This is a genomic window from bacterium, from assembly GCA_028820935.1.
GTDB lineage: Bacteria > Actinomycetota > Acidimicrobiia > Spongiisociales > Spongiisociaceae > Spongiisocius.
This window is the reverse complement of the sequence record JAPPHZ010000020.1, coordinates 1-49,319: the sequence shown is the minus strand read 5'-3', so window position 1 is coordinate 49,319 and position 49,319 is coordinate 1. Positions and strand designations below refer to the sequence as shown.

General features: G+C 66.1%; 45 protein-coding genes, 1 other RNA gene and 2 pseudogenes. 16 read left to right on the top strand and 32 right to left on the bottom strand.

Annotation, left to right across the window (positions count from 1 at the left end):
• The first annotated feature begins 624 nt into the window (after positions 1-624).
• The gene (locus OXM57_04745) at positions 625-915 is read left to right on the top strand and encodes a type II toxin-antitoxin system prevent-host-death family antitoxin (protein MDE0351975.1); all 291 of its coding nucleotides are present in this window, start codon (positions 625-627) and stop codon (positions 913-915) included.
• Between the two features lie 68 nt (positions 916-983).
• The gene (locus OXM57_04740; protein ID MDE0351974.1) at positions 984-1,340 is read left to right on the top strand and encodes a PIN domain nuclease; all 357 of its coding nucleotides are present in this window, start codon (positions 984-986) and stop codon (positions 1,338-1,340) included.
• A 103-nt stretch (positions 1,341-1,443) separates the two neighbouring features.
• On the opposite strand, the gene OXM57_04735 is transcribed toward OXM57_04740, so the two are convergent.
• Positions 1,444-2,745, bottom strand: coding sequence for an aspartate aminotransferase family protein (locus tag OXM57_04735; GenBank protein MDE0351973.1), 1,302 nt, complete (start codon positions 2,743-2,745; stop codon positions 1,444-1,446).
• Complete coding sequence (locus tag OXM57_04730; GenBank protein MDE0351972.1) at positions 2,742-3,683, bottom strand: hypothetical protein; 942 nt, start codon at positions 3,681-3,683, stop codon at positions 2,742-2,744. The genes OXM57_04735 and OXM57_04730 overlap by 4 nt, the downstream gene beginning before the upstream one ends.
• Before the next feature lie 107 nt (positions 3,684-3,790).
• Here OXM57_04730 and OXM57_04725 point away from each other — a divergent pair, with 107 nt between their 5' ends.
• The 3 genes from OXM57_04725 (at position 3,791) to OXM57_04715 (ending at position 9,073) form a co-directional block, all read left to right on the top strand.
• Positions 3,791-5,233, top strand: coding sequence for an amidohydrolase family protein (locus OXM57_04725; protein ID MDE0351971.1), 1,443 nt, complete (start codon positions 3,791-3,793; stop codon positions 5,231-5,233).
• A gap of 58 nt (positions 5,234-5,291) precedes the next feature.
• Positions 5,292-6,521, top strand: coding sequence for a cytochrome P450 (locus OXM57_04720; protein ID MDE0351970.1), 1,230 nt, complete (start codon positions 5,292-5,294; stop codon positions 6,519-6,521).
• Positions 6,522-6,961: 440 nt separating this feature from the next.
• Positions 6,962-9,073 (top strand): pre-peptidase C-terminal domain-containing protein, encoded by a 2,112-nt coding sequence (locus OXM57_04715; protein MDE0351969.1) that lies wholly within the window; start codon positions 6,962-6,964, stop codon positions 9,071-9,073.
• Here the strand turns inward: OXM57_04715 and OXM57_04710 are convergent, their stop codons facing one another.
• The 4 genes from OXM57_04710 to OXM57_04695 form a co-directional block, all read right to left on the bottom strand.
• Entirely contained in the window at positions 9,074-9,358 is a 285-nt protein-coding gene (locus OXM57_04710; protein ID MDE0351968.1) for a hypothetical protein, read from the bottom strand.
• 18 nt (positions 9,359-9,376) lie between these two features.
• Positions 9,377-9,823 (bottom strand): hypothetical protein, encoded by a 447-nt coding sequence (locus OXM57_04705; protein ID MDE0351967.1) that lies wholly within the window; start codon positions 9,821-9,823, stop codon positions 9,377-9,379.
• A 74-nt stretch (positions 9,824-9,897) separates the two neighbouring features.
• Entirely contained in the window at positions 9,898-10,932 is a 1,035-nt protein-coding gene (gene trpD / locus OXM57_04700; GenBank protein ID MDE0351966.1) for an anthranilate phosphoribosyltransferase, read from the bottom strand.
• Positions 10,933-11,089: 157 nt separating this feature from the next.
• Positions 11,090-11,731: an aquaporin gene (locus tag OXM57_04695; GenBank protein ID MDE0351965.1), complete on the bottom strand. Its 642-nt coding sequence runs from the start codon at positions 11,729-11,731 to the stop codon at positions 11,090-11,092.
• A 152-nt stretch (positions 11,732-11,883) separates the two neighbouring features.
• On the opposite strand from OXM57_04695, the gene OXM57_04690 reads away from it, so the two are divergent.
• Positions 11,884-12,282: a hypothetical protein gene (locus OXM57_04690; protein MDE0351964.1), complete on the top strand. Its 399-nt coding sequence runs from the start codon at positions 11,884-11,886 to the stop codon at positions 12,280-12,282.
• A gap of 30 nt (positions 12,283-12,312) precedes the next feature.
• Here OXM57_04690 and rnpB read toward each other — a convergent pair.
• Positions 12,313-12,678: RNase P RNA component class A (rnpB, locus tag OXM57_04685), an RNA gene on the bottom strand.
• Positions 12,679-12,738: 60 nt separating this feature from the next.
• On the opposite strand from rnpB, the gene OXM57_04680 reads away from it, so the two are divergent.
• From OXM57_04680 to OXM57_04660, 5 genes are all read left to right on the top strand, one after another.
• Positions 12,739-13,455 carry an SOS response-associated peptidase gene (locus tag OXM57_04680; protein MDE0351963.1) on the top strand — a complete coding sequence of 239 codons (717 nt, stop codon included), beginning with the start codon at positions 12,739-12,741 and terminating at the stop codon, positions 13,453-13,455.
• Between the two features lie 609 nt (positions 13,456-14,064).
• Entirely contained in the window at positions 14,065-14,667 is a 603-nt protein-coding gene (locus OXM57_04675; protein MDE0351962.1) for a histidine phosphatase family protein, read from the top strand.
• Complete coding sequence (locus OXM57_04670; protein ID MDE0351961.1) at positions 14,664-15,176, top strand: DUF3090 family protein; 513 nt, start codon at positions 14,664-14,666, stop codon at positions 15,174-15,176. Before OXM57_04675 ends, OXM57_04670 begins: the two co-directional genes overlap by 4 nt.
• A complete protein-coding gene (locus OXM57_04665; GenBank protein ID MDE0351960.1) occupies positions 15,173-15,865 on the top strand; it encodes a phosphatidylinositol kinase in 693 nt (230 codons plus the stop codon). Before OXM57_04670 ends, OXM57_04665 begins: the two co-directional genes overlap by 4 nt.
• Before the next feature lie 188 nt (positions 15,866-16,053).
• Positions 16,054-17,046 (top strand): TIGR03557 family F420-dependent LLM class oxidoreductase, encoded by a 993-nt coding sequence (locus OXM57_04660; GenBank protein ID MDE0351959.1) that lies wholly within the window; start codon positions 16,054-16,056, stop codon positions 17,044-17,046.
• A gap of 42 nt (positions 17,047-17,088) precedes the next feature.
• Here the strand turns inward: OXM57_04660 and OXM57_04655 are convergent.
• The 20 genes and pseudogenes from OXM57_04655 to OXM57_04560 form a co-directional block, all read right to left on the bottom strand.
• Positions 17,089-17,949: pseudogene (locus OXM57_04655) on the bottom strand (formamidopyrimidine-DNA glycosylase).
• Positions 17,950-18,033: 84 nt separating this feature from the next.
• A complete protein-coding gene (locus OXM57_04650; protein MDE0351958.1) occupies positions 18,034-20,484 on the bottom strand; it encodes a polyribonucleotide nucleotidyltransferase in 2,451 nt (816 codons plus the stop codon).
• Between the two features lie 311 nt (positions 20,485-20,795).
• Positions 20,796-21,053 carry a 30S ribosomal protein S15 gene (gene rpsO, locus OXM57_04645; GenBank protein MDE0351957.1) on the bottom strand — a complete coding sequence of 86 codons (258 nt, stop codon included), beginning with the start codon at positions 21,051-21,053 and terminating at the stop codon, positions 20,796-20,798.
• A 111-nt stretch (positions 21,054-21,164) separates the two neighbouring features.
• A complete protein-coding gene (locus tag OXM57_04640; GenBank protein MDE0351956.1) occupies positions 21,165-21,365 on the bottom strand; it encodes a hypothetical protein in 201 nt (66 codons plus the stop codon).
• A 147-nt stretch (positions 21,366-21,512) separates the two neighbouring features.
• Positions 21,513-22,391: an adenylyltransferase/cytidyltransferase family protein gene (locus OXM57_04635; protein ID MDE0351955.1), complete on the bottom strand. Its 879-nt coding sequence runs from the start codon at positions 22,389-22,391 to the stop codon at positions 21,513-21,515.
• A 10-nt stretch (positions 22,392-22,401) separates the two neighbouring features.
• A complete protein-coding gene (gene truB, locus OXM57_04630; GenBank protein MDE0351954.1) occupies positions 22,402-23,283 on the bottom strand; it encodes a tRNA pseudouridine(55) synthase TruB in 882 nt (293 codons plus the stop codon).
• On the bottom strand, positions 23,280-24,248 hold the full coding sequence (locus tag OXM57_04625; protein ID MDE0351953.1) for a DHH family phosphoesterase: 969 nt from the start codon (positions 24,246-24,248) through the stop codon (positions 23,280-23,282). The genes truB and OXM57_04625 overlap by 4 nt, the downstream gene beginning before the upstream one ends.
• Positions 24,248-24,598: a 30S ribosome-binding factor RbfA gene (gene rbfA / locus OXM57_04620; GenBank protein ID MDE0351952.1), complete on the bottom strand. Its 351-nt coding sequence runs from the start codon at positions 24,596-24,598 to the stop codon at positions 24,248-24,250. The genes OXM57_04625 and rbfA overlap by 1 nt, the downstream gene beginning before the upstream one ends.
• A 13-nt stretch (positions 24,599-24,611) precedes the next feature.
• Complete coding sequence (locus OXM57_04615; GenBank protein ID MDE0351951.1) at positions 24,612-24,914, bottom strand: DUF503 domain-containing protein; 303 nt, start codon at positions 24,912-24,914, stop codon at positions 24,612-24,614.
• A 21-nt stretch (positions 24,915-24,935) separates the two neighbouring features.
• On the bottom strand, positions 24,936-26,960 hold the full coding sequence (gene infB, locus OXM57_04610) for a translation initiation factor IF-2 (protein ID MDE0351950.1): 2,025 nt from the start codon (positions 26,958-26,960) through the stop codon (positions 24,936-24,938).
• 42 nt (positions 26,961-27,002) lie between these two features.
• Positions 27,003-28,025 carry a transcription termination factor NusA gene (gene nusA, locus OXM57_04605; GenBank protein ID MDE0351949.1) on the bottom strand — a complete coding sequence of 341 codons (1,023 nt, stop codon included), beginning with the start codon at positions 28,023-28,025 and terminating at the stop codon, positions 27,003-27,005.
• A 4-nt stretch (positions 28,026-28,029) separates the two neighbouring features.
• A complete protein-coding gene (locus OXM57_04600) occupies positions 28,030-28,512 on the bottom strand; it encodes a ribosome maturation factor RimP (protein MDE0351948.1) in 483 nt (160 codons plus the stop codon).
• A 224-nt stretch (positions 28,513-28,736) separates the two neighbouring features.
• The gene (locus OXM57_04595) at positions 28,737-30,434 is read right to left on the bottom strand and encodes a proline--tRNA ligase (protein ID MDE0351947.1); all 1,698 of its coding nucleotides are present in this window, start codon (positions 30,432-30,434) and stop codon (positions 28,737-28,739) included.
• A 30-nt stretch (positions 30,435-30,464) separates the two neighbouring features.
• Positions 30,465-31,670 (bottom strand): flavodoxin-dependent (E)-4-hydroxy-3-methylbut-2-enyl-diphosphate synthase, encoded by a 1,206-nt coding sequence (ispG, locus tag OXM57_04590; GenBank protein ID MDE0351946.1) that lies wholly within the window; start codon positions 31,668-31,670, stop codon positions 30,465-30,467.
• 133 nt (positions 31,671-31,803) lie between these two features.
• Positions 31,804-32,913 carry a M50 family metallopeptidase gene (locus tag OXM57_04585; GenBank protein MDE0351945.1) on the bottom strand — a complete coding sequence of 370 codons (1,110 nt, stop codon included), beginning with the start codon at positions 32,911-32,913 and terminating at the stop codon, positions 31,804-31,806.
• Between the two features lie 10 nt (positions 32,914-32,923).
• Positions 32,924-34,057: a 1-deoxy-D-xylulose-5-phosphate reductoisomerase gene (gene dxr / locus OXM57_04580; protein ID MDE0351944.1), complete on the bottom strand. Its 1,134-nt coding sequence runs from the start codon at positions 34,055-34,057 to the stop codon at positions 32,924-32,926.
• Entirely contained in the window at positions 34,054-35,163 is a 1,110-nt protein-coding gene (locus OXM57_04575; protein MDE0351943.1) for a phosphatidate cytidylyltransferase, read from the bottom strand. The genes dxr and OXM57_04575 overlap by 4 nt, the downstream gene beginning before the upstream one ends.
• Before the next feature lie 184 nt (positions 35,164-35,347).
• On the bottom strand, positions 35,348-35,890 hold the full coding sequence (locus OXM57_04570) for a ribosome-recycling factor (GenBank protein MDE0351942.1): 543 nt from the start codon (positions 35,888-35,890) through the stop codon (positions 35,348-35,350).
• A gap of 26 nt (positions 35,891-35,916) precedes the next feature.
• Positions 35,917-36,627 carry a UMP kinase gene (gene pyrH / locus OXM57_04565; protein MDE0351941.1) on the bottom strand — a complete coding sequence of 237 codons (711 nt, stop codon included), beginning with the start codon at positions 36,625-36,627 and terminating at the stop codon, positions 35,917-35,919.
• A 103-nt stretch (positions 36,628-36,730) separates the two neighbouring features.
• Complete coding sequence (locus OXM57_04560; GenBank protein MDE0351940.1) at positions 36,731-37,996, bottom strand: aminotransferase class III-fold pyridoxal phosphate-dependent enzyme; 1,266 nt, start codon at positions 37,994-37,996, stop codon at positions 36,731-36,733.
• A gap of 99 nt (positions 37,997-38,095) precedes the next feature.
• On the opposite strand from OXM57_04560, the gene OXM57_04555 reads away from it, so the two are divergent.
• Complete coding sequence (locus OXM57_04555; protein MDE0351939.1) at positions 38,096-39,118, top strand: hypothetical protein; 1,023 nt, start codon at positions 38,096-38,098, stop codon at positions 39,116-39,118.
• 18 nt (positions 39,119-39,136) lie between these two features.
• Here OXM57_04555 and OXM57_04550 read toward each other — a convergent pair whose 3' ends face one another.
• The 5 genes from OXM57_04550 to pdxH all read right to left on the bottom strand — a co-directional run bounded on the left by OXM57_04550 (position 39,137) and on the right by pdxH (position 42,842).
• The gene (locus OXM57_04550; GenBank protein MDE0351938.1) at positions 39,137-39,757 is read right to left on the bottom strand and encodes a translation elongation factor Ts; all 621 of its coding nucleotides are present in this window, start codon (positions 39,755-39,757) and stop codon (positions 39,137-39,139) included.
• Positions 39,758-39,831: 74 nt separating this feature from the next.
• Positions 39,832-40,563: a 30S ribosomal protein S2 gene (gene rpsB, locus OXM57_04545; GenBank protein ID MDE0351937.1), complete on the bottom strand. Its 732-nt coding sequence runs from the start codon at positions 40,561-40,563 to the stop codon at positions 39,832-39,834.
• 257 nt (positions 40,564-40,820) lie between these two features.
• Positions 40,821-41,747, bottom strand: a complete 927-nt coding sequence (locus OXM57_04540) for a tyrosine-type recombinase/integrase (GenBank protein MDE0351936.1) — start codon at positions 41,745-41,747, stop codon at positions 40,821-40,823.
• A gap of 40 nt (positions 41,748-41,787) precedes the next feature.
• Complete coding sequence (locus OXM57_04535) at positions 41,788-42,201, bottom strand: M67 family metallopeptidase (GenBank protein ID MDE0351935.1); 414 nt, start codon at positions 42,199-42,201, stop codon at positions 41,788-41,790.
• Entirely contained in the window at positions 42,198-42,842 is a 645-nt protein-coding gene (gene pdxH, locus OXM57_04530; GenBank protein MDE0351934.1) for a pyridoxamine 5'-phosphate oxidase, read from the bottom strand. The genes OXM57_04535 and pdxH overlap by 4 nt, the downstream gene beginning before the upstream one ends.
• A 222-nt stretch (positions 42,843-43,064) precedes the next feature.
• Between pdxH and OXM57_04525 the strand changes: the two genes are divergently transcribed.
• The 4 genes and pseudogenes from OXM57_04525 to OXM57_04510 all read left to right on the top strand — a co-directional run bounded on the left by OXM57_04525 (position 43,065) and on the right by OXM57_04510 (position 49,244).
• Complete coding sequence (locus tag OXM57_04525) at positions 43,065-44,366, top strand: NAD(P)/FAD-dependent oxidoreductase (protein MDE0351933.1); 1,302 nt, start codon at positions 43,065-43,067, stop codon at positions 44,364-44,366.
• 83 nt (positions 44,367-44,449) lie between these two features.
• Positions 44,450-46,090, top strand: a complete 1,641-nt coding sequence (locus OXM57_04520; protein ID MDE0351932.1) for an amidohydrolase — start codon at positions 44,450-44,452, stop codon at positions 46,088-46,090.
• 303 nt (positions 46,091-46,393) lie between these two features.
• Positions 46,394-47,551, top strand: a complete 1,158-nt coding sequence (locus OXM57_04515; GenBank protein MDE0351931.1) for a tyrosine-type recombinase/integrase — start codon at positions 46,394-46,396, stop codon at positions 47,549-47,551.
• Positions 47,552-48,533: 982 nt separating this feature from the next.
• Positions 48,534-49,244 (top strand): annotated as a pseudogene (locus OXM57_04510) (IS5 family transposase).
• Positions 49,245-49,319: the final 75 nt, after the last annotated feature.

The following is a 49,319-nucleotide window of genomic DNA, read 5'->3' as shown; positions in this document are numbered from 1 at the left end:
GGGGTGGGGAACTTCGACGATCAACTCCGGGGAATCTCACTGATCGCCATCAGTGGTTTAGACGTGGTGGTCGGCGCCCTGGTTGTGGCGGGACGGGCTATCGTGCTCGAGGTAGCCGACGGCTGGTCGGTGCTCATGTCAGTGTTGACAGCGTTCCCGACTATTAGCAGAGCGACCAGCCCACCAGCAACCCACGCCAGCCGCCGCGTAGTAAACCGTCGGAGCCGTCGCTTGGCTGCCCGATACTCCTTCTGCCTCGCCCGGAGGGTCTGCTGGGCTTCCACCAGGGCTGCGAACGCGGCCTGTTTGTCCTCTTTAGCGGTTTGTCGTGCTTGTGCCCGATCTGCCCTGCGTTGAGCACGACGCGACGGTTCGCCCGTGACCATTGGTGGTCCCTTCGGTTGGGTCTGGCATCCTTTTGCCAACGAACACCCGTGACCGCAACCACCGAAGGGACCATGCACACGAATGACAGTCCCCACGGCATGGGTTGCGGATCAGGGGGTTCCCCGAAAGGATGGGGTGTTCGTTGGCGATGCTCAGAGTACCGCCCACCCACCTACCCGGTCAAGCTAACTATATAATTCCCATAATTTTCTGTACAACACTCCTTGGAGGAACTGTATGGGGGCCGGCACCCGAACCATCCCCGCCGCCCAGTTTCGTGACCGATGCCTGAAACTGCTGGACGAGGTCCATGCCACGGGTGAGAAACTCATTGTCACGAAGCACGGACGACCGGTCGCAGCCGTAGTGCCGGCGGTAGCGTCATCCGAGGCGAGCGTCATCGGGTGGAGTGACGACATCCGCATCGGCACCGACTTGACCGAACCGGCCGTGCCACCTGACCACTGGCATGTCGTCTCCGACCCAGAAAGAGTCCTGACCGGCACTCCAAGCAACGACCAGCGTTGAGCGTGGACCTCATCCTCGACACGGATGCGTTGCTCTGGATGTCGCGAGGCAGCCCGAGCTTAGGACCTATGGCTAGGACCGCCATCGAAGATGCCGCTTCCGGCGGTTCCCTGAGGTTCTCATCCACCTCGATGCTCGAGATAGCGCAGCTCCACTGGGATGGGAGGATCGACCTCAGGAAAGAGCCCGGCGTATGGCTCCGCAGCCTGCTGGACCAGGGTCTGCATGAGATACCCGTGACATCGCAGATGTCGATCCTGGCAGGTTCCCTGGAGAGACGGGACGGCTTTCACGCCGACCCGGCTGACCAACTCATCACCGCGGCTGCCATTCTCACCGGGCGCCTGTTGGTCACATCAGATCGCAAGATCCTGCACTGGGCGGAGAGCCGAGCAGAGCCGGACTGCCTCGACGCCCGATCCTGAACCGGACGGGCACGGAGCGGGCAGGACAGCACGGGCCAATGTGCTCTGATCGGTGCATGCGAGCCCGGAATCGGGCATTGTGCGCGTGCCGCCGGGCTCCGACCTAAAGAGCTTTTGCCACCTGTTCGAAGACGGCAGCGGCCGACTGCAAGACGTATTCGACGTGCTTTTCCTCCATTACCGAGGAGGTGGACAGGAACGGGAAGCCGAAGACGCCCCGGTTGCCGAAGGCCAGCGCTAGGCCGGTCGTCAGCACGTCCGGCCGGGTCACCTCCGGATCGCAGGCCAGGGTGAGCAGGGAGCCGCCGCCCTCCACCCGGAGCGGCAGCCCGTGTTCGGCCACCGCTGCGGACAACCCCTCGCGCAGCCCACGGCCGAAGTGGTCGATCCGTTCGTGGACATCAGGCGTCAGCAGGCGCAGGCCGGCGACGCCAGCCGCGGCGGTCATCGGGTTGGCGTTGAAGGTACCTGCCAGCGCCACCTTCATGTCACCTAGCGGGTCGGTCACCGCCATGATGTCGGCCCTCCCCCCGAAGGCGCCCACCGGTAGGCCGCCCCCGATCAGCTTGCCGAGGGCGGTCATGTCGGGCACCACTCCGTAGCGGTCCTGCGCGCCCCCCATCGCGAGGCGGAGGGAGATGACCTCGTCGAACAGGAGGAGAACGCCCTCGTCCGCCGTCACTGCCCTCAACGTCTCCAGAAAACCATCGGGAGGATGGGCGAACCCGCCCGCCGATCGGAAGGGGGTGAGTATCACCGCGGCCAGGCGGTCGGCGTTCTCCCGTATCAGAGCGGCGACACCATCCGTATCGCCCCAGGCGCCCAGGACGATGTTCTCCGACAGGTTGGCGGGCACTCCTCCTGTACTGGGCGCTAGGCGGCCGTCTTGTGTGGCTGCGAACTCGAAAGCGTCGTAGGTTCCGTGGTACGCACCGTCCAGCTTGAGGACGAGATCCCGGCCGGTGAAGGCCCGCGCCACCTTGAGCATGTGCATGTTGGCCTCGGTGCCCGAGTTGGCGAAGCGCACCCGCTCGATCGAGGGAACCCGTTCACAGATCAACTGCGCCCAATCGACCTCGATCGGGTTGTGACCACCCCAGGCGGTCCCCAACAGGGCCTGGGAGCGGACCGCCGCCACGATATCCGGATGGGCGTGGCCGTGGACCAGCGCCGTGGAGTTGTTGTTCAGGTCGAGGCGGCGGTTCCCGTCCACGTCCCATATGTAGGGACCCTCACCGCGCTCGAAGTAAGGAGGGTGCGGGCGGGTGGTGATCGAGTAGCGGGTATCGCCACCGGGGAGGACCCCTCCGCCCCGCACGAACAGGGCCGCCGACCGGGGCGTGATCCGGCGGTACTCGTCGACAACGGCCTGGTACCAGCCCAAGAGGCACTCGCCGGTGCTCATACTCCGGTCAGCCAGCGCCGGGGGTTGTCATGGGTGATGGTCCTAATCGTCTCGTCCGGTACACCTCTGGCGGAGAGTGCCGGCAGGAACGTCTCGGACAGGTAGACGAACCCGGTACCGCCGTGTATTCGCAGCTGTCCGAGCTTGCAGACATCGTGGGACAGCATCAGCCGGTCGTCAAGGCCACGGTCTAGGAGCTCCACGATAAGACGGAGGATACGGTCCTCGAACTGACCCAGTCCCCTGTACTGGCCGCAGTTGTCGAACATGATGTACACACCCCTCTCGATGAGTCCGAGCAGATAGCGGAGATGTGGATAGGCATCGCAGTGGGCGACCGCCACCCGGGTCATGTCCGCGTCCTCCTCCTCGAGGATGGTGAGCTGCTCCGGAGCAACCGGCCCGACGGCGTGGACGGCGCCGATTGCCAGACCGGTGGCCTTGTGTGCCCGGGCGACGGCCCGCAGCACCCTTTCCTCGGCGGGTGACACCCAGTCCTTCTCGGATCCGATCTCACCGATCACGCCCGGACGGATCCCCGTGTCACCCACGCCCTCGGTGATCTCCCGGATCAGTTCGTCCGCGAGGTCGCCGGCCGGCCGCCGGTCGATCCGCTCCTCGGGCAGGTAGTAGTTGCCGCGATACCAGCCGCAACCCATGACGAAGTGCACACCCGTCCGCTCCGACAACGTTCTCAACCGCTCGGGGGATCGGCCGTTGTCGGGAACGCTCAGATCGAAGATAGTCTCGCCCCCCAGGTCGGCGAAGGCCATGACCTCGTCCGCCATCACCTCCTCGTCCACGAACTGATCCGCCACGTCATAGCGGTAGTCGGCATGGCGGAGGGTGCAATAGATGTGCTCGTGGGGAAGGGTGAGCCCGAGCGCGTCAGCCGGCACCGGTCCAAGTACGGTCATGACCGTTCCGGCGTCGTTCATCCGAACCCTCCTCGATCAGCCACCGAGACCCGAATGAGACTCTAACGCGCATACACCGTGCGCATGCGTGAGGACGGAACCGTAGGCTGGTTCCAGGAGGTGAACAATTGGAACGCGGGAACAGCAACGACAACACGGTTGATCTGCTTCTCCGCCATGGTCGCATCATCACCATGGATCCACACCGGCGGATCCTGGTCGACGGAGCCGTCGCCGTCGACAATGGGCGCATAGCGGACGTGGGTCCGGATCGTGTCGTGGCGCCCGGGACTGACGCCACAGCCGTCCGCGACCTCGGGGGAGCACTCGTCCATCCGGGCCTGATCGATGCCCATGTCCACGCCGGCAGTTCAGAGCTCAGCCGTGGCATGGCCCCCAAGGACCACGCCGACTACGAGGCGGTGGACAGCTGGCTGTTCACGCACCGCAGTCCCGAGACCGACCATCTGGGCGCGCTGCTCTCGTGCATGGAGATGGTGACCAACGGCACCACCGCCTACAGCGACACCGGCGGCTCGTTCTTCCTGGAGGAGACCGTACGGGCGATCGAGACGGTAGGGATGCGGGGAATGCCGGGACACCGGATGCTCGACTTCAACCCGCGGGTACCCGGTCGCGACACTTCCGCCGGGGCGATGTCCGACGAAGAGGCGGAGACGCTGCGAATTCCGACACGGGAGTGCGTGGAACGGCTGGAGGAACAGATGGCCCGCTACCCGTTCCGCAACGGCGGCCGGGTCCGGGCCGGAGCGACCATGTACGGCTGCATGCGGTGCTCGGACGAATTGCTGGTCGAGGCTCAGGCCCTGGCCCGCAAGCACGGGGCCCCGATGATCATGCACCAGTCGTGGGACCCCGAGGAGGTGACGATCTCGGAGGCGCTGTACGGATGCCGCCCCATCGAGCACCTGGCGGACATCGGCGTCCTGGACGAGAACCTGACCCTCGTGCACATGAACCATCTGTCGGCGCGGGAGGTAGACCTGGTCGCCGACTCCGGTGCCCGGGTGGTGCACTGCCCGGCCGCATCTCTCAGACGGGGCATGGGCGCCATCCGGGTCGGTTCCTTCCCGGAGATGCTGGCCAAGGGAGTGCCGGTGGCTCTCGGCTCCGATGGCTACAGCGGACGCCGGGACGTGCTGCGCCAGGCCTATCTGGCAGCGGTGGGGTTCCGTGAGTTCCGGGGCGAACTGCCGGTCCTCACCGGCGAGACCGTCCTGGAGATGGCCACCCTCCATGGCGCCAGGGCGCTGGGTCTCGAGGACGAGATCGGATCGATCGAGGTTGGCAAGCGCGCCGACCTGGTAGTACACCGGCTGGACAGACCGGAGGCCTACCCCCGGTTCCGCGATCCGGTGGACAATCTCGTCTACTTCCGGGCGTCCAGCACCGTTGACACCGTATTCGTCGACGGGGAGGCGATCCTCGACAGAGGCGCGTTTACCCGCTTCGACAGCGGAGAGGCCTACCGCAGGATCGACGCGTCGGCGGCCGAGTTCGAAGCGGGCGTGGGCACTTCCACCTACGCCGCCTGGCCGCTCGTCGACTGAGCCGCCTTTCACCCGATCCGTTCACGCGCCGGAGGAAGGCTTTTGTTACGGTTCGTCAATGACGTTCGTCCTCGACGCCTACGACCCCGAGTTCCTCCGCAACCCCTATCCGGCGTTGGACCGGATCCGCGAGGAGACACCCGTCTTCCGCGGCCCGGGCCGCGCCGGTGAGCGACCGATCTGGTTCCTGACCCGCCACGACGATGTCCGTCGGGCGTTGCGCGACCGCCGGCTCGGCCGGATCGACCAGCCCACCGTGGACAGGGCGGCGTGGGGACTCCCCCCGCTCCGCGACGACTTGGGGCCCTACTACAACGTGGAACACTGGGCTCTGGTGTGGTTGGAACCACCCAACCACACCAAGATCCGCCGCTTGGTCTCCACGGCCTTCACGATGCGGCGGCTAGCCGGCTTGCGGCCGCGCATCGGCGAACTTGCCGACCGCCTGCTCGACCCGGTCGTCGGGCGAGGCCGCTTCGACTTGGTCAACGACTACGCGGCGCCCCTATCCGTCCAGGTGATCGCCGAGCTACTCGGCGTCCCGACCGAGGATTGGCGCCGGATGCTCGACTGGTCGAGCCGGATCACCCGGATGTACGAGTACAACATCACCGGGGCAGACACCCGCGCCGCAGTGACGGCCTCACAGGAGTTCGCCGAATACTGCCGGGACCTGATGGACCGCCGGCGTGCCCGGCCCCGCGACGACATGATCACCGCCCTGTGCCTCGCCAGGACCGAGGACGGCACCCTGACCGACACCCAGATCGTGTCGACGATCATCAGCCTGCTGAACGCCGGCCACGAAGCCTCCGTCAACACGCTCGCCAACGGAGTGCTGGCACTGATGCAGCATCCGGACCAGTGGAGTCTTCTCACCGGCGGCAAGGTCGACCCGGCAACCGCCGCCGAGGAACTGTTCCGCTGGGACGCACCGATCCAGACCTTCGACCGGTGGGTGGTCGCCGACAGCTACGAGGTCGGTGGGCAGACGATCGGGCAGTACGAACAGGTGACCGTTCTTCTCGGATGTGCCAATCGGGACCCCCGCCACTTCGACGACCCGAACTCCTTCCGGATCGGAAGAGGCGACCCGACCCACGTCAGCTTCGGCGGGGGAATCCATCATTGCCTGGGCGCGCCACTGGCCCGTCTCGAGGTGGAGGTGGCCCTCGCCCGGCTCGCAACCCGGTGCCCCGGGCTGGAGTTGGTCGAGCAACCGGTGCGACCGGCACGTTTCGTCCTGCGCGGCTTCAACTCGCTCAGGCTCGCCCTAGCCCGACCGTAAGCCGACTCTGCTGCGTCGTCTCCCGGTGTCCGAGACCAACTTGACCTAACGATCACGGAGTTGCTGGACGCGCTGCTTCGGACCGGTGTGCGCCTGTAACCGGCCCCGCGAACCTAGGCTGTGTCTCGCGGTCGGAACCAGATGCAGGAGACACGATGTCGAACGGTCAGGCGGAACCGTTGGCAACCCCTTTTCGAGTCCATTGGATCCCGACACTTGGCGCCCTGGCTGTCATCATCGCCCTAGCGGGGTGCGGGGGCGACTCGACGCCGGAGTCGACGTCCGCAGCCGCGAGCAACACGACAACGACGCCAAGCACCACCACCACTACTACTACGACTCCAACAACAACGACTTCAGGCAGCACGACAACCGCGCCGAGCAGCACGACGACGGTCCCACCCGATACGACCGGAGCCACCTCCGACTTCGATCTCCGGGTGGATGCCCATACCGAATGGGGAGACGTGTTCGACGCTCTCGCCACGTCCGAGCAGGAGTGTGTCCGCGACACGTTCGATGGCGACACATTGGAGTCGGTGCTGGCCCGGCCGGTCATGTCGGAGTCAGAGACCCCGGAAGCGTGGGTGATCTTGATCTTCTCGTGCCTCGCTCCTGAGACCGCCCAAGCCGTGTTCCTTTCCACGATGGTCGCAGGATTGGGAGAGGACGAGGCATTCGAATTGGACGCGGACACGGAGGCCTGCCTGGCCGAGTGGGTGGCCGGGCTCGACGTGGTTGCCACCATGCTGGCCCTGTCGGTTGATGACACGGAAGTGACACGGGATGTCACCACGGCCTTCTTGACCTGCAATCGAGATCTGATCGTCTCACTCATGCTCGAGGAAACGGGCCTCACCCTCGAAGACCTCAGCGAGGAGGAAGCATCCTGCCTTCGCGAATGGGTAACCGACACCGACTGGACAAACCTCCTCACCGGCTCCGCCGACGACCCATCCGGACTCATGGGATTCGCCGCCGATCTGATCGAGTGCGCCCCCGACATGTTCATCTCGTCCATGCTCGAGGAAACCGGCATGACCCTCGAAGACCTCAGCGAGGAGGAAGCATCCTGCCTTCGCGAATGGGTAACCGACACCGACTGGACAAGCCTCCTCACGGGCTCCGCCGACGACCCCGGGCTCTTTGACTTCCTCCCCGGCCTGTTCGACTGCGTTCCGGACCTAGCGTGGTCGGCGACCGGCGCGCTCCCTTCGGACGAGTTGCTCGGGGAGGCGACACCGGTTGAGATCGGCGTGTCCGTCCCTGGCGAGTTGGAGTACGCGGACGATCGTGACTTCTTCACCTTCGAAGCCACAGAGGGCGAGTACTACGAACTGGACGTCACGCTCGGAACCCTCGAAGACTCCGTACTCGACCTATACGACGCCGAAGGCCACCCGCTGGCCGGTAACGACGACTACGGCGACTCGACAGCATCGCGGCTCATATGGCAAGCACCCGGCACCGGCCCCTACCACGTCGAAGTCACCAGCTTCGGACCCGGCACCGGCACGTACACCCTCACCATCACCATCTCAGACATCACAGACGACCACCCGAATTCGACAGCAAACGCAACAGCCGTCGAGCTAGGCATCGCCGTCGAGGGCGAGATGGAATACGCAGACGATCGTGACTTCTTCACGTTCGAAGCCACAGAGGGCGAGTTCTATGAACTGGACGTAACCCTCGGAACCCTCCAGGACTCGGTACTGGACATATTCGACGCCGACGGCAACTGGCTGACCGGACAGGCCGGCAACGACAACATAACCTGGTACGCACCGAGCACGGGTAGCTACTACGTCCAAGTCACCGGCTTCGACACCGGCGCCTACACCCTCACCATCGCTGTCTCAGAAATCACAGACGACCACCCGAATTCGGCAGACGGCGCAACAGCCGTCGAGCTCGACGTGGCCAACCAAGGAGAACTGGAATACGCAGACGACGCTGACTTCTTCGCCTTCCAAGCCACAGAGGGCGAAATCTACGACATAGAAGTGACCCTCGGAACCCTCCAAGACTCCGTCCTCGAGCTATACGACGCCGACGCCACCTGGCTGGACGGTAACGACGACTATGGCGACTCGACAGCGTCCCGGCTCATTTGGTTGGCGCCGAGCACAGGCACCTACTACGTCCAGGTGACCAGCTTCGACACCAGCACCGGCACCTACACCCTCACCATCACCATCTCGGACATCACGGACGACCACCCGAATTCGACAGCAAACGCAACAGCCGTCGAGCTAGGCATCGCCGTCGAGGGCGAGATGGAATACGAAGGCGACGGCGACTACTTCGCCTTCCAAGCCACAGAGGGGGAGTTCTACGACCTGGACCTAACCCTCGGAACCCTCCAAGACTCCGTACTCGACCTATACGACGCCGACGGCATATGGCTGGACGGTAACGACGACTATGGCGACTCGACAGCGTCCCGGCTCATTTGGTTGGCGCCGAGCACAGGCACCTACTACGTCGAGGTGACCAGCTTCGGGGATGGAACGGGCACCTACACCCTCACCATCGCCACCGCCCTGTAACTACGCCAGGGCGTCCGTGAACGCCTGGCGGAGCTCCTGCTCGGGGATGGAACCGAACCAGCGGTTGACCTCGACACCACTAACCGCGAACACCCCGACCGGCTGGTAGGTCACCTCGAAGGCGGCGAAAATCGAATTGTCCTCATCCAGTAGCCAGCGGGTGGCCCCCGAGGTCAGGAATCCGCGGGCTGCGGAGGCCGTCTTGTCGTACGTCGAGGCCCAGGCAACCGCGATCACGTCCACCTGGCCGGCGTACTCGGCGGCCACAGAGTCGACGACGGGCAACTCCCGTCGGCATGACGGTCACCACTCCGCCCAGAACAGGTAGAGGACGGGCCGGGTGGCTTCGGTCGTGACGAAGGTGGTCCCGTCGTCCAGTTCCAAGGTCAGGGCCGGGATGGGAGGGCCCTCGGGGACGAAGGCGGGCTCCGTGACGGCAGTCGTCTCCGGAGCAGCGGTCGGTTCCGGAGCGGCGGTAGTTTCCGTGACCGCAGTCGTCTCCGGGGTGGCGGCAGGTTCGGTCGCCACGGTCGTCTCGGCAGTCGCAGCGGCCGCGGTCGTGGAGGACTCGGCAGAAGAACCCTCCGAAACGGTGGGGCTGGGAGCAGCGGCCGCGGCCGTAGTCACCGCTGAAGTGGTAGCCGGCTGGGCGGGTTCGGGTGTGGCCTGCCCGCCCGAGCCGCCGCCACATGCCCCTAGGACGATCACGGACGCCAGGAGGGCGCCCACTACTCGGTTACGGCCTCTCATACACCGGGATGATAAGCATCGGACGGATGTAAACGTGCGCCATCCGGATGGAGATCTCCGGAGAACGTACGGGATCAGTCGCCGGCCAACTCCAGGCTCCGGGTTACCACCCGGTCCAGGACGTCACCGGCCGCGCCGCCGTCGATCGACTCGGCCGCCACACCAACCGCTTCGGCCAGGTCGTCCGTAAGGCCGGATGCCACGATGGCGGCCGCCGCGTTCAGCAGGGAGACATCCCGGCAGGGACCGGGTTCACCTTCCAGTACGCGGCGGGTGATGCCCGCGTTCACCTCGGCGGTTCCTCCCAGGAGATCGGACACGGGCGCCGGTCCCAGACCCACCCCTCGGGGCGACACTTCGGTTCTGGACACCTGGCCTCCGTCAAGCTGCCAGACCACGGAAGGACCGCTCACGGTGAGCTCGTCCAAACCGTCCGAGCCGTGGAATACGAGGGCTCGCTCCGAACCCCGGAGGCTCAGCACTCGGACCATGCGCTCGGCCATGCGTCCATCCGCCACCCCGAGCGCGTACTTCCGCACCCCGGCCGGATTGCTCAGCGGACCCAGGTAATTGAAGACCGTGGGAATGCCGAGTTCCTTGCGGACCGGCCCGGCGAAGCGCATGGCCGGGTGGTAGACCGGCGCCAGGAAGAATGCGTAGCCCGTGTCCATGAACAACCGGCGGTTCCTCTCTGTCGGCAGGTCGATGATCACCCCTAGGGCCTCCAGGACGTCTGCCGAGCCGCACTTGGAAGACATCGACCGGTTGCCGTGCTTGGCGATCGGGACGCCGGCGCCGGCCGCCACGAAGGAGGCGGTGGTGGAGATATTGAACGTCCCGGAACGATCGCCTCCTGTACCCACGATGTCCACGGGATCGGCGTCGCCGAGGTCGACCCGGACCGCCGCCTCCACCATGCCGTCGACCAGACCGCCCATCTCCTCGACCGTCTCTCCCTTCATACGGAGCGCCACGATCAGGCCGGCAATCTGAGCCGGGGAGGCGAGTCCGCCCATCACCTGGCGCATGGCCTGGCGCGCCTGGGTGCGGTTCAGGTCGGCGCCCCGGGAGATGGTGCCCAGCACCTCCGGCCACGAGAAGTCCGTCATGGCGCGAAGCTTATCAGCGGTCCGTCCTCCCGATCCGGGCGGGATCTGCATCGCACCCGGTGCCCGGCAGGAGACGGCTGACCTGGAAGCGGAAGGTACGGGGCCGGGAGAAGTTACCGACCCCGTACCTCAAAAGGCCTGAGGAGGAAGGCCTTTCTCAGGACTCGGTGTTGATGAAACGGTCCACGTAGACCGCCACCGCACCACCTACCAGCGGACCCACGATGTAGGCCCAGGCGTCGGTGAACTCCGCAGCCACGATGGCGGGGCCGAGGCTCCTCACCGGGTTGACGGAAGCGCCCGTAATAGGAACCAGCGCCAGGTGGATCACTACCAGCGTCAGACCGATGACGACGGGAGCGGTGGCGTTCTCGCCCGAGGTGACACGCAGGATGACTATCACCAGGAAGGCGGTGAACAGTGCCTCGAGAGCCAGAACCCAGATCGAACCGACATCCGAACCGTCCCCCACCACGGTCCTCCCGACCGCCGAAGCGCCCAGCACGGCGGCCACCAGGCCCGAAGCCAGAACCGCACCGGCGAGCTGGGCCACGATGTATCCGACCGCATCGGCGGCGGTGATCTCGCCCCGGATAAGCTGGGCCAGCGTGACGGCAGGGTTGTAGTGACCGCCGGACACCGAGCCGAACATGTACAGCGCGATCAGAAGGGCCAGACCGAACCCGAAGGCTATGGCAACGATGCTTCCGCCCGAGCTGAGAATCGCCATGGAGCCGACGCCGATCAGCACGAACGCCCCCAGCAACTCGGCTAGGTATTTGTTGAGTGAACCAGTCAAGACGGGCCTCCCCTGTTCGAGAGTGAGCTATTTGTCGCAGGTTAGACCTGCCGCCCCGCCCGGGCGTTTCATCGCGGCCGAGGAACCGGCACGGCCCGAGTGGCCGGGTTGCTCCGTATGCTGACCGCCGTGGTCGGAGAGCGAATCGGGTCATGAAGTCGATCAACCTGGTTGCCGTGGGCCTCGGGGCGGTGGCAGGTCTGCTCTCGATGGTCTTCGCCGGGCTGATCGGCCTGGCCGTCCTGTGGCTCGGCGACCGTGCAGGCATCGAGACCGGCGACACCATCACCTGGGTGATCCTGGCCGTAGCCCTGTTCGGCGGCGAGCATGTGGCGGGATACGTAGCGGGCCGCCTGGTTCCGCCGTTCTTCGCCCGCATGCACGGCGCCGTGGCCGCCCTGACGGTATACGCGGTGGTGGCCTCGTTCAGCCTGGTGGCGGGTAGCCCCGCCGGCCCGCTGACCCTGGCAGGGTTCGCGCTGGTCGCCGCCGTCATCGGCCACGTCGCCGGGGCATTCGGGGGCCGGCCCCGCCCCACCGACCAAACATAGACCGTCAGTTCCAAGGGGTTCTGCAAGGGTGCGACGAGTCCGCCGGTAAGCCGGATTCTGTACCCGCCTCAAGCGGGCGACGGCCATCCATCTGGGGTCTGCGTTGCCGCCAGACCTCGGTGCGGTCCACCCGAAGCTTGACCGGCGGACCACCGACGCCTCTGCTTGACCTTGCTCCGGGAGGGGTTTGCCAGCCACCCCGGTCTCCCGGGGTGCTGGTGGTCTCTTACACCACCGTTTCACCCTTGCCTGTGCCCCCGAAAGGGCCATCGGCGGTCTGATCTCTGTGGCACTTTCCGTCGGGTCGCCCCGCCTGGGCGTTACCCAGCTCCCTGTCCTGTGGAGTCCGGACTTTCCTCGATTGCCCTGGGCAACCGCGGCCGTCTGGCGAACTCGCCGCAGACGGACAGGATAGTGACGGTCCATGTCCAATGGCCTGCCGGGGCGAACGCGCAAGTGGCCGGTAACCTGTGCCACCGCATGTGTGGGCGGTACGTCATCAACGCCGAGCCCGACGATCTGGCCGGCTACTTCGGCGTGGATCACGTGATGACAGAGCGTCTCGAACCGAGCTACAACGTGGCGCCGACCGACCCCGTGTACGCCGTGGCCGAGCACAGGGGTTCCCGGCAATTGGGGTCGTTCCGGTGGGGCCTGATACCCCACTGGTCCGCCGGCCGGAAGGGCCCGATCAACATCAACGCCAGGGCCGAGACCGTGGCCACCAAACCCGCCTTCCGGGACTCGTTGCGCCGCAAGCGGTGCATCCTGCCGGCCACCGGGTTCTTCGAATGGGGCCACACCGTGGCCGGGAAGTACCCCTACTTCGTGAGGATGGCCGACGACGCCCCGATGGCGTTTGCGGGTCTCTGGGCTGCCTGGAGGGATCCGGAAACCGGGGAGTGGATCCGGAGTGCCGCCATCATCACGACGGTGGCCAACGAGGGCCTGTCTCCGATCCACACCCGCATGCCGGTGATCCTGGAACCCGACCATTGGGACCTGTGGTTGGACCGGGACATCCGATCCGCCGGGGCAGTCGAGCCGCTTCTAGGCCCCCTGGCCGACTCCAAGCTGACCTGGTACCCGGTGTCCCGTCAGGTCAACAGCGTGCGGAACAACCTCCCCACCAACATCACCCCCCTTCCCCGTCTCGAATTGCTCGACCCTTAGGCAGCCGGGGTGTCTCCACGGCCCACGATCGCCAGTTGGCCGGAGACAAAGGCTCCCGGCATCACCGGTCCTGCCCGGAACCTCAGGATCAGAGCGTCACATACGGTGCGGTAAACCTCAGGATCAGAGCGTCACATTTGACGCCCTCTGCCTCAAGAATCGCCAGGCGCCAAAAGTCGTAAAAAACCGGTGCTTCGCACCGGGCCCCGCCCCCGCCACCACCCATCCTGTTGGAGCGTGGTCGGCCATGCCCGGCCGGATGCCGGGAGGCGGCTGTTCGCTCCATGAGTCTCGTATGTTCCCGCAATGCCGGCCGTTCCGATCGGTCCCACATCATCGGCCGGTGTGGGTGCTTGGCGATAGCCAACGTATACGGGACCTGTGACAGATGCAGGCAGTCTTGGCGAGAACGCGAAAAATCTCGCTGTGGATCCCGGCTCCGAGACCTGCCCGAATGTATGGGGCGCCGTGCCGCGCCAGTGACTCCCGAGCCTTGTGCCTCCGCTGCGCAGTCACCCGGCTTCCGGTCACCGGAACCTCACTCGTGACCCGCACCCGGTGAAGTCGTTTACCGATGCGCGCCGGAGCGATCTAGATTCAGTCGTGTACATGACCCGCATACTCCTGGTGCGCCACGCCCCAACGCCGGAAACCGGCGACCGCCTGACCGGGCGGGCCCCGGGCGTCACCCTGGATCGCAGGGGTCGCCAGGCCGCTCGAGCGGCCGCCGAGGCGCTGGCCGGGCTGGACATCGAGGCGGTTTACAGTTCACCTATCGAACGAACCATGGAGACGGCGGTCCTGGTCGCCCGGCCGCACGAGGTGGAGCCGGTCGTAGAACCCGGCCTGACGGAGATGGACTTCGGCCGCTGGACCGGACAGACCCTCGACTCGCTGCGGCGTCTGGACGCCTGGCAGTCGGTCCAGATGACACCGTCCCGGTTCCGGTTTCCTGACGGTGAATCCTTTGCCGAGGCTCAGCACCGGTCGGTTGGAAGCGTGGAACGGATCGCCAGGATGCACGAAGGAAAGACGGTGGTGGCGGTGAGCCATGCGGACATCATCAAGCTGGTGATCGCCCACTACCTCGGCCAGGCCCTCGACCTGTTCCAGCGGCTGCGGATCTCGACCGCCTCGATCTCCGAACTCAGGATCGACGGAGATCAACCCCCGGCCGTAGTCTCCATCAACGCAACCGGGGTGGTCGTGTGAGCAGCCCATCCTCCCGGCAGTTCGGACCGGTGGACCTTTTCCTTGTCGGGGCAATCGGCCCGCCGGGACAGAGGGCCTTCTACCTGTTCGTCCAGACCCAGCACGAAAGAGCCTGGTTCCTGTTCGAGAAGACCCAGGCAGCGGTGCTCGGCGAGCAAGGCCTGGAACTGATCTCCAATATGGGATGGGATGACGACCTGCCCGTGGATGATCTGGTGGCGCAGGGCGCCGACCTGCCCGAGCCGACTCTCGAAACTGACGTGCTGTTCCGGGTGATGTCCATCGCCATGCGAATCGAGGGGGACGAGCGGATGACCCTGCTGCTGGAGGGTCAGGCCGACGACGAAAGGGCCACCTTTGCGATCACACCGCTGCAGCTCAAAGCGGGCGCGGTGATGGCCCTGCGGGCTGTCCACTCGGGACGGGCTCAGTGCCCGGAGTGCCTGTTGCCCGAGGACCCCGACGGACACAACTGCCCGTCGGGTAACGGCCACCGACTGCCCGGGTGACCGGCCCGGCACGGGACGCCTGGGACATCGTCGAGATCATCGGCCGGTTCCAGAACGCTTCCAACGCAACCCTGCTGGCGGTGACCCGTGCGGGCCGGATGGTGGTCTACAAGCCCGAACAGGGACAGCGACCCCTGTACGACTTCGACTGCCGAACGCTCCCGGCCCGCGAGGTGCTGACCTTCGAACTCGCCAGTGCGGCCGGGCTGGATTGCGTTCCCGAAACGGTGCCGGCCAGCGGGCCGTTCGGACCGGGCTCGGCCCAGGCCTTCGTGGAGGTCGACGAGGAGTTCGACCCGGCGCCCCTCATCAACGAGGCCGACCCGAGCCTCTGGCCGATCATCACCCTGGATCTGGTGATCAACAACGCCGACCGCAAGGCCGGACACGTAATCGCCGACGGCTCGGGACGGATCTGGTGCATCGATCACGGTCTGACGCTCCACGCCGAGCCCAAACTCCGCACGGTGATGTGGGGATTCTCCGGCCAAGCGCTGCCCGGCAGGATGGTGGACTGCGTCAGAAGGCTCGAGCGGGCAATCGGCAATCGGCTCCATGCCCGCACCGAGGAACTCATCGGCGGCGAGGAGGCCGACGCGCTGGCCGCCCGGGTGGAGGCGCTCCTCCACGATCCGACCCACCCATACCCGCCGACCGACCGGCATCCCCTCCCGTGGCCTCTCTGGTGAGCTCGGGAGGATTGATACCGACCTCCGATTCCGTCTATCCTGTCCCGGCAATGGCATCGCCTGCAGACAACGGCCGGAGCCGGTGGGGCTCCTTTCTGGCCACGGTCATCTTCCTCGGGATCATGGTGGCGCTCTATCTCTGGCCCAATCCGGCCTGAACGACACTCGGACCCTACGGAGATGATCCGATGAAGCGTTTCGCCTACTTCTGTGGCCATGAGCAGTGGCAGCCCGAGCAGTTGGTGCGCCATGCGGTCCTCGCCGAGGAAGCCGGCTTCGACATGGTGGTGGTCTCGGAACACTTCCATCCCTGGGTGGATGATGCATCGGCCTCCGGATTCGCCTTCTCGACACTTGGGGCCATGGCGGAGGCCACCGAGCGGATCGAGATCGCCACCGGGGTGACCACCCCTTTGTGGAGGTTCCATCCCGGCATCGTGGCCCAGGCCGCCGCCACCCTCGACCGGTTGAGCGGAGGGCGGTTCAACCTCGGCGTGGGCACCGGCGAGAACCTCAACGAAGGTCCGCTCGGGTATCACTTCCCTAAGTACGCGGAGCGTGCGGCCCGGATGTCGGAGGCGCTCGACATCATGAGGCGCCTCCTGGAAGGAGAGAAGCTCTCCTACAACGGCGACTACTACACGACCGACCGGGCCAAGCTGTACTCCCCTCCGGTATCCCGGGTGCCGATCCTCCTGGCGGCGGGCGGACCCAAGACAGCCGGTCTGGCCGGCCGCAAGGCGGACGGGATAATCGTCTCGGTGAAGGATCCCGCGGTCGCGCTGGAGCGGGTCATCGGCCCGGCCCGGGAGTCGGCGGCCGAGGCCGGACGGCCCCGCCCGTTGCTACTCACCTCACGCTGGTCGATCATGGCAGATAGCGACGACGAGGCTTGGGAAGCGCTCTACTCGTGGCGCGGGCTGCGCGCCCCGGGGCGCCTTCAGGCCGTCGACCCGATGACGCTCCGGAAACGAGCCGACGATCTTCCGCGGGAGGAGATCCTCGGGCGTTACGCGAGAGCGACCGGCGCCGAGGACATCGTCAACCTGTACCTGCCGCTGCTGGGCTCGATCGACGCCGACATCGTCACCATCCAGATGGCCTCGGTAGACCAGGAGGGTCTGATCGAACTCCTGGGTAGGGAAGTCCTCCCCGCACTCCGCGAGGCAGCTGCGGGCTGAGACCCGGAAGGCTCCCGGTCTCGGTCAGTCCGGGATCGCGGTGGGCCACTGGTCCTTCAGCAGCCGGGAGAGGGCTCGATCGGCAAGGATCCTGCCCCCCGTCTGGCATCGCGCGCAGTAGTTGGTCTCGTTTGATGCGTACACGATCCGCCGGACCGGACTCCCGCACACGGGACACGGCTGCCGGTACTTGCCATGGACAGCCATTTCGGGCCGGAAGGCTGTGACCCGGTCGGGGAACCCCTCACCCACTTCGTCCCGCATCCGATCCGCCCATTCGGTCAGCGTGCTGACGGTCGCCTCACGGAGCCGCTCCAAGGTGGGATCGTCGAGCCGGCTGGTCAGGATCACCGGCGAGAGTCCTGCCCGGTGCAGTATCTCGTCCGAGTATGCGTTGCCGATGCCCGAGAGGATGCGGGGATCGGTCAGGGCCCGCTTGAGCGTCCTGTTCTCCCGTCTGAGCGCTTAGGCGAAGGCGGCCGGTCCTGCTTCGAGCGGCTCCAGGCCGCCGCGGTCGTGCTCGGCCAGGGCCGCGGCGCCCCGATGCACATGCAACGAGGCCCGCTTCTTGGAGCCCTGCTCGGTTAGCACCAGCGTCCCGTTCGGGAAGTCGAACGCGGCGTGACCGACTTTCCTGGGTACGGCTGCGCCGCGACCCCTCCATCTGAACCGGCCCGCAATCATCAGGTGAAACACCATGAAGAGGTCGTCCTCCAGCTCCAGGACCAGACGCTTCCCCATCCGGCGGAACCCGACCACCCGCCTGCCCTCCACTTCGGAGACAGGCGGGTCGAACGTGCGGAGGAGTGAGATCGACACCACCCTGGCCCGTTCCAGAACCCGTCCCCCGATGAACCGTTCGAGGGCCTCCAGATAGACGACCACATCGGGCAGTTCCGGCATACTGCCGAGCCTACAGTGGTTGGTTGTCGATGGACAGTGCCCCGGCCCACGTCACTGGGGTGGGCCGGGCGCTCTCCGCGAAGGCTAGATGCCGTCGGTGAAGGCGTCCTCGAAGGAGGCGAACCTACGCCCGCCGTTGCCTGCCGAGCCTGATCTCCGGCGGTTGCCGCCGCCGCCCTGGCCACGACCACCCTGGCCGCGACCGCCTTGGCCACGACCACCCTGGCCACGACCCCGGTTGCCGCCGCGGCCCTGCGGGCGGCCGCCGCCTCGACCCTGGCGAGGTCCGCGACCTCGATTGGGGCCTCTCCCGCCGCCGCCCCGTCCGGGTCCTCGGTCGCCCCGATCGCGCGGCTGGCCCGGTGCCCCGACCTTGGCGCCGGGCTTCGGCTCCAGGTCGGCAGTCACCTTGAGCGAGACCTTGCCATTGCGGTCGATGGAGTCGACCACCACCGTCAGGGGATCGCCCTCGGACAGGTAGTCGCCCACCCGGCGCACGTGGCGGGTGCTGTCGAACTTGGAGATGTGCAGCAGGCCGTCCTTACCCGGAAGGATGTTGACGAACGCCCCGAAGTCGGTGATGCTCACCACCTTGCCGTCATAATGCTTGTCGACCTCGGGCGTGGGCGGGAAGGCAATCTCGTTGACCCGGTTCAAGGCGTCGGCGAGTGAGGTCCCATCGCTCGAGGACACCAGCACCGTGCCGTCATCCTGAACCTCGATGGAGGCACCGGTCTCAGCCTCCAGTTCACGGATGATCTTCCCCTTGGGGCCGATGATGTCGCCGATCTTGTCGACCGGGATCTGTACGGTCTCCAGCCGGGGTGCGTGCTCCTTCATCTCCTCGCGGGGCCCGTCTATCGCCTGTTCCATCACCTCCAGTATCTCGAGCCTGGCTTGCCTGGCCTGGATAAGCGCTCCGGCCAGTACCTCCGCCGGTAGACCGTCGATCTTCATATCCAGCTGGAGGGCGGTGATGACGTCCGCGGTTCCCGCCACCTTGAAGTCCATGTCGCCCAGGGCGTCCTCCGCCCCGAGGATGTCGGTCAGGGTCACGTAGTTCTCGCCGTCGGCGATCAGACCCATGGCGATGCCGGCCACCGGACCGGCGATCTTGACGCCCGCATCCATGAGCGAGAGCGACGAGGCGCATACCGACGCCATGGAGGAGGAGCCGTTGGATGAGAGAACCTCCGACACCAGGCGGAGCGTGTACTGGAATCCGTCATCAGCGGGGAGCACCGGCCGTAGGGCCTTCTCCCCCAGGGCGCCGTGCCCGATCTCGCGGCGCTTCGGCCCCCTCATGAACCCGGCTTCGCCGGTGCAGTAGGGCGGGAAGTTGTAGTGATGCATGTAGCGCTTGGCTTCCTCGTTGCTGATGGTGTCGAGCATCTGCTCCATGCGCGGCATGCCCAGGGTGACGACGTTCAGCACCTGCGTCTCCCCGCGGGTGAACAGGGCGGACCCGTGGGCCCGGCTCAACACGCTGACCTCGGCGGCCAGCGACCGGATATCGGTTGCGCCCCGGCCGTCCATGCGGACTCCCTCTTCGATGATCCGCCGGCGCATTGCCTTTTTGGTAGCGGCACGCAAAGCGGCATGGACCTGCCGGGCGGTCTCGGTGTCATCCTCGTCCGCGCCGTACTCGGCGACCACCCGCTCGGCCAGCTCCGCCCCTGCGGACTCACGCTCGGCCTTGTCCGCGATCCTGACCACCTCGGCGATCCCTTCGGCGGCAAGTTCCGACACACGCTCGTACACCTCGTCGGCGTACTCGATGACCGACGGCCACTCCCCGACTTCCTTGCCGGCAAGTCCTTGCAGCTCGTCCTGGAGATCGAGCAGCTGCCCGATGTAGGACTTGGCCTCCTCGAGGCCGGCGCCAACCGCCTCCTCGTCCGGCGGGGTACGGCCCTCGTCGATCAGGGCCAGGGCGCCATCGGTGGCGCCGGCCTCGACCATCACGATGTCCACCGATCCCGAATCGTTGCGCTTGCCGACCACTACCAGGTCGAACACGCACTCCTCCAGCTCGCTGAACGTGGGGAACGGCACCCAGCCGTCCTCCCCCAGACCTATCCGGACCCCGCCCAGCGGGCCCTCGAAGGGGAGGTCGCTGATGGTCAGGGCCGCCGATGCGCCGTTGAGAGCCAGCACGTCGTAGGCGGTCTCACCGTCAACCTGGAGGACGGTGGCCACCACATGGGTGTCATTGCGGTACCCGTCTCGGAAGGACGGGCGCAGCGGCCGGTCGATGAGCCGGGCGCTCAGCGTGGCCTTCTCGGTGGCCCGACCCTCCCGGCGGAAGAAGGACCCGGGGATCTTGCCCACCGCGTACATCCGCTCCTCTACGTCGATCGTGAGGGGGAAGAAGCTCACTCCCTCCCGCGGCTTGTCGCTGGCAGTGGCGGCGACCAGCACATCCGTCTCTCCCATGGAGACGCGAACAGCCCCGTTTGCTTGACCGGCGAGTTTGCCGGTGGAAATCACGACCTCTTTATCACCGATTTGGCCGCGAACGATTTGTTCAGACACATGCTCTCCTTGATTTGTACGCTCAGGCGCCGATCGCTTGGAGAGCAGCGAAGTCAATTACCAGTGGTCATACCTCCTGACGCTTCGGAATTGCGCCGCGTCATGAAGGGATGGCGACTGACAACTGATCAACGCCGGCTCTCCCGGAACGTCTCCAGCCTGCTTGTGCGTGGTTTGGTTGGCCGGCAGGACTTTCCTGATCAGCCGTCATCATCGATCAGCGCCATACGGGCGCTCCGATCTTCCCACCTTTTCCTTGGCCACCGGACCGGTTGGGACCGCCGGTGCCGGGCGACCGTCTCAACGGAATGCTATCGACGCAATCCGAGCTTGGCGATCACCCGACGATACCGCTCGGCATCGTTCTTCCGGAGGTAGTCCAGTAGCCGCTTGCGCTTGCCCACCATCATCAACAGACCTCGGCGGCTGTGATGGTCATGCTTATGCTCGCGAAGGTGCTCGGTCAGGTGACGGATCCGCTGTGAGAGCAGCGCCACCTGGACCTCGGGAGATCCGGTGTCGCTGTCGTGAGCGCCGAAATCGGCAACAATTTCCTGGGTCGGTTTCATCTCTCTCACTCGATCAGCACATACCCGTACCGGCATTTATAAGTGGGGACCAGCTGAAGTGTAGCACCTTCATGGCGCCCGGTGCGCGCCGGCCCGCGAGCGCACCTCGTTTCACCGCCCGTACCTCTCGCGGAGTTCCGCCTGTGTCGGTCGGGGCGGCTGGCGCTTGTCGATCCCGAGCACCAGGCGGTAGAAGGTGATCATGGCCCAGCGCTGGAACTGCAGGACCGCCAGCAGGATGCGTAGGTAGGTGAGTTCGAACACGGCCAGATAGGCCCGCATGAGCCGCCCGTTGCGGTCTCGATCGTCCACTTGAAATCATCCAATCATGTCGCTTACCGGTGTACCCCGTCCCCCGGTCGCCCCGTGATGGCATCGTGGACCCGTTTCCGCCGGAGTTCAACCCCTACGTTTCTCACACTCCGGGATGGGCTCAGGCTCTGCGCGAGGACCCACCCGTCAGGCGACGTGCTCCGGCGAGATCCGCGGCGGAGCATCGCCTCCCGGTGGGGCAGGGCGGAGGCGGTCGAGGAAGGTCAGGACCAGGCGGTCACCCGGAATCGGACCGGTCGACCCATCCGGCAGGCGGACCCGGAGCGGTCGGCCTGCACCACCGATGGCGCATGCGCCGGGGTTGGCCGGATCGTCCGCGCCCACGTTCACTGCGTATACCCCGGATCCGGGCACCGCCATCGACCAGTCCACATCCACAGCCAGGCTCGAGGCATCCCCCAGCCCCTCCGGTGCGACGAGCCGGCCGGGCACTTCATGGTGCCGGCCGAGCAACTCGGCGGCATCCGCCACCTCGCCCACCGCGATGTGGCGACGGATCGTGGACGACGAGACCGGCCCTTCCTTACCGTCCCTTAGCCGGATGGCGTCGACCCGGAAGCCGTGGGTATGGCCCGAGGCCACCAAGTCGTCCATGTCTCCGGCTCTCCGGGCTCCGTACCGGAAGCCCTCCCCCACCACCACGGCTCGGGCGTTGAACCCGCCCGACACCACCCGGCGGATGAAGTCCTCGGGTCCGAGATGGCGCACGTCCGCGAAGGGGAGCACTCCCACGTGGTCCACCCCCATCGACTCCAGCAACTCGAGCCGGCGGGACAGCGTCACCAGCATGGCCGGCCCGTCGATCGGATCGAAGAACCGGCGGGGATGGACGTCGAAGGTGACCACGACAGTTTCGAGGCCGCCTGCTCGTACAGCCCTCTCCGACAGGGCGTCCAGCAGGGTCCGGTGACCCCGATGGACGCCGTCGAATACGCCGATGGTCAGTGCCGTCCCGCCATCCGGGCCCGGTCCCCAGGCGAGCGGATCACCCCTCCAGATCTTCATCGGACCAGATTCACGCCAGCACAACCTCCGGAACCAGCCGATCATCACGGGCGCGGTAGATGGCGAGGAGCCGCCCGTCCGCGAGCACCCGAACATGCCCGTCCAGGTCGGGAGAGGAGGGCAGCCGATGCCCGTTCCGCACCCGGACAGCCCTGTCGTGATCCACACTCACGGACGGCAGATGCGACAGGGCGGCGGCCGGTTCCAGCACCGCCTCGGTCGACCGGCCCTCGGCGCCTAGGTGCACCAAGCGGTCGATCGTCCACGCCTCTTCCACCCGGAGGCTGCCGCTCGCCACCCTGCGGAGGGAGGTCAGATGGGCCCGCCCGCCGAGCACCCTGGCCAGGTCGTCGGCCAGTACCCGGACGTAGAGGCCGCTCCCTCCCACCACCCGGAGGCTGACCTCCGGAAACGGTCCGGCCGAGAACGCTTCGAGATCCAGGCGGTGCACTCGCACCCTCCGGGGAGGCCGTTCCACTTCCTCGCCGCGCCTGGCCAGCTCATGCAGCCGCTTGCCTCCCACCTTCACCGCCGACACCATCGGCGGTGTCTGGAGGATCTCCCCCCTGAAGCGGTCCATGGCGCCGACCACATCCTCGCGGTCGACGCTCATCGGCGCCCGAGCCGTCTCCTCGCCGTCGGCGTCCAGGCTGTCGGTCGCCACGCCGAAGCGGGCCGTGGCCTGGTACTCCTTGGGCAGGTCGGTGACGAAGCGCAGCAGCCGGGTGGCCCTCCCGATGCCGAGGACGAGCAGGCCGGTGGCCATGGGATCGAGAGTGCCTGCGTGCCCGATCCGGCGCATGCCTAGGATCCGGCGGCACTTGGCCACCACGTCATGGGACGTCCATCCGCCGGCCTTGTCGACCAGCACGAACCCGGAACCGGCACTCACCCGGCCAGCCGTTTCCTAACCACTTCGACCGCTTCGTCCCGCGTGCCCGAGAACGAGCATCCGGCGGCCCGGTGGTGGCCGCCACCACCCATCGTCTCCGCTATGGCGGCGACATCCACATGGCGGCGGGATCTCAGGCTCAGCTTCCACTCCCCGCCGGGCTGCTCCTTGAGCAGCAGCGCCACCTCGGCCTCCCGGGCCACCCGGATATCGTCGATCAGGGCGTCGGCGTCCTCCATCCCGATGCCATGACGCCTGAGATCGTCCTGGGTGAGGTAGGACCACACGAGAGAGTGAGCCGGCTCCAGCGTGGCCCGGGACAGCACCGCTCCGGCCACCCCCAGGTACCCGAACGCCACCGACTCGTAGACGGACTGCCCGATCACCTCCGGGCGCGCCCCGGCTTGCACCAACTCCGCCGCCGCCCGGAGGACCTCGGGATTGGTGTTGCCGTACTGGAAGCGGCCGGTGTCGGTGACCATGCCTAGCAACAGGGCCGTGGCTACTTCGGCAGACACCTCCCAGCCGATCATCCTTATGAGGCGGTAGCAGAGCAGCGCGGCCGCGGGAGCATCCGGGTCGGACACCCTGATGTCCCCGAATCCCGGACCCGCCACGTGATGATCGATCATCACCACCGTCCCGGCCGCGTCGACGACCGGGGCCAGTTCCGCGCCGAGCCGGTCCGGGTCATTGCAGTCGAAGGCCACCAGCACGTCGGGTGCGCCGGCTTCCTCGGGACCCACCACGGGACGGGTATCCAGGAATCCGTAGTGCCGTCCCAGGACGAAGCGCTCGCCGAAGCAGACCCGCGCCGAGCGGCCCGTAGCGCGGGCCGCCAGCGCCAGGCCCAGGGCGGACCCCAAGGCATCGCCATCCGGCTTGACATGGCCCGTGGCGACCAGCGTGGCGGCCTCCCGGATAGCGCGGGCCGCATCCATGAGGCCGCTGCTGTCCCCCGCCATCACCGGCTCCCGCCCCGCTCGTCCATGTTCCTCAATATCTCCTCTATCCGCCGGGCGTGGACCACAGCCGGATCGGGAACGAACCTCAACTCGGGGAGGTACTTCATCCGTACCTGCGGACCCACCGCAGCGCGGATCCGGGGGGCCGCCGCCGCCAGCGCCTCGGCGGTCCGGGCCTCGGCATCCTCGTCGCCGAGAACGGTGTAATAGACCTCTGCCTTGCGGAGATCCGGGGACGCGGACACGCCGGTCACCGTCAGAAACCCGATGCGAGGGTCCTTGAGGTTCTGGCACTCCTCGGCGATGACCTCCCTGAGGATCTCGTTGACCCGCCGGAGCCTCAGACCCATCCTGCCTCCTCCGTCATGGCGGGTCCTCCAGGTAGGAGACCCCGACCGACAGCACTTCGGCCTCCTCCCACCGATCGAAGAAGCGGCATACCGAATGGACCGCCATCTCCAACTGCGCTGCGTGCGGCGAGACGATACCCACCCCCACCGCGGTCCGCTGCCACTGGTCATGGTGATCGACCTCGGCGAACGCCACGGGGAAGGCACGGCGCAGCTTGGCGGACAGCCGGGCGATACGCTGCCGCTTGGCCTTCAGCGAATGAACATCCCGCAAACGCAGATCAACCCGGAGCGCTGCCGCGTGCATGCTCGCCATGGGGAACTCACGTCAGCACGATCATGTGGCTGCGATCTCATCGATGCGGTAGGTCTCGATGACGTCGCCTTCCTTGACGTCCCGAAAGCGTTCGAGGCCGACACCGCACTCGTATCCGGCTACCACCTCGCGCACATCCTCCTTGAACCGGCGCAGCGACGCCACCCGACCGTCGTAGACCACGCTCCCGCCCCGGACCACTCGGGCCCTCGCGTCTCTCGCAATGTTGCCCTCGGTCACGTAGCAACCGGCCACCGCACCCAGGCGCGGCACGCGGAAGATGGCCCGTACCTGGGCCACGCCGACCAGGGTCTCCTCGCGGGTCGGAGCCAGCCGGCCGACCAGCATCTGCTCCATATCGTCGAGTAGCTCGTAGATGATCGAGTAGGTCAGCACTTCGATGCCCGCCGCCGCAGCCGCCCGCCTCGCATTCGGATCGGGACGGACGTTGAACCCGACCACCACCGAGCCGGTCGCGTCGGCCAGGGTGATGTCGTTCTCGTTGATGCCCCCCACCGCGGCATGTACCACGTTGACCCGGCCGCCCTCCCGGGCGATCTGGCCGACCGCCTCCCGGATCGCCTCCACCGAACCATCGGCGTCGGCCTTGATGATGAGGAGGAGTTCGGTCTGCTCCTGGGACCGCAGACGCTCAAGCAACTGCCCGAGGCGCTCGCGGGCAGTGGGCACCACGAGCGTCCTGGCCCGAACCGCATCCACCTGGTCGGAGGCCATGGATCGGGCGATACGGTCGTTCTTGACCACCTCGAACATATCACCCGCCGCCGGAACGGACGCCCATCCCGACACCAGCACCGGAGTGGACGGAGTCGCGGTGGAGACGCGGCTGCCCTTGTGGTCGATGATGGAGCGGGCCCGACCGCTCACCGTGCCTGCCACCAGGGAATTCCCCCTCTTCAGGGTTCCCCGTTGCACGATCACGGTACCGACCGGACCCAGGCCACGATCGAGGTGGCTCTCGATCACGACCCCCGACGCCAGGGCCTTCGGGTTGGCCTGGAACTCCGACACCTGCGCGACCAGGTCGATCATCTCCAGAAGGTTGTCCATACCGTCCCCGGACGTTGCGGACACCTCCACCGACACGACCTCGCCACCCAGTTCTTCCGTGACTATCCCGTGCTCCGTCAGCATGGCCCGGACCCTCACGGGGTCTGCGTTCTCGAGATCCATCTTGTTGATGGCGACGATCATCGGCACGTCCGCCGCCTTGGTGTGGTTGATCGCCTCGATCGTCTGTGGCATCACGCCGTCGTCCGCCGCCACCACCAGGACGACGATGTCGGTCACCTCGGCGCCCCGGGCCCGCATGGCGGTGAAAGCGGCATGGCCGGGGGTGTCGATGAAGGTGATCGGGCGGCCGTCGACCGTGGCCTGGTAGGCGCCGATGTGCTGGGTGATCCCGCCGGCTTCTCCGGACACGACGTTGGTGTTGCGGATGAAGTCCAGCAACGTCGTCTTGCCGTGATCGACATGCCCCATCACCGTGACCACGGGCGGGCGACCGACCAGGGAGGCGGGATCGTCGTCGAACACCCTCTTCGGCTTCACCAGGGGCTCGTCGGCCTCATCCGGTTCCCCGCTCTGCTCGACTTCCACCATGATCCCGAAGTGCTCGGCCAGGGGCTCGATGGCCTCGGGCGGAACGGGCGCAGCGGCAGCCGCCATCAGCCCCATCGACAGCAACTGCCTGACGACCTCGCCCACGGGCTGGCGCATGGCTCTCGCCATCTCGAGCACCGACACCCCGGCGGGCACCACGATGACCTCGATTTCGGGCTCGATGTATTCGGGTTCGGGAGCGGGGGTGTCATCGGCCGGGTCGGGCGCCTGTTCGGAAGCGTCGGCGACATCTTCCTCGGGCTCCTCCGGAAGGAGCATGGAGCGAAGGGCCTCGGCATCGCCCGGATCCAATCCGGAGGAGGCGGTGGTAACCGGCAGTCCCAGGTCCTGCGCCGTGGCCAGAACGTCACGGGAGGTGAGGCCCAACTCCTTCGCCAGCTCGTAGATGCGCTTGGTCACCATGGCTGCCTGCGCCCCCGATGTTCCCTCACGAGGGTGCGGCCCTTACCGGCCACCGGCGGTGACCGGACCGCGTCCCCGCTCGCGAGGATGGCGCGGGGATCTGGAGTCGCTCTGTATGTCGATGCGGTAGCCGGTGAGCCGGGTGGCCAACCGGGCGTTCTGACCTTCCCGGCCTATAGCCAGCGAGAGCTGGTGCTCGCTCACGATCACCACGGCCGACTTCTCCTCCTCATCGACCTGCACGTCACGCACCTTGGCCGGGCCGAGGGCTTCGCCGATGAATTGGGCCGTGTCCTCGCGCCACTGCACCACGTCCACCTTCTCGCCCCGCAGCTCGTTCACAACGTTGCGTACCCGGGAGCCACGGGCGCCCACACAAGCGCCTTTCGGATCTACGTTGGGATCGTTGGACACCACCGCGATCTTGGTTCGATGGCCGGCTTCCCGGGCTATCGATCGGATCGTCACCGTGCCGTCCAGCAACTCCGGCACCGCCAGCTCGAGCAGCCGGCGAACCAGGTCGGGATGGGAGCGCGACACCACGATCTGAGGACCCTTGGTCTCCCGCCGGACCTCGATGATCAAGGCCTTCGCCCGGGCGCCTCGCTCCAGCCGCTCGTAGGGGATCCTCTCCGAACCCGGCATCATGGCCTCGGCGTTCCCAAGGTCGAGGATCGTGTAACGGTTGTCATGCTGCTGCACCATGCCCGTCACCAGGTCGCCCTCGCGGCCTTCGTAGGCGTCGAATACCTGCTCGCGCTTGGCCTCCCGGAGCTGCTGGGCGATCACCTGCTTGGCGGTGCTGGCGGCTATCCGGCCGAAGTCCGTGGAGGTGTCCTCCCACTCCTCGATGACGTTCCCGTCGTCGTCGAGTTCCTGGGCGTAGACGATGATCTCGCCGGAGTCCGGCTCGATGGTCACGCGGGCCTCCTCGGCGGCTCCCGGCGTCCGCTTGTAGGCCGAAACGAGTGCGTTGGCCAGGGCTGCGAGAATCGTGTCGACCGGAATGCCCCGCTCCCGCTCCAGCATCTCGAGGGCCTCCATGACCCGGTAGTCAATCTTCATCCCGTTACCCCGACTTCCTGGTCGCCCTGGCTTGCCTCTTCCACTCGAACCGGGTGCGCGCCGACCGAATCTGTCCGTATCCGATCAGCCTCGACTCACCGTCGACCTGCACGGAACAACCATCCGAATCGGCCGCTTCCAGCACACCCCGATGATGCCTGGAGCCCGCTATATCGACGTTGGTCTTGATGATCACGTCCCGGCCGATCGACTTGCGGAAATGGCGGGGAAGGTGGAGGGTGCGCTCGAGACCAGGCGAGGACACCTCCAGCGAATAGGAACCCTCGAAGGGGTCGAGGCGGTCGAGTTGGCGTGACAGGGAACGGGACACCGCCGCCAGCTGGTCGACTCCCACGCCGCCTTCACTATCTACGATCACCCGGACTATCCGCGGACCCCTGCCGGCCACCTGGAGATAGTCGAGTTCCAGGCCCTGGCCGGAGAGGTGCTGCTCGAACAGATCTCCAAGCCGTTCCTCAATGCTCACGGGCACGGCCCCCGAGCCGCCGGATGTCGCGGGAGAAAGCGCCCCCGCCTCGTGCGGCGTTGCGGTGTGGCGGGCTAGCGGCGCAGAGGAATGCGCCGGCCAGCCGGTTTCTACAATAAAAAAAGCGGGCTGGGCGCCCACCTTGTAGCACAAAGTCACGTCCTTCGAGTGTCTGCGCGTCAATCATAGCATTTGTCCCACCTAACGGGACTGCAGCAGACGGGCTATGACACCAGCGCGGGGAGCCGTTCCACCACCTGATCGAGGGGAACGGACTCGGCCAGCGAGCCGTCGCGAGCCACCAATTCGGCCTCTCCGGCGTCGATACCCCGGGGGCCTATGGTCAGCCGGTAGGGAATCCCGACCAACTCGGCATCGGCGAACTTGACCCCCGGACGCTCGTTGCGGTCATCCAGCAGGACCTCGATCCCGGCGTTGTCCAGGTCGCGGTAGAGGCGTTCTCCCGCCTCGGCAACTGCCGGGTTGTCGGGTCGGAGAAGGGTGATCACCACCGCGAACGGCGCCACGGAGGTGGGCCAGATGATCCCTTTTCCGTCGTGGCTGACCTCGACCACGGCAGCCATCGACCGCCCCACACCGATCCCGTAGGAACCCATCACGATGGGCGTGGGCCGTCCCGACTCGTCGAGAACGGTGGCCCCGAGGGCTTCGCTGTATTTGAGGCCGAGCTTGAAGATATGACCCACCTCGATCACTCGCGACAACGAGAGGGAACCGGACGGGCAACTCCCGCAAGCCTCCCCCTCCCGCACCGAGCGCATGTCGAGCCATCTTGCCACCGGGAGGTCGCGCGCCACGTCCACCCCTCGCAGGTGAAAGTCGTCCTCGTTGGCGCCGGTCACCATGTTGGAACGGCCCCGAAGGACCGGATCGGCGATCACGGGATACTCCACCCCAACCGCTCCGAGGCTCCCTGGATGAGCGCCGAGTTTCTCGACGATCTCTCCTGCAGTCGCCGGGCGAACCACGCCGGCCACCGCGTCGACCAGCTTCTGGACTTCGAGGTCGTGGTCGCCCCTCAGCACCAGCAATGTGAACTCGTCCCCCACGTAGTAGGCGAGGGTCTTGATCTGCCGCCGGGCGGCCGCGAACCGGCCCATCGCGGTGAGCGCCGCGATGGTGCGGACCCCCGGAGTCGGGAAAGGCCGGGGCGAGCCCTCCCAAGGCTCGTCCTGCACCTGGTCGGGTTGGCTGACAGCACGTTCGAGGTTGGCGGCGTATCCGCAGTTGCCGCACAGGGCGACGCGGTCCTCACCGGTATCCGAGCGCACCACGAACTCCACGGAGTCGCTGCCACCCATGTTGCCCGACGACGCCTCCACCTGGATCGAATCGAGGCCCATGCGGGCGAATATCCGGTCGTAGGCGCCGCGGTGGGCCTCGAACTGCGCGTCGAGGCCGTCAGGGCCGATGTCCAGCGAGTAGGAGTCCTTCATGATGAACTCTCTCACCCTGAGGAGGCCGGACTTGGGCCGGGCTTCGTCCCGGAACTTGGTCTGGAGGTGATACCAGAGCTGGGGCAGTTCCCGGTAGGAGTTCAACTCCGAGGCGAGGTGGGCGAACACCTCCTCGTGGGTGAGGGCCAGCACGAGGTCGGCGCCCCGGCGATCCTCGAACTTGACCATGATCCCCTCGACGTCGTCCCAGCGGCCGGTCCTCTTCCACAGCTCGGCCGGATGGACCACGGGCGCTAGAAACTCCTGGCCGCCGATGGCGTTCATCTCTTCCCGGATGATGTCGGAGACCTTGGTGGCGACCCGCATCCCGAGCGGGAGCATCGAATAGGAGCCGGCCATGAGCTGGCGGATGAAACCGCCTCGGACCAGCAAGCGGTGGCTGGCCGCAACCGCATCCGCCGGATCGTCGCGGAGGGTGGGAATGAACGTACGTGACCAGCGCACCGGAACTGGTTTCTCAGAGGAGTCGAGGCGTCACCGGGCCGCCACATCGGCGACCGCGGCGCGGCGAGCTGCGGACCGATTGGCGTCGCCCTGGATGTCGATCAACACCTGCCGGTCCTGGGCGGCCAGGTCGGCGGCCCGATCGTCGGCGGCGGCTATCCGAGCCTCGACGCCCTCGGCGACCAGCTTGCGGGCCTCGTCGAGCAGGGCTTCCACCATCTCGGTCTCCGGAACCACCCTCACCACCTTGCCCTTGATGAACAGGTGCCCCCGGCCCCGACCGGCAGCGATCCCCAGGTCGGCCTCTCGTGCCTCTCCGGGCCCGTTCACCACGCAGCCCATGACGGCCACCTGGATCGGGAGCTTGGCCTCCTCCAGCCTGGCCTGAGCGGCTTGCGCCACCTCCAGCACATCGACCTCCGCTCGTCCGCAGCTGGGACAGGCGATCAGGTCGAGCCCGGTGCGCTCCCGAAGGTCGAGATATTCGAGGAGCTGCCGCCCGGCCTTGGCCTCCTCCACGGGATCGGCGGTCAACGAGAAGCGGATGGTGTCGCCGATGCCTTCGAGCAGCAGGGTGGCTATGCCGGCCACCGACTTGATAAGTCCCCCTGGTGGAGGCCCCGCCTCGGTTACGCCGAGATGGAGCGGGAAGCCGACCGTGTCGGCCAGCAGGCGGTAGGAATCCACCATGGACGGCACATGGGAGTGCTTTACCGAGATCTTGATGTCATGGAAGTCTTCCTCGGCCAGGTACTCGATCTCCTTGAGCGCCGACGCCACCAGGGCCTCGGGCGTGGCGGAACCGTATCGCCTCATCAGATCGCGGTCCAGGCTGCCGGCGTTGACGCCCACCCGGATCGGGATTCCCCGGTCCTTGGCGTCGCGAGCCACCGCGCGGATCTGATCCGGCTTCCGGATGTTGCCCGGGTTGAGTCGCAAGCCCTGCACGCCGGCTTCGAGAGCCGCGAGGGCCAGGCGGTACTGGTAATGGATGTCGGCGATGATCGGCACCGGCGAGCGAGGGACGATCTCGGCCAGCCCCTCGGCGGCGGCGACATCGTTGCAGGTGATGCGGACGATGTCGGCGCCGGCGCCCGCCAGGGCATAGACCTGGGCCAGGGTGCCGTCCACGTCGGCGGTCTTGGTGGTGGTCATCGACTGCACCGAGACCGGAGCGCCACCCCCCACCGGGACGCGACCCACGTGAATCTGCCTGGTTCCTTCGCGGTGAGCCATCAGACTGCCATGTTACTAGGTAGTTGGTAGCCGGTAGTTGGTAGCCGGTAGTTGCTGGTCGGTAGTCGACTGATAGGATAATAGAATATAACACAGCACCAACAACTAGAAACTAGGAACTGGCAACCAGCAACTACAAAGTCAGCGGGTTCACGATGTCGAGGACGATCGCCACCAGGCCTAGGAACAGCATGAACAGGACCACCAAGGCGGCGATGGGGACCAGGTTGCGGTGATCCACCCGCCGGCCCGTGACCTTCTCGTAGAGCGCCACCGCGAAATGCCCGCCGTCCAACGGGTACAGGGGCACGCTGTTGAACAGGGCCAGGGTGACGTTCACCACCGCCAGGATGAAGACGATGTTGCCGATGCCCACCTCCGACGCCTGGCTTCCGATCCTGACCAGACCGATGGGACTGACCGGCCGGATCTCTTCGGGAACGTCGCTCTGCCCGGCCAGCACCCCGCCCAGCTCGAGCAGCGATCCGGGTCGAACGATGCGTGCGATGGCGTCCAGTGCGCCGGAGACGATCGCCCACTCCGCCACGGCCGCCCGTCCGGCGGCCGTGATGGGCCCGATCGAGACCCGCCGCGCCACGGGTGAGACGCCTAGGAAGCCGACCGCCTCACCGGTCTGGGGATGGTACGAGCCGAGGGTGGCCGTAAGGGAGCGAGAACGGCCGTCGCGGACGATATCCAACGTCACGGTCTCGCCGGGGCGGCTCATGATCAGCTGCACGGCCTGTTCCCAACCGTCCAGGGCTACGCCGTCGATAGCGGTCATGACGTCTCCGTCCAGCACGCCGGCCACGGCTGCCGGACTGGGCACGCCAGGGGATATCTCGGGGCTGACCCTTTCCACGGCGGTGGTCAACTCGGCGGCGCCGGAGTACCAGAACAGACCGAACAGCAGCAGGTAGGCGGTCACGAGGTTGAGCGTCACCCCGGAGAGGACCACCACCGACTTCTTCCAGAAGGGCTGCTCCCGGTAGGCGCGGCCCGCGTCGACCGGGTCGACCCTCTCGCCGATACTCATGCCGGCGATCCTCACATAGCCGCCGAACAGGAGCGCCTTCACGCCGAATTCGGTCTCGCCGCGGCGGAAGGACCACAGCCGAGGCCCGAAGCCGAGGAAGAACTCGGTGGCCTTCATCCCGGTGGCGCGGGCTGCCCAGTAATGGCCGGCCTCGTGCACGACGATGAACGCCGAGATGGCCACCACCATCATTATTCCGCCGACCAAGACCTCTCCTCTACCGGCGCTCCACTGCGGCGCGAGCGGCTGTCCGGGCAGCCCGATCGGCTTCGACCACCACCTCGACCGAGGTCGCCTCCATTACCTCATGACCCTCGAGTACCTCGGCGATCACGGCGGGAATATCGAGGAACCCGATACGCCGCTCCAGGAAGGCGGCCACAGCCACCTCGTCTGCGGCGTTGAAGGCCGCCGGGACGGTTCCTCCCGCCCTTCCTGCGGCATAGGCGAGGTCGAGCGCGGGAAAGGCGTGGCGGTCGACAGCCTCGAAGGTCAGGTCGGAACGCGTCAGGTCGAACCGGGGAAGGCTGCCCGGAGCGCGTTGCGGATACGTGAGTGCGTACTGGATCGGGATCCGCATGTCGGTGACACCCAGATGGGCCTTCAGCGATCCGTCCACGAACTCCACCAGCGAGTGGACGATGCTCTGTGGATGTACCACCACATCCACCTTCTCGAAAGCCAGACCGAACAGGAAGTGGGCCTCGATCACCTCCAAGCCCTTGTTCACCAGTGTGGCCGAGTCGATGGTTATCCGGGGTCCCATGTTCCAGGTGGGATGGGCCAGCGCCTCTTCGACTCCCACATGGCGCAACCGCTCCCGGTCCCTGCCTCGAAAGGGACCGCCCGAAGCGGTCAGCACCAGGCGGGAGACTTCGGGAATCCGCTCCCCCACCATGCACTGGAACAGCGCTGAGTGCTCCGAATCGACCGGAATCAACTCACCGTGGCGGGCGGCCGACATCACCAGTTCACCGCCCACGACCAGGCTCTCCTTGTTGGCCAGGGCGAGACGGTTTCCCGCCTCCAGCCCGGCGATGGACGCTTCGAGACCCGCCGACCCCACCACCCCGTTGACGACTACCGAACCGGGATGCTGCGCCATCTCCACCAGGGCGCCGGGGCCCGAGGCGTAGCGGTCGCCGTAATGCCGGCGGAAGCGGTCATGGCCGTCCGGGTCGGGCGCCACCGCCACCACGGTGGCCGGCGGGTAACGGTCGGCCAACCGCGCCAGGTCGTCCCCTGCCCGTCGCGCGGCGAGTCCTGCCACCGGGACACCGAGGCGGTCCGCTACTTCGAGTGTCTGGCGACCGATCGACCCCGTCGCCCCCAGGACGACAACGGGTCTCACAGGTATCCGAACCAGAGATACACCAGATAGGCGGTAGGAATCGCGAACATGAAGGCGTCCAGCCGATCCAGCACCCCACCATGGCCGGGCAGGCTGCTACCCATGTCCTTGATGTCGATGGACCGCTTCACCGCCGACTCTGCCAGGTCGCCCATGGGTCCGAACACGCTGATTCCCGCGGCCAGAGCGATGCCGGAATGCAGGGTAAGCGGCTCCAGCAGCCCGAACCTCCCGATCACGACCCCCGCCAGCACGGTGATGACGGTGGCGCCGAGGAACCCTTCCACGGTCTTGTTGGGTGAGAGGTTGGGTGCCATGCGGCGTTTTCCGAGCGTGCGACCGTAGGAAAAGGCGGCAATGTCGTTGAGAGCGGTCAACACCACCAGGGCAGTCGTCAAGCCCCAAGCTTGGGGAGACCGGAAGATCGGGACCGCGAAGGAGGCCAGGACCGGCGCCCAGGCCACGCCGAGGACCGTGACCCCGATGTTGGCCAGCGGATAGTTCCGTCCGGCCAACACGAAGAACAGGCCCGACAGCAGGATCACGGCTGCCAGCACCCCGCCCACCGCGGCGGGCCCGGAGTCCCACGCCACGTACATGACCGCCGCGGCCCCTGGTAGGCCGATGAAGGCCAGGGGCGTGAAACCGACCCGGCGGACCGCCTGGTAGAACTCCGCCACGGCGACCAGGATCAGGAGGCTGACGAACAGGGTGACCCACAGCGGTCCCGCATACAGGGACCCGAAGAAGACAGCCACCGCAGCCAGGCCGGTGGCGATCCGGAGCGCCAACTCGGAGCGGCGGGCCCGGTCGATCTGCTCGATGTGCTCCGGGTCTTCCTCCTCGACTCCGGTCACATCCTCGAAGCCGACCACGCTGGTGCCGACCCCCGGGATCGAGGCCGCCACCGCCGACTGCTCGACCTCCTCCTCGCCCGCGCGGGCTACCGCTTCGGCCAGGCCCTTGTATTCGCGGGTGGTGGATCGGATGTAGTCGCGGTCGGTGAACTCTTCGGACTCCGGAGGAGAGCCCTCGGAGTCGGCAGGCTGATCCCCAGCCTCTTCATGGTCCAACTCGGGGGGCGGATCGGTGCCGTCACCAACCATGCGTAACCGTTTCCTCGGGGTAAGTCGGCCCAGAATACCCCTATGAGGGCCGATCCCGTGGCTATTCCTGATCGAGAGCGCTCGCGAGGACGAACTGCGCAGCCTGTAGTTCTCAGTGTAGTTCTAGTTGCTGATTATTGGTTGAATGACTACCAACTACCGACTAACAACTAGAAACTAACAACTAGATCTTGAGGAGCTCCCGCTCCTTGTTGGCGAGCAGCTCGTCGGTCATGGTGATATGGCGGTCGGTTTCCTGCTGGAGCTTCTTCTCGGCCCTCCAGATCTCGTCCTCCGATTCGCCGATCTCGCCCAGGTCGCTACGGGTCGACCTCCGGATGTGGCGTATCGCTACCCGGCCCTCCTCGGCCATGCTCCGGGCCAACTTGACGAGCTGGCGCCGCCGTTCTTCGGTGAGCGGCGGGAACACCAGGCGGATCACCTTCCCGTCACTGGCCGGATTCAGATCGAGGCCCGACAGGCGGATGGCCCGTTCGATGGCCACCAGGTCATTCGAGTCATGGGGGATCACCACCAGGAGGTTCTCATGGCTGGCGGTCCTGGCGAGCTCCAGGAGGGCCACCCTCTCCCCGTAGTACTCGACCATGACCCTGGAAAGAACCGCCCCGCTGGCCCGGTCGGTGCGGAGCGTCGCGAACTCGCCCTGCGTGTGCTTCACCGCCGACGCCATTCGCTCTGCGGCATCCTCGAGCAGTTCATCCAGCATGCGTCAACCTCCTCTCCGGATGTGTCTCAACACACCCGGGTACCGATCGACTCGCCCTCCACGGCCCGCCGGATGTTACCGGGATCGACCAGGCGGAACACCACGATCGGCAGCCGGTGGTCCATGCACATCGTGACGGCGGTGGTGTCCATCACCCTGAGTTCGGCGTTGATGAAGTCCATGTAGCCGATCCGGTCCAGTAGGCGGGCATCCTGATGAAGCTCGGGATCGGCGGAGTAGATCCCTTCCACCTTGCTGGCCTTGAGCATCACCTCGGCGCCGATCTCGACAGCCCGGAGGGCCGCGGCCGTGTCGGTGGTGAAGAACGGATTCCCGCTGCCGGCCGCGAAGATCACGGAGCGGCCCTTCTCCAGGTGGCGGATGGCCCGCAAGCGAATGTAGGGCTCGGCCAGCTGCTGCATCGTGATCGCCGACTGCACCCGGCATTCCACACCCCGAGCCTCGATGGCGTCGCGGAGGGCCAGGGCGTTGATGACTGTGGCGAGCATGCCCATGTAGTCGGCGTTGGCCGGGTCCATACCGGTGGCCGCGGCGGATACGCCCCGGAAGATGTTGCCACCGCCCACCACGATCCCGATCTGGTGCCCGGCCTTCTGCGACTCGGCGATCTCTCCCGCCGCTCGCTGGACCGTCTCGGGAGATATCCCGTAGCCGATCTCGGGATCGGCGAAGGCCTCCCCGGACAGCTTCAGCAGGACCCTGCGGGGCGAAGCCATCTAGAGGGATCCCGGGAAACCCGGAACGGGGGGATTCGCGCTGCGGGCATCAACTCTCACACGCTGTAGTTTGCCACAGGGGAGCCCCGCCCGGAACAGACCACTAGCCGAACCCCCGCTCGGTCGCGACTCCGGCTACGGCATCGGCCAGACCGCCCAGCATGTGGTCGATTTCCGATTCGGTTATAACGAACGGTGGGGATATCTGGAGGACGCCGTAGGCCCCCCGCAGGCCGATCGTGATTATCCCCCGCTCGAGAGCGGCGCGGACCACGGCGTCTAGCAAACCCGGATCGTCCTCCAAGGCGTCTTCCGAGAGCACCACCGCGGCCAGCAGACCGGCTGCACGAGTCGAGTCGACCACGGGATGGCTCTCCAGGCGCCGTACACCCGAAGCGAGGATCGGCTCCAGTTTGGCGACCCTCGCCACCAGGCCCTCCCGCTCGAGGATGTCGAGGTTGGCCAGGGCGGCCGCGCAGGATGCGGCGTGGCCCGAGTAGGTATATCCGTGGCGGAACATGGCTTGACCGCTCCAGAAGGGCTCCCGTATCCGGGGAGAAACCAGAATGCCGCCCAGGGGCGCGTAGCCGGACGTGACACCCTTGGCGAACGCGATCACATCAGGGGTGAACCCGTAGTGCTGGGCGCCGAAGTCCCGGCCCACCCGGCCGAATCCGGTGATCACCTCGTCGGCCACCAGCAGCACGTCGTGAGCACGGCACAGCCGCTCGATTTCGGGCCAGTAGCCGTCAGCCGGCGGAACGACCCCTCCCGACCCGATCACCGGCTCACCCACGAAGGCTGCGATCCGCCCGCCCTCGCGCTCGAACAGGTCGGCGACCGCCGAGGTGTCATGGGTGGGAACGTGGACCACGTGGGGTACCAACGGCCCCCCGTAGCCCTCGTTGTTGGAGGGAAGCCCACCGAGTTCGGTACCCCAGGCGTTCATGCCGTGGTAGCTCAGCTCTCGGGCCACGATGATCCGCTTCTCGGGCCGGCCCACCGCGTTCCAGTAGCGGCGGATCAGTTTGGCGGCGGTCTCGATGGCGTCGCTGCCGCCGGTGGTCATGAACACCACAGCATCGTCGATGGGTGCCATAGCTACCAGCCGGTCGGCTAACTCCCTGGTGGGCGGGGTAGTGGTGAAACCGAATGTCGAATAGCCGGCCAGATCGGCGACCTGGCGGGCCACCGCCTCGGCGATCTCCCGGCGGCCGTGCCCGACGTTGCAATACCAGAGGGAGGCCGTGGCGTCCAGGTACCGGTTGCCGTTCGTGTCACGGATCCAGACCCCCTCTCCCCGGCTCATCACGATCTCGTTGCCGGGGACGAGGCTCATATCGGCATACCCGTGCCAGAAACTGGTCATATCAGCCTTTCCGGATGTTCGCCTTTGCTGCGAGGTCTCGCGACAGCCTATCCGCGCACCCTCTTAGCCGGTGCGGGAAGCCTCGTAGACTGGGAGCGAATGACGCAGGTGATGACTGTCAGGGGTCCGATCAAGGGCTCGGAACTGGGTGTCACGCTCCCCCACGAGCACGTGCTCCTCTCCATGGCCTACGCATTCCCCGCTACGGGCCCGGAGGCGACCCGCCCGATCACGATGGACCAGCTCGGAGTGCTGCGTAACGACATGATGCGCAATGTCAACGTGATCACCCTTGACGAGTCCTCCGATCCGGTGGGCGAACTGGCGAAGGCCCGACAGGCGGGAGTGGACACCATCGTGGACCTGACTCCGCCAGAGCTCGGTAGGGACCCGGCCGGGTTGGCCCGGATCTCCGAAGCGGCCGGGATCAATATCGTCTGCGGCACCGGCCATTACGTGCGCCTCCAGCAGCGGCCCGCAACGCGCCGCCTGATCGACGGATCGCCGCCGGAGGAGATCGCCGAGCCGATGATCCGCGATCTGACGGAGGGCATCGGCCAGACCGGAGTCCGGGCCGGTGTGATCGGCGAGATCGGCCTGTTCTCTCCGGTCCATCCCGGCGAACTCAAGACACTGGAAGCGGCCGTCATCGCCCATCGGACTACCGGCGCGCCGCTGTTCGTGCACCTCACGGAGGTCCCGATCGCCGAGCAGGCTCTCGAAGTGCTCGGCCGGACCGAGCCCGACTGGGAACGGGTGGTTTTCTGCCACATGGACTTCGACATCCGGGATCTGACCTGGCACCGGCGAGTCCTGGCGCGCGGCGTCAACGTGGAGTTCGACTTCTTCGGGAGCACGTGGTGGCCGCACGGGTGGTACCTGCACTTCCCGACCGACCCGCAAAGGCTGGCCGCTCTCAGCCGGCTGGCGGACGAGGGCTACGCCGGGCAACTGCTGGTAAGCCACGACGTTTGCACCCGACTGCAGCTGACCGCCTACGGGGGATTCGGCTACGGCTACCTGCGCTCGGTGGTTCCCGGGATGATGGAAGCGTTGGGCCTGGACACCGCGCTCCTGGACCGGTTCATGATCGAGAACACCAGGCGGGTACTCACCGGCTGAGCCGCACCGGGCTAAATCCTAGGTGTCCTGCTCACCCACTGCCAGGCGGGCGAACCGCCGGACGCCGATGTTCTCACCCATGGAGGCGGCCAGTTCGGTCACCATGTCCCCGACCTTGCCTTCGTACTGATCGGTCCTGATGTACTCCTGCTCGTAGAGCACGTTGTCCTTGTAGAAGGAATTGATCCGCCCCTCCACGATTCGCTCCACGATCCGCTCCGGCTTGCCCGATGCCAACGCCTCCCTGGCGATCAGCTCCTTCTCCCTGTCGACCAACTCTCCGGGTACGTCCTCGGTCCGCACCCACTTGGGCTGGGCGGCGGCGATATGCATGGCCACGTCATGGGCCATCTTCTGGAACCGGTCGCTCTTGGCGACGAAGTCGGTCTCCGACGCCAGCTCCACGATCACCCCGACGGTGGGGTAACCGGAGGGCTGGTGCACGTAGAAGCCGACGGTGCCCTCGTTGGCGTCCCTTCCGGCCCGCTTCTTGGCGTCGGCCAGACCTTTCTCCCGGAGTAGGTCCTTGGCCCTGTCCATGTCCCCGTCGCACTCCACCAGGGCCTTCTTGGCGTCCATCATGCCGACCCCGGTGGCCTTGCGCAGAGCCTGTACGTCCTTGGCTGTGAACTGTGGCATCTTTATTCGTCCTTCGATTCAGGTTCCTGTTGGTGGTTGGTGGCTTGGTGTCTGTTCGGTCCGCAGTGACGGCGCTAGCTGTCGGCGCCCTCCTCCTCGGACTTACCCTCGGCGGCGGCGAGAGCCTGCTCCTTCCCGGCCACGCAGGCGTCAGCGATCGCAGAGGCGATGAGAGAGGCCGACCGGATGGCGTCGTCGTTGCCGGGGATGACGAAGTCGATATCGTCGGGGTTGCAGTTGGAGTCGACCAGCGCGATGACGGGTATTTTCAACCTCACCGCTTCCCGCACCGCGATGTGTTCGGTGTTCAGGTCGACCACGAAGACGGCCGACGGTGTTCCGCCCATATCCGCCACCCCGCCCAGGGTCCGCTCGAGATGGGCGTACTCGCGGCGAAGGCGGAGGCGTTCTTTCTTCGGTAGCTGCTCCATATCGCCCGACGTCTCCATGGCTGCCAGCTCCTTCATGTAGAAGATGCGCTGGTTGATGGTCTTGAAGTTGGTGAGCATGCCGCCCAGCCACCGAAAGCTCACGTACGGCATATCGACCCGCTGGGCGGCTTCCTCGATGGCGGACCGGGCCTGCTTCTTGGTGCCCACGAACAGGACGGCGCCGCCCTCGGCTACCAGATCCCGGACGAAGGCGTGGGCCCTCTGGACCTCCTCGAGCGTCCGGCGCAGGTCGATGATGTGGATCCCGTTGCGCTCTCCGAAGATGTACGGGGCCATCTTGGGGTTCCAGCGCCGGGTCTGGTGGCCGAAATGGACCCCGGCCTCGAGCAGCTGCTTCATGGTGACGGCAGACAACAATGCCTCCTCTGTTCGGTTCTTCCTCCGCCCACCCTTCTCGGAGGCGCCGCGCAGGCTGCCCGGGCGCCCTCCGAACCTCCCCGAGCTGGCTGGCCCGACCGCGGGAGGCCGCAGTGAACGTGCGTGATCGGCTTGATACTAGTTGCTGGTTGCTAGTTGCTAGTTGCTAGTTGCTAGTTGCTAGTTGCTGATCGTTTGTTACTAAAGATTAGTCGCTATCAAAACACTACCAACTAGAAACTGGCAACTGGAAACTAAGCACGTGGGTGGCTGCGTTCGTACGTGGCCCTCATGTGGTGGCGGGTGACGGAGGTGTAGACCTGGGTGGTCCCCAGTTCGACATGGCCCAGGAGCTGCTGGACAGAGGTCAGATCGGCACCCCTTTCGAGCAGGTGGGTGGCGAAGGAGTGGCGCAGGGCGTGGGGAAAGGTGCCTGCCCGGCTCCGCACCATCCGGCGAAGCGTTCGGGGGCTCATGGGCACTCCCCGTGCGCCCACCCACAGGGCGTCCGTGGGGCGATCGCCGAGGAGGAGGGGCCGGCCCGCTCGTACGTAGCGTTCGACGGCGATCCGGGCCTGCGCCCCCAACGGGATCACCCTATGGCGACCACCCTTACCCTCCACGACCAACCGATCCAGCCCGACCGTCCCGTCCATGGTGAGAGAGGCCAACTCGGACACGCGCAAGCCCGTGGCGTAAAGGGTCTCGAGAACGGCCCGGTCTCGCAGCGACTTCGGATCGTCCCCGTCGATCGCTTCGAGGAGCGAGGTGGCGGCCCGCTGGGTGAGGGCCTTGGGAAGGGTCCGGCGGGACTTGGGACGGGCGATACCGTCGGCCGGGTTGACCGAGAGAGCACCTCGCCGCACCGCATCCGACAGGAAGGCCCGGATGGCCGAGATCTTGCGGGCAACCGAGCGCCGGGCATAACCCCTGCCGTCGAGCTGTGCCAGGAACGTACGGATCGAGGTGCGGTCGATACCGGCCGCAGAGTCGATTCCCAGGCTCTCGACATGACGGAAGAACTGGGTGAGATCACGCCGGTAGGCGGCCACCGTGTGTTCCGACAACCCCCGCTGGCTCTCCAGGCGGGAGAGGTACGCGGCCAGATCGGCATCCCACCATCGGGCCGGATCGGGTTCATGGCCCGGGAAGTCCTTCGGGTTCGCCGGCATGGTGCTCATCTTGGTCGATTCCGGCCGCCGCGCGGCGCATTGTGCCCGGTCAGGACGCTACTTTGCCGAGGGGGATAGCGCGCCCGTCCGCCAACCTGTAGGCCTGGATGACCCACCCGGCGGTCCGATTGCGTCCGATGACGAACGATATCCAGTCCGGGTCGATCCCTGCGGCCCGGTCCGTAGCGGATGGCCGGGCGGGACCCCGCGGATGGGAGTGGTAGACCGCGCCGATCCGCCACCCGGACTCGTCCGCCTCCCTCAGCACCCCGAAGTGCTCGACCGGGTCCAGTTCGAAGCGATCGGGATCTGGGTGGACGTTGGTGGTGCGATAGAGCCGCGCCGGAAACCCGGCCCCGTCATAGACGATCAGGCCGCAGGCCTCTCTTGGGCTGGCTTCGGCGGCATGGGCGATCATCGCTCTGACCATCGCCGGCCGCAGGCAGGCATCGGCGGCGATCATGGCGCCAGCCGCACCCGTCGCCAACCGTCGCCATCGGCGAGGTAGACGACCCGGTCATGGAGCCGGTGGCGCCGGCCCTGCCAGAACTCGAACCGTTCGGGTCGGACCCTCCACCCTCCCCAGTGGGCGGGCCGGGGCACCTCCCCATCCTGGTACTCGGCTTCCTTGTCCGTCACCAGGCGTTCGAGCGCGAGCCTGCCGGAAATCTCCCGGCTCTGCGGAGAAGCAGCCGCGGCGATCCGGGCCCCCCGCGGACGGGAGGCGAAGTATTCGTCGGAATCCGCGTCGCCGACCACCTCGACCGGTCCTTCGATCCTGACCTGGCGGTGCAGCTCCAGCCAGAGAAAGCAGAGGGCCGCCCGCGGGTTGGCCGTCAACTCCTCCGACTTGCGGCTCCCGAGGTTGGTGTAGAACACGAACCCCGAAAGGTCGTACCCCTTGAGCAGCACCACCCGGGCAGAGGGGCGCCCGCGATCGTCAGCCGTGCCAACGGTCATGGCGTTGGCCTGCGGCACACCCGCGTCCACGGCCTCGTTGAACCAGCGGTCGAACTGGCGGATCGGGTCAGGATGGGCCTCCCGCATCGAGAGCCCCTCCGTCTCGTACTCCTCACGAAGGCGGGCCATCCGCCGATCAACCATCAAGCACCTGTCCGCATCGCCGCACCGGCGCCCCCAGCGTACCCCGGTATCCGGTTACATCCGGAAGGGTGCAGGCCCCTCGTACCCGATCCGAGCGGGCGAGACGGCAGTCGCCCGACAGAGACATCCCACGCCCCTCCGATTGCCTCGCCGGAGATCGGCCGATCTCCGCGTGGCTGCCGTATGCTTCGGATACGACCCTCGGGATGAAGGTTGGACTTCATGCATCATGATGTGATCGTTATCGGTGGCGGCATCGCCGGTCTGACAGCCGCCCGTGATCTGGTTCAGGGTGGACACCGGGTCCTGGTACTGGAGGCGCGCGACCGGCTGGGTGGGCGGACGTGGTGGAAGCGCTTCGGCGACACCGACCATTACACCGAGATGGGGGGCACGTGGTTCGACGAGGGGACCCAGCACAACATCGCCCGCGAGATCAAGCGCTACTCCCTGCCCACTGTCCTGAGCCCGGCCGGCCAGGAGTTCCGGGTATCGCTCGGCGGTCGCAGCCTGGCGCGTCCCGACCAGCCCGTGCCCCGTGACGTCCGCCCCGATCTCGACAAGGCGCTCGATCACATCGTCGACCAGTCACGCCGGGTGACCTTCGGGTCCGATCTGGACAGCCCGGACCTGCACGATCTGGACATCCCGTTCTCCGAGTTCATCGCGCCCTACACAGACCAACACCTGGTGGCGGAGTACCTCTCGATGTGGGCCGCGTTCGCCTTCGGATGCGATCCCTCGGACGTGTCGGCGCTACAGGTCCTCACGTGGGTGGCCGGATACGACAACACCACATGGACGCTCGACGACGCACCGGCTACGAAGTTCGCCCAGGGAACGGAGAGTCTGGTCACAGCCCTGGCCGAGGACGGGGGCGCGGACATCGGGCTCTCGGCGCCGGTCGCCTCGATTGCCGACGCCGGCGACCATATCGCGGTGACGACCACCGGCGGCGACACCCACAGGGCCCGCTTCGCGGTGCTGGCCACCCCCGTCAACACCTGGGAGGACATCGAGTTGCCGTTACCTGCCGGCTCGCCCAAGAGAGCGTTCGCCGCCGAGGGGCTGGCAGGCCATGCGGTCAAGCTGCATGCGCTGGTCGACAACGTACCCGAGTTCCTGATGGCCTCGGGCTGGGGCGGCCCTCTCTGCTGGGTCTCGGAGCAGGCCGACTTCGACGGCGGGCGGCTCCTGGTGGGAATAGGCGAGGATGACTCGGCGATCGACGGAATGGACCGCGCCCAGGTGCAGCAGGCGATCCGCCAGTTCGCCCCGGAGGCGACGGTCCGCAAGTGCCACAGCCACAACTGGTCGACCGACCCGTACGCCAAGGGGACTTGGACGACCTACCGCCCGGGGCAGCTGTCGCGCTACTACTCCGACTTCTCCGTTCCCCGCGGCCGCCTCTACTTCGCCGGTTCGGACCTCGCCCGAGGCTGGGCCGGGTTCATGGACGGCGCCATCGAGAGCGGCGCCGAGACTGCGGCAACCCTCAGCCGACGGCTACGCGAGGACGGTTAGGCCGGTTCGTCCCGGTGCGGTCGGGCCCTCCCGAGGAAGACAGGCACTCCGGGCCGGAGGAACTGCTGGCATAGGAGGCTTTCATGGCTGAGATAACTGTGTTTGTCGCCCGAACGGTGCGGACGATGGAGCCGTCCCTGCCGGTGGCCGAAGCGGTAGCGGTTCGGGATGGACGCATCCTCGAGGTCGGGACTATCGAGACGATGCGACCGTGGCTCGAAACGCACAGCCACGAAGTGGACGACACTTTCAAGAACCTGTGCCTCATGCCGGGCTTCATCGATCCCCACCTGCATCCGTCCATGGCCGCCATCCTGTTGCCGATGCACTTCACGACCGCGGTGGGTTGGGATCTCCCGGGGGAGCAGATCCACCCCGTGCGTGACGAGGAGCAGTTCCGCACCCGCTTGGTTGACATCGAAGCCACCCTGGCGCCCAAAGAACCACTGTTCGCCTTCGGCCATCACCCCATCTGGCACGGTGACATCGATCGGAACGCCCTCAACGAGGTATCCACCATCCGTCCGGTCGTGGTCTGGCACCGCGGATACCACTCGCTGGTGGTGAACGACGCCTGCCTGCGCTGGATGGATCTGGACCCGGAGGCCGCGCGCCGTCACCCACAGATCGACCTCGATGGGGGCAAGTTCTTCGAGACCGGCCTGGAAGTGGCGCTCCACCACCTCCGCAGCTTCATCCTGGAAACGGAGCGGTTCCGCGATGGGCTCGACCGGATGCGCCAGGTCATCCACACCGGTGGCCATACGACCATCGGCGACGCCGCGTTCGGTTTCTACGGATTCGAGGAGGAGTGGTCCCACCTGCTGGCGGTGATGGAACAGCCCGACACCCCATTCCGGATCCAGCTGATGCCCTACACAGCGGGACCGGATGGCGATGCGCGTACCGACAGGCAATTCCTCGAGCGGGTGCTGGAATACCCCGAGCGGAACACCCACCGCCTGCGGTTCAGTGACCACGCCAAGCTCTTCGCCGACGGAGGGTTCTTCGCAGAGTTGTTGATGCTCAAGCCCCCCGGACACCTCGACGGTCGCCACGGCGAGTGGATAACACCCCCGGAGAGGTTCGAGGAGATCGCCCGGGTCCTCTGGAATGCGGGACTGAAGATCCATGTGCACTGCAGCGGAGACCTCGGCGTCGAACTGGCCCTGTCCACCCTCGAGAAGCTGCAGCGGGAGCGCCCCCGCTTCGATCATCGCTTCACCTTCGAGCACTTCGGCATCTCGAGTTCGCAACAGGTCGACCGCATGGCGGCGGTCGGGGGCGTCGCCTCCGTGAATGCGTACTACGTCTACGAGCTCGCCGAAGCCTTCGCCGCCCACACGGTCGGTTTCGAGCGGGCGTCCCAGATCTCCAGACTCGGCTCCCTCGAGCGAGCAGGAGTGCGGTTCGCTGTCCACTCGGACTTCCCGATGGCGCCGGCGAAGCCCCTGAACAACGCCTGGGTAGCCGCCAACCGGCTGACGGAGTCAGGCACTCTGATGGGACCCGACGAGCGAGCCTCCCTGGACGCCGCCATCAGGGCCATCACCACCAACGCCGCCCACGTACTCGGGCTCGAGGACGAGATCGGATCGCTGCGCTGGGGCAAACGAGCAGACTTCACCATCCTCCAAGAAGACCCCTACACCGTCGACATCAACTCCCTCCGCGACATCCCCATCTGGGGAACGGTCTTCGAAGGCAAGAAGCACCAGAGCTGACAGGCGGCTCGGAGAGCCGATCCTTCCGTCAACCTGGCCCCGATGCGGGACCCGAACCACCTGCCCCAAGCACTCGTGCAAGCGTGGTCGGTCGCCTTGGGCTACCCACGGAACGCAGTGGAGGTGCGGACAATCGAACCTCTGTTTCGCACCGTAGCACTACCTTCTATACTACCCGTGTTCTCCCAGGTCACAGGCACCGTAGTCGATTTGGTTGTTTCATCGGTTTTCGCACCGTTCTGTACAATCCCGGTGCTAACCTGATAACTAGACCGATACCCAGAACAGGAACCAATCGGAAACATGAGACGCCCAGCAACCCTGTCGGCTACCTTCGTCAAGACCGTGCGCAGACCCGGACGCTACGGAGACGGACGCGGCGGCCACGGGCTGAGCCTACTGGTGAAGACGACCAGAATCGAGGGTCGGCTATCCAAGACGTGGAGCCAGCGACTCCGAATCAACGGCCGCGAGACCAACCTCGGCCTCGGTTCCTACCCCGCAGTCACACTCGCCGAAGCCCGCCGCCGCGCCCTCGACAACCGCCAAGCCATCGAAGAAGGACGCAACCCGAAAGCCAACAAGACACCAACATTCGAGCAGGCAGCCGACAAGGTAATCGAACTCCACTCCGCCAAATGGCGGCCTGGCAGCAGAAGCCAACAAATCTGGCAGTCGAGCCTCCGAACCTACGTGTACCCAACAGTCGGAGGAAAACGGATCGACCTCATCACCTCCGCCGACCTCATGGCGTGTCTCACCCCCATATGGTTCACCAAAGCCGAAACCGCCAGACGGGTTCGCCAGCGCATCAGCGCCGTCATGAAATGGGCCGTAGCTGAAGGACACCGCACCAACGACCCCACCGCCACGATCACAGCTGCCCTAGGCAAGAACAGCACCCGCCGTCAACACATGCGATCCGTCCCACACAGCCAAGTATCCGACGCACTGGCCACCATCCGCGCCACCGGCGCCTGGGCAGCCACCGTGTACTGCTTAGAGTTCCTCACGCTGTGCGCCGTACGAAGCAGCGAAGCCCGACTGGCAACATGGGACGAGATCAACCTCGACTCCGCCACATGGACCATCCCCGGCCGCCGGACCAAGATCGGTGAACCGCACCGGGTTCCACTAAGCACCGCCGCCCTAGCCGTCCTCCAAAAAGCACGCGAACTCTCCGACGGCAACGACCTCGTCTTCCCATCAGCAACCGGCCAAACCCTCTCAGACTCCACCATGAGCAAACTCTGCCGCGAAAACGGCATCGACGGCACACCACACGGGATGCGCTCAGCCTTCCGCAGCTGGGCCGCAGAGACAGGCGCAGACTGGGCCGTCGCCGAACTGTGCCTAGGCCACCGCGCAGGAACCGACGTCGAACTCGCCTACCAACGCTCCGACCTACTCGAACGCCGCCGCCAACTCATGGAAACCTGGGCACAATACCTCAACCCCTAGCACTACCACCGTCTCACCATACTGAACGCAACAACGGGATCGTTTCACTTACCGGACTGTATAAGGGCCTAGTTCAAAATGTATCTTGCAGTGTGGTGTCCCACAACAAGGAAGAACCATAAACGTGAGTGCCGATAGGGTTTAGGTCACTCTGGTCTGTTCTCGATGGTCAACAAACGTAAAGGAAAAGCCGGGTTGATCTCGAACGTCAACGCCTCCCACGGTTCGCTGCGATCATCCGCTGACCTATTGACCTTCCCCAGGTTGACCGTCAGTGCACCTACAGCCGGATCGAAGGTAACCGCATCCGGTTCCGGTTCAGGCGCAAGCGGCACGCCCCCAGGATCACCAGCCGATGTCATCAGGGCCTACGATCAACCAGCCGCGCGTCGTAGAGACTCAGATGACCCTCAATCCGTGCCACACGCTCAGACAACTCAGCAATCCCAGATGTCAACCGCGTATCCAACTCGCCAATCTTGTCAGCCACCCTGTCACGACGGTTCAACCACAACGCAAACACCGCAACCGCCCCCGTCGTAACAGCGCCAATACCACCCAGCCACTCCATGGTCAGCGCCGCTGACCGTTCTGCTGGTACCGCGATGACCGTTTGGGTGGCATTGCCAGCACAGCGTTCAACATGTTCTCAGGCGTCTCCGGGACACGATCCGGCAACGGCTTCTCAATGGGTCGGCCCCTGCCACGCTGGCTGGCCATCGGTCTTCCTTCCATGTTTGGCTGACAAGCCATGGTACCACGGCCATCTACTCACACACCGGGCCTAGCCGCATCCTAGGCAGGTAGGTTCACCGCGGAACATGAGCCATCGGCCTGCAAACTGGGGCCTGTTGACTACATACACCAGGGAGTGGAGGTATCTGACCGGTATAATTGACGTATGAAACCAACACCTATAATTGACGTATGAAACCAACACCTATAATTGACGTATGAAACCAACACCACACAATACTAACATATAGCAGACGCGTTCCCCACACAGCCGGGCAACACCAAAGTTCCAACCTTGACTTAACTGCATCCGCCACATACTCGAGCACGGCCGCAAATCGAGGGCATTGCCCGCACGGTACGGCAAGTGGTACACGGCCTACCGGCGGATGAACCGCTGGTCTAAGAACGGGGTGCTGGACCGGGGTGTTCTCCCGCCTACAGGCAGAACAACTCGTCGATCCCGAAGTGCCGGGCCTGGACAGCACGTCTGTCAAGGTACATCCCGACGGGCACGGCGCCCCGACATCCCAGGGGCCTCAGGCGATCGGCAATCCCGGGGCAGCTGGACCACCAAGATCCACATGCTGGCCGCCACCGCCCGGACCGCCGTAGATTTCTGCCTTTCCCCAGGTCAAGACCACGACGTCCCCTGGGGACGGGAACTACTGAGACGTCAAGGATCCTTGTAGCTGCGTCTGCCCCTGGTAGCCGACCGGGCACACGAGGGGAACGAAACACGCCAACTCGCTCTCGCCCCAGGCTATCAACCCCACATCCACCCAAGACCAACCGTAAACAGCCCTACTCCTACAACCGCCAGACATACAAGCGGCGCAACGAGATCGAACGGCTCATCCGCCGGCTCAAACGCTACCGACACGTCTAGACCCGCTACGACAGACTCGACATCATTTCTATGGCCTTCATCACCCTCGCCCTAATACACGACAGCCTCAATAGTGTCAACACGCCCAAACCAGGTTCAAGGGGTCGTCGCAACGCTGTCTTGTTGGAGGGAGTGTAGGTGCTT

Coding starts and splice junctions, on each gene's coding strand:
- OXM57_04515 (MDE0351931.1), top strand. CDS start 46,394: ATGAGACGCCCAGCAACCCTGTCGGCTACCTTCGTCAAGACCGTGCGC.
- rpsO (MDE0351957.1), bottom strand. CDS start 21,053: ATGAAACCGACCCAGGAAATTGTTGCCGATTTCGGCGCTCACGACAGC.
- pdxH (MDE0351934.1), bottom strand. CDS start 42,842: ATGGTTGATCGGCGGATGGCCCGCCTTCGTGAGGAGTACGAGACGGAG.
- OXM57_04520 (MDE0351932.1), top strand. CDS start 44,450: ATGGCTGAGATAACTGTGTTTGTCGCCCGAACGGTGCGGACGATGGAG.
- infB (MDE0351950.1), bottom strand. CDS start 26,960: ATGGTGACCAAGCGCATCTACGAGCTGGCGAAGGAGTTGGGCCTCACC.
- OXM57_04705 (MDE0351967.1), bottom strand. CDS start 9,823: ATGAGAGGCCGTAACCGAGTAGTGGGCGCCCTCCTGGCGTCCGTGATC.
- OXM57_04735 (MDE0351973.1), bottom strand. CDS start 2,745: ATGAGCACCGGCGAGTGCCTCTTGGGCTGGTACCAGGCCGTTGTCGAC.
- OXM57_04675 (MDE0351962.1), top strand. CDS start 14,065: ATGACCCGCATACTCCTGGTGCGCCACGCCCCAACGCCGGAAACCGGC.
- OXM57_04625 (MDE0351953.1), bottom strand. CDS start 24,248: ATGGCGGGGGACAGCAGCGGCCTCATGGATGCGGCCCGCGCTATCCGG.
- nusA (MDE0351949.1), bottom strand. CDS start 28,025: ATGAAGATTGACTACCGGGTCATGGAGGCCCTCGAGATGCTGGAGCGG.
- trpD (MDE0351966.1), bottom strand. CDS start 10,932: ATGACGGACTTCTCGTGGCCGGAGGTGCTGGGCACCATCTCCCGGGGC.
- ispG (MDE0351946.1), bottom strand. CDS start 31,670: ATGGCTCACCGCGAAGGAACCAGGCAGATTCACGTGGGTCGCGTCCCG.
- OXM57_04540 (MDE0351936.1), bottom strand. CDS start 41,747: ATGAGCACCATGCCGGCGAACCCGAAGGACTTCCCGGGCCATGAACCC.
- OXM57_04575 (MDE0351943.1), bottom strand. CDS start 35,163: ATGGTTGGTGACGGCACCGATCCGCCCCCCGAGTTGGACCATGAAGAG.
- OXM57_04570 (MDE0351942.1), bottom strand. CDS start 35,890: ATGCTGGATGAACTGCTCGAGGATGCCGCAGAGCGAATGGCGTCGGCG.
- rbfA (MDE0351952.1), bottom strand. CDS start 24,598: ATGGGTCTGAGGCTCCGGCGGGTCAACGAGATCCTCAGGGAGGTCATC.
- OXM57_04555 (MDE0351939.1), top strand. CDS start 38,096: ATGACGCAGGTGATGACTGTCAGGGGTCCGATCAAGGGCTCGGAACTG.
- OXM57_04635 (MDE0351955.1), bottom strand. CDS start 22,391: ATGAAGATCTGGAGGGGTGATCCGCTCGCCTGGGGACCGGGCCCGGAT.
- OXM57_04740 (MDE0351974.1), top strand. CDS start 984: ATGGCTAGGACCGCCATCGAAGATGCCGCTTCCGGCGGTTCCCTGAGG.
- OXM57_04745 (MDE0351975.1), top strand. CDS start 625: ATGGGGGCCGGCACCCGAACCATCCCCGCCGCCCAGTTTCGTGACCGA.
- OXM57_04660 (MDE0351959.1), top strand. CDS start 16,054: ATGAAGCGTTTCGCCTACTTCTGTGGCCATGAGCAGTGGCAGCCCGAG.
- OXM57_04720 (MDE0351970.1), top strand. CDS start 5,292: ATGACGTTCGTCCTCGACGCCTACGACCCCGAGTTCCTCCGCAACCCC.
- OXM57_04525 (MDE0351933.1), top strand. CDS start 43,065: ATGCATCATGATGTGATCGTTATCGGTGGCGGCATCGCCGGTCTGACA.
- OXM57_04615 (MDE0351951.1), bottom strand. CDS start 24,914: ATGGCGAGCATGCACGCGGCAGCGCTCCGGGTTGATCTGCGTTTGCGG.
- pyrH (MDE0351941.1), bottom strand. CDS start 36,627: ATGGCTTCGCCCCGCAGGGTCCTGCTGAAGCTGTCCGGGGAGGCCTTC.
- OXM57_04730 (MDE0351972.1), bottom strand. CDS start 3,683: ATGAACGACGCCGGAACGGTCATGACCGTACTTGGACCGGTGCCGGCT.
- OXM57_04535 (MDE0351935.1), bottom strand. CDS start 42,201: ATGATCGCCGCCGATGCCTGCCTGCGGCCGGCGATGGTCAGAGCGATG.
- OXM57_04690 (MDE0351964.1), top strand. CDS start 11,884: ATGAAGTCGATCAACCTGGTTGCCGTGGGCCTCGGGGCGGTGGCAGGT.
- OXM57_04560 (MDE0351940.1), bottom strand. CDS start 37,996: ATGACCAGTTTCTGGCACGGGTATGCCGATATGAGCCTCGTCCCCGGC.
- OXM57_04550 (MDE0351938.1), bottom strand. CDS start 39,757: ATGCCACAGTTCACAGCCAAGGACGTACAGGCTCTGCGCAAGGCCACC.